The organism is Guyparkeria halopsychrophila, from assembly GCF_044582135.1.
Lineage (GTDB): Bacteria > Pseudomonadota > Gammaproteobacteria > Halothiobacillales > Halothiobacillaceae > Guyparkeria.
In genome coordinates this window covers 111,322-167,795 of sequence record NZ_JBDODP010000001.1, presented here as the reverse complement: position 1 = coordinate 167,795, position 56,474 = coordinate 111,322, and the positions used below count along the sequence as shown (strand labels likewise).

Annotated in this window: 53 protein-coding genes (2 of these 53 only partly in view); 34 read left to right on the top strand and 19 right to left on the bottom strand. The window is 65.9% G+C overall.

Annotation, left to right across the window (positions count from 1 at the left end):
* A protein-coding gene (gene secD / locus ABGV18_RS00785; RefSeq protein ID WP_396584393.1) for a protein translocase subunit SecD crosses the window boundary here: on the top strand, positions 1-1,330 show its 3' portion. Its footprint begins 536 nt before the window's first position; the window shows 1,330 of its 1,866 coding nt (coding positions 537-1,866); its start codon lies beyond the left edge, outside the window; it ends in the stop codon at positions 1,328-1,330.
* A 40-nt stretch (positions 1,331-1,370) separates the two neighbouring features.
* Positions 1,371-2,312, top strand: a complete 942-nt coding sequence (gene secF / locus ABGV18_RS00780; RefSeq protein ID WP_396584392.1) for a protein translocase subunit SecF — start codon at positions 1,371-1,373, stop codon at positions 2,310-2,312.
* A 112-nt stretch (positions 2,313-2,424) separates the two neighbouring features.
* Here secF and ABGV18_RS00775 read toward each other — a convergent pair whose 3' ends face one another.
* Positions 2,425-3,243, bottom strand: coding sequence for an inositol monophosphatase family protein (locus ABGV18_RS00775; RefSeq protein WP_396584391.1), 819 nt, complete (start codon positions 3,241-3,243; stop codon positions 2,425-2,427).
* A 175-nt stretch (positions 3,244-3,418) separates the two neighbouring features.
* On the opposite strand from ABGV18_RS00775, the gene ABGV18_RS00770 reads away from it, so the two are divergent.
* The 12 genes from ABGV18_RS00770 (at position 3,419) to der (ending at position 15,246) form a co-directional block, all read left to right on the top strand.
* Positions 3,419-4,237 (top strand): TrmJ/YjtD family RNA methyltransferase, encoded by an 819-nt coding sequence (locus ABGV18_RS00770; protein WP_396584390.1) that lies wholly within the window; start codon positions 3,419-3,421, stop codon positions 4,235-4,237.
* Positions 4,238-4,260: 23 nt separating this feature from the next.
* Positions 4,261-5,073: a serine O-acetyltransferase gene (gene cysE / locus ABGV18_RS00765; RefSeq protein ID WP_396584389.1), complete on the top strand. Its 813-nt coding sequence runs from the start codon at positions 4,261-4,263 to the stop codon at positions 5,071-5,073.
* A gap of 126 nt (positions 5,074-5,199) precedes the next feature.
* Positions 5,200-5,700 carry an Rrf2 family transcriptional regulator gene (locus ABGV18_RS00760; RefSeq protein WP_396584388.1) on the top strand — a complete coding sequence of 167 codons (501 nt, stop codon included), beginning with the start codon at positions 5,200-5,202 and terminating at the stop codon, positions 5,698-5,700.
* Positions 5,701-6,158: 458 nt separating this feature from the next.
* Positions 6,159-6,584 (top strand): nucleoside-diphosphate kinase, encoded by a 426-nt coding sequence (gene ndk / locus ABGV18_RS00755; protein WP_396584387.1) that lies wholly within the window; start codon positions 6,159-6,161, stop codon positions 6,582-6,584.
* 41 nt (positions 6,585-6,625) lie between these two features.
* Positions 6,626-7,756 (top strand): 23S rRNA (adenine(2503)-C(2))-methyltransferase RlmN, encoded by a 1,131-nt coding sequence (rlmN, locus tag ABGV18_RS00750; protein WP_396584386.1) that lies wholly within the window; start codon positions 6,626-6,628, stop codon positions 7,754-7,756.
* Positions 7,753-8,532, top strand: a complete 780-nt coding sequence (gene pilW / locus ABGV18_RS00745) for a type IV pilus biogenesis/stability protein PilW (RefSeq protein ID WP_396584385.1) — start codon at positions 7,753-7,755, stop codon at positions 8,530-8,532. The genes rlmN and pilW overlap by 4 nt, the downstream gene beginning before the upstream one ends.
* Positions 8,529-9,608 carry a RodZ domain-containing protein gene (locus tag ABGV18_RS00740; RefSeq protein WP_396584384.1) on the top strand — a complete coding sequence of 360 codons (1,080 nt, stop codon included), beginning with the start codon at positions 8,529-8,531 and terminating at the stop codon, positions 9,606-9,608. The genes pilW and ABGV18_RS00740 overlap by 4 nt, the downstream gene beginning before the upstream one ends.
* Entirely contained in the window at positions 9,605-10,726 is a 1,122-nt protein-coding gene (gene ispG, locus ABGV18_RS00735) for a flavodoxin-dependent (E)-4-hydroxy-3-methylbut-2-enyl-diphosphate synthase (RefSeq protein ID WP_396584383.1), read from the top strand. The genes ABGV18_RS00740 and ispG overlap by 4 nt, the downstream gene beginning before the upstream one ends.
* A gap of 12 nt (positions 10,727-10,738) precedes the next feature.
* Complete coding sequence (gene hisS / locus ABGV18_RS00730; RefSeq protein ID WP_396584382.1) at positions 10,739-11,989, top strand: histidine--tRNA ligase; 1,251 nt, start codon at positions 10,739-10,741, stop codon at positions 11,987-11,989.
* Between the two features lie 30 nt (positions 11,990-12,019).
* On the top strand, positions 12,020-12,643 hold the full coding sequence (locus ABGV18_RS00725; RefSeq protein WP_396584381.1) for a tetratricopeptide repeat protein: 624 nt from the start codon (positions 12,020-12,022) through the stop codon (positions 12,641-12,643).
* Entirely contained in the window at positions 12,640-13,791 is a 1,152-nt protein-coding gene (gene bamB / locus ABGV18_RS00720) for an outer membrane protein assembly factor BamB (RefSeq protein WP_396584380.1), read from the top strand. Before ABGV18_RS00725 ends, bamB begins: the two co-directional genes overlap by 4 nt.
* Positions 13,792-13,827: 36 nt before the next feature.
* The gene (der, locus tag ABGV18_RS00715; RefSeq protein WP_396584379.1) at positions 13,828-15,246 is read left to right on the top strand and encodes a ribosome biogenesis GTPase Der; all 1,419 of its coding nucleotides are present in this window, start codon (positions 13,828-13,830) and stop codon (positions 15,244-15,246) included.
* A 209-nt stretch (positions 15,247-15,455) separates the two neighbouring features.
* Here the strand turns inward: der and cysZ are convergent, their stop codons facing one another.
* Genes cysZ through queF form a run of 3 tightly spaced genes read right to left on the bottom strand, consistent with a single transcriptional unit; the run spans position 15,456 to position 17,867 of the window.
* Positions 15,456-16,214 (bottom strand): sulfate transporter CysZ, encoded by a 759-nt coding sequence (cysZ, locus tag ABGV18_RS00710; protein ID WP_396584378.1) that lies wholly within the window; start codon positions 16,212-16,214, stop codon positions 15,456-15,458.
* A complete protein-coding gene (locus ABGV18_RS00705) occupies positions 16,211-17,473 on the bottom strand; it encodes an FGGY family carbohydrate kinase (protein ID WP_396584377.1) in 1,263 nt (420 codons plus the stop codon). The genes cysZ and ABGV18_RS00705 overlap by 4 nt, the downstream gene beginning before the upstream one ends.
* 4 nt (positions 17,474-17,477) lie before the next feature.
* On the bottom strand, positions 17,478-17,867 hold the full coding sequence (queF, locus tag ABGV18_RS00700; protein WP_396584376.1) for a preQ(1) synthase: 390 nt from the start codon (positions 17,865-17,867) through the stop codon (positions 17,478-17,480).
* Between the two features lie 414 nt (positions 17,868-18,281).
* On the opposite strand from queF, the gene ABGV18_RS00695 reads away from it, so the two are divergent.
* The 7 genes from ABGV18_RS00695 (at position 18,282) to ABGV18_RS00665 (ending at position 29,147) form a co-directional block, all read left to right on the top strand.
* Positions 18,282-21,755 carry an AAA family ATPase gene (locus ABGV18_RS00695; protein WP_396584375.1) on the top strand — a complete coding sequence of 1,158 codons (3,474 nt, stop codon included), beginning with the start codon at positions 18,282-18,284 and terminating at the stop codon, positions 21,753-21,755.
* A 151-nt stretch (positions 21,756-21,906) separates the two neighbouring features.
* Positions 21,907-22,989, top strand: a complete 1,083-nt coding sequence (locus tag ABGV18_RS00690; protein ID WP_396584374.1) for a cell division protein ZipA — start codon at positions 21,907-21,909, stop codon at positions 22,987-22,989.
* Between the two features lie 10 nt (positions 22,990-22,999).
* Positions 23,000-25,255, top strand: a complete 2,256-nt coding sequence (gene ligA, locus ABGV18_RS00685) for an NAD-dependent DNA ligase LigA (protein ID WP_396584373.1) — start codon at positions 23,000-23,002, stop codon at positions 25,253-25,255.
* A 159-nt stretch (positions 25,256-25,414) separates the two neighbouring features.
* Positions 25,415-26,560 carry a glycosyltransferase gene (locus ABGV18_RS00680; RefSeq protein WP_396584372.1) on the top strand — a complete coding sequence of 382 codons (1,146 nt, stop codon included), beginning with the start codon at positions 25,415-25,417 and terminating at the stop codon, positions 26,558-26,560.
* A complete protein-coding gene (locus ABGV18_RS00675) occupies positions 26,557-27,120 on the top strand; it encodes a phosphatase PAP2 family protein (protein ID WP_396584371.1) in 564 nt (187 codons plus the stop codon). Before ABGV18_RS00680 ends, ABGV18_RS00675 begins: the two co-directional genes overlap by 4 nt.
* A gap of 346 nt (positions 27,121-27,466) precedes the next feature.
* Positions 27,467-27,820: a c-type cytochrome gene (locus ABGV18_RS00670; RefSeq protein WP_396584439.1), complete on the top strand. Its 354-nt coding sequence runs from the start codon at positions 27,467-27,469 to the stop codon at positions 27,818-27,820.
* A gap of 40 nt (positions 27,821-27,860) precedes the next feature.
* Complete coding sequence (locus tag ABGV18_RS00665; RefSeq protein ID WP_396584370.1) at positions 27,861-29,147, top strand: FCSD flavin-binding domain-containing protein; 1,287 nt, start codon at positions 27,861-27,863, stop codon at positions 29,145-29,147.
* A gap of 360 nt (positions 29,148-29,507) precedes the next feature.
* Here the strand turns inward: ABGV18_RS00665 and ABGV18_RS00660 are convergent, their stop codons facing one another.
* Positions 29,508-30,353, bottom strand: a complete 846-nt coding sequence (locus tag ABGV18_RS00660) for an inositol monophosphatase family protein (protein ID WP_396584369.1) — start codon at positions 30,351-30,353, stop codon at positions 29,508-29,510.
* Between the two features lie 231 nt (positions 30,354-30,584).
* On the opposite strand from ABGV18_RS00660, the gene ABGV18_RS00655 reads away from it, so the two are divergent.
* The 11 genes from ABGV18_RS00655 to ispH all read left to right on the top strand — a co-directional run bounded on the left by ABGV18_RS00655 (position 30,585) and on the right by ispH (position 43,419).
* Positions 30,585-31,151: a GspH/FimT family pseudopilin gene (locus ABGV18_RS00655; RefSeq protein WP_396580516.1), complete on the top strand. Its 567-nt coding sequence runs from the start codon at positions 30,585-30,587 to the stop codon at positions 31,149-31,151.
* Positions 31,142-31,627 carry a type IV pilus modification protein PilV gene (gene pilV / locus ABGV18_RS00650; RefSeq protein ID WP_396580514.1) on the top strand — a complete coding sequence of 162 codons (486 nt, stop codon included), beginning with the start codon at positions 31,142-31,144 and terminating at the stop codon, positions 31,625-31,627. Before ABGV18_RS00655 ends, pilV begins: the two co-directional genes overlap by 10 nt.
* Positions 31,624-32,673, top strand: coding sequence for a prepilin-type N-terminal cleavage/methylation domain-containing protein (locus tag ABGV18_RS00645; RefSeq protein ID WP_396580512.1), 1,050 nt, complete (start codon positions 31,624-31,626; stop codon positions 32,671-32,673). Before pilV ends, ABGV18_RS00645 begins: the two co-directional genes overlap by 4 nt.
* 1 nt (position 32,674) lies before the next feature.
* A complete protein-coding gene (locus ABGV18_RS00640; protein WP_396584368.1) occupies positions 32,675-33,229 on the top strand; it encodes a pilus assembly PilX family protein in 555 nt (184 codons plus the stop codon).
* A gap of 12 nt (positions 33,230-33,241) precedes the next feature.
* Positions 33,242-36,979, top strand: a complete 3,738-nt coding sequence (locus ABGV18_RS00635; RefSeq protein ID WP_396580508.1) for a pilus assembly protein — start codon at positions 33,242-33,244, stop codon at positions 36,977-36,979.
* Positions 36,980-37,021: 42 nt separating this feature from the next.
* The gene (locus tag ABGV18_RS00630) at positions 37,022-37,468 is read left to right on the top strand and encodes a type IV pilin protein (RefSeq protein ID WP_396580923.1); all 447 of its coding nucleotides are present in this window, start codon (positions 37,022-37,024) and stop codon (positions 37,466-37,468) included.
* Positions 37,469-37,556: 88 nt separating this feature from the next.
* Complete coding sequence (locus ABGV18_RS00625) at positions 37,557-38,177, top strand: GspH/FimT family pseudopilin (protein ID WP_396580506.1); 621 nt, start codon at positions 37,557-37,559, stop codon at positions 38,175-38,177.
* 115 nt (positions 38,178-38,292) lie between these two features.
* Complete coding sequence (gene ileS / locus ABGV18_RS00620; RefSeq protein ID WP_396584367.1) at positions 38,293-41,124, top strand: isoleucine--tRNA ligase; 2,832 nt, start codon at positions 38,293-38,295, stop codon at positions 41,122-41,124.
* Positions 41,125-41,493: 369 nt separating this feature from the next.
* Positions 41,494-41,991: a signal peptidase II gene (gene lspA / locus ABGV18_RS00615; protein ID WP_396584366.1), complete on the top strand. Its 498-nt coding sequence runs from the start codon at positions 41,494-41,496 to the stop codon at positions 41,989-41,991.
* A complete protein-coding gene (locus tag ABGV18_RS00610) occupies positions 41,984-42,484 on the top strand; it encodes an FKBP-type peptidyl-prolyl cis-trans isomerase (protein WP_396584365.1) in 501 nt (166 codons plus the stop codon). The genes lspA and ABGV18_RS00610 overlap by 8 nt, the downstream gene beginning before the upstream one ends.
* Positions 42,481-43,419, top strand: coding sequence for a 4-hydroxy-3-methylbut-2-enyl diphosphate reductase (gene ispH, locus ABGV18_RS00605; RefSeq protein ID WP_396584364.1), 939 nt, complete (start codon positions 42,481-42,483; stop codon positions 43,417-43,419). Before ABGV18_RS00610 ends, ispH begins: the two co-directional genes overlap by 4 nt.
* 62 nt (positions 43,420-43,481) lie before the next feature.
* On the opposite strand, the gene ABGV18_RS00600 is transcribed toward ispH, so the two are convergent.
* A complete protein-coding gene (locus ABGV18_RS00600; RefSeq protein ID WP_396580496.1) occupies positions 43,482-43,793 on the bottom strand; it encodes a DUF3817 domain-containing protein in 312 nt (103 codons plus the stop codon).
* A 138-nt stretch (positions 43,794-43,931) separates the two neighbouring features.
* Complete coding sequence (locus ABGV18_RS00595) at positions 43,932-44,279, bottom strand: ArsR/SmtB family transcription factor (RefSeq protein ID WP_396580494.1); 348 nt, start codon at positions 44,277-44,279, stop codon at positions 43,932-43,934.
* 151 nt (positions 44,280-44,430) lie between these two features.
* On the opposite strand from ABGV18_RS00595, the gene ABGV18_RS00590 reads away from it, so the two are divergent.
* Positions 44,431-44,664 (top strand): CsbD family protein, encoded by a 234-nt coding sequence (locus ABGV18_RS00590; RefSeq protein ID WP_396580492.1) that lies wholly within the window; start codon positions 44,431-44,433, stop codon positions 44,662-44,664.
* A 101-nt stretch (positions 44,665-44,765) separates the two neighbouring features.
* Here ABGV18_RS00590 and glnA read toward each other — a convergent pair whose 3' ends face one another.
* The 5 genes from glnA to ABGV18_RS00565 form a co-directional block, all read right to left on the bottom strand.
* Positions 44,766-46,157: a glutamate--ammonia ligase gene (glnA, locus tag ABGV18_RS00585; RefSeq protein ID WP_396584438.1), complete on the bottom strand. Its 1,392-nt coding sequence runs from the start codon at positions 46,155-46,157 to the stop codon at positions 44,766-44,768.
* Between the two features lie 356 nt (positions 46,158-46,513).
* Positions 46,514-46,837, bottom strand: coding sequence for a hypothetical protein (locus tag ABGV18_RS00580; RefSeq protein WP_396584363.1), 324 nt, complete (start codon positions 46,835-46,837; stop codon positions 46,514-46,516).
* A gap of 186 nt (positions 46,838-47,023) precedes the next feature.
* The gene (locus tag ABGV18_RS00575; protein ID WP_396580488.1) at positions 47,024-47,722 is read right to left on the bottom strand and encodes an SDR family oxidoreductase; all 699 of its coding nucleotides are present in this window, start codon (positions 47,720-47,722) and stop codon (positions 47,024-47,026) included.
* Between the two features lie 37 nt (positions 47,723-47,759).
* The gene (locus tag ABGV18_RS00570; RefSeq protein ID WP_396580486.1) at positions 47,760-48,518 is read right to left on the bottom strand and encodes a hypothetical protein; all 759 of its coding nucleotides are present in this window, start codon (positions 48,516-48,518) and stop codon (positions 47,760-47,762) included.
* A 75-nt stretch (positions 48,519-48,593) separates the two neighbouring features.
* Entirely contained in the window at positions 48,594-49,898 is a 1,305-nt protein-coding gene (locus tag ABGV18_RS00565; RefSeq protein WP_396580485.1) for a porin, read from the bottom strand.
* A gap of 157 nt (positions 49,899-50,055) precedes the next feature.
* Between ABGV18_RS00565 and ABGV18_RS00560 the strand changes: the two genes are divergently transcribed.
* Positions 50,056-51,690: a methyl-accepting chemotaxis protein gene (locus tag ABGV18_RS00560; RefSeq protein ID WP_396584362.1), complete on the top strand. Its 1,635-nt coding sequence runs from the start codon at positions 50,056-50,058 to the stop codon at positions 51,688-51,690.
* 111 nt (positions 51,691-51,801) lie between these two features.
* Here the strand turns inward: ABGV18_RS00560 and gpmI are convergent, their stop codons facing one another.
* From gpmI to hisF, 7 genes are all read right to left on the bottom strand, one after another.
* Positions 51,802-53,337: a 2,3-bisphosphoglycerate-independent phosphoglycerate mutase gene (gpmI, locus tag ABGV18_RS00555; protein ID WP_396580481.1), complete on the bottom strand. Its 1,536-nt coding sequence runs from the start codon at positions 53,335-53,337 to the stop codon at positions 51,802-51,804.
* Positions 53,338-53,489: 152 nt separating this feature from the next.
* The gene (gene tatC / locus ABGV18_RS00550; RefSeq protein WP_396584361.1) at positions 53,490-54,590 is read right to left on the bottom strand and encodes a twin-arginine translocase subunit TatC; all 1,101 of its coding nucleotides are present in this window, start codon (positions 54,588-54,590) and stop codon (positions 53,490-53,492) included.
* Positions 54,559-55,152: a Sec-independent protein translocase protein TatB gene (gene tatB / locus ABGV18_RS00545; protein ID WP_396580477.1), complete on the bottom strand. Its 594-nt coding sequence runs from the start codon at positions 55,150-55,152 to the stop codon at positions 54,559-54,561. Before tatB ends, tatC begins: the two co-directional genes overlap by 32 nt.
* 26 nt (positions 55,153-55,178) lie before the next feature.
* Positions 55,179-55,469 (bottom strand): Sec-independent protein translocase subunit TatA, encoded by a 291-nt coding sequence (tatA, locus tag ABGV18_RS00540; protein WP_396580475.1) that lies wholly within the window; start codon positions 55,467-55,469, stop codon positions 55,179-55,181.
* A gap of 26 nt (positions 55,470-55,495) precedes the next feature.
* Positions 55,496-55,837: a phosphoribosyl-ATP diphosphatase gene (locus ABGV18_RS00535; protein WP_396580473.1), complete on the bottom strand. Its 342-nt coding sequence runs from the start codon at positions 55,835-55,837 to the stop codon at positions 55,496-55,498.
* Complete coding sequence (hisI, locus tag ABGV18_RS00530) at positions 55,824-56,252, bottom strand: phosphoribosyl-AMP cyclohydrolase (RefSeq protein ID WP_449728374.1); 429 nt, start codon at positions 56,250-56,252, stop codon at positions 55,824-55,826. The genes ABGV18_RS00535 and hisI overlap by 14 nt, the downstream gene beginning before the upstream one ends.
* A gap of 112 nt (positions 56,253-56,364) precedes the next feature.
* Positions 56,365-56,474: the end of an imidazole glycerol phosphate synthase subunit HisF gene (hisF, locus tag ABGV18_RS00525; RefSeq protein ID WP_396584360.1), read on the bottom strand. 664 nt of this gene lie beyond the right edge of the window; only the last 110 of its 774 coding nucleotides appear in the window; its start codon lies off the right edge, out of view; the stop codon is at positions 56,365-56,367.

Here is a 56,474-nt window from a genome sequence, read left to right as displayed (position 1 = left end):
TGATGCCGAGTCTCGGGATCAGGCCATCGAGCAGTTGACGGAAGACTACGAGGATCTCGAGCTCGATTCGGCGGAAATCGACGGTGATCCGTACCTGACGGCGACGATGACCGATGAGGGTGTCGAGACCGAGCGCCGCGCCGCCCTCGAGCAGAACATCACCACCCTGCGCAACCGCGTCAACGAACTGGGCGTGGCCGAGCCGCTGATCCAGCAGCAGGGCGACAGCCGTATCGTGGTCGAGCTGCCGGGCATCCAGGACACGGTGCGCGCTAAGGAGATCCTCGGCGCAACGGCCACGCTGGAATTCCGCCTGATCCACGGCGCGCCGGCCGACTGGGTCGATGCCGACGAGTCCGGCAGCGTGCCGCCGCAGGCACGCCTCTATCACCGTCGCGATGGTGGCCCGGTGCTGCTCAAGCGCCAGGTGATCGTCACGGGCGACCGGGTCACCGGGGCCTCCTCGGGTTTCGATCAGGATTCCGGCTCGCCGGCGGTATTCGTCAACCTCGACAGCCAGGGCGCGCGGCGCATGGCCGACATCACCGGCGACAACATCGGCCAGCAGATGGGCGTGGTGTTCCTCGAGAACCGCATCGACACCACCGTCGACGAGGACGGCAACCTGATCGAGGAAAAGAAACTGGTCGAGGAGGTGATCAACGTCGCCACCATTCGTGACCAGCTGGCGAACCGCTTCCAGATCACCGGTCTCGACTCCTCGCAGGAGGCGCGTGACCTCTCGCTGCTGCTACGTGCCGGCGCCCTGCGTGCCCCGATGGATATCGTCGAGGAGCGCACCGTCGGTCCGAGCCTGGGCGCCGAGAACATCCAGGCGGGTGTGAACGCCGCCATTCTCGGCTTCGTGCTGGTCTCGATCTTCATGATGATCTACTACCGCGTGTTCGGCGTGATCGCCGTGGTCGCGCTGGTGACCAACCTGGTCATCATCGTGGCGGTGCTTTCGATGCTGCAGGCAACACTCACGTTGCCGGGTATTGCCGGGATCGTGCTGACCGTGGGCATGGCGGTGGACGCCAACGTGCTGATCTTCGAGCGCATCCGCGAGGAGGTCAGGAACGGCATGACGCCGCACGCGGCGATGAAGGCCGGCTACGAGCGGGCGTTCGCCACCATCCTGGATGCGAACATCACCACCCTGCTGGCGGCACTTGCCCTGTTCGCCTTCGGCACCGGGCCGGTCAAGGGTTTTGCCGTGACGCTGTCGATCGGCATTCTCGCCTCGGTGTTCACCGCGGTGATGCTGTCGCGAGCGCTGGCCAACTTGGTCTACGGCCGCCAGGCGCGCCTGAAGGGACTTTCCATCTGAGCCGGCCAGGTGCCGGCAATCGAATCAGACGAGTGACACCATGAACGTATTTCCAGCCGACGCGCGATTCGACTTTTTCGGCAAGCGCTACTTCGCCTACGCCCTGTCGGCGATCCTGCTGCTGGTCGCGGCGGGCTCGCTGGCGACCAAGGGACTCAACCTCGGTCTGGACTTCACCGGCGGGGTGGTCGTCGAGCTGGGCTACCCGGGCGGGGCGCACATCGAGTCGGTGCGTGACACGCTTGATGCCCAGGGTTTCGACCAGGCGGTCGCCCAGCTGTTTGGCTCGTCGGAGTCGGTGCTGGTGCGGTTGCCGCCGACGGGTGAAAGCCAGTCGCGGCTCGCCGACCAGGTGCTGACCGCGCTGCAGTCGGAGTCGGGTGACGTCACCATGCGCCGGGTCGAGTATGTCGGTCCGGCGGTGGGCAAGGAGCTGTTCAACGCCGGCGGACTTGCCCTGCTGGTCGTGCTGGCCGGCATTCTCGTCTACGTGGGCTTTCGTTTTCAGGTGCGCCTGGCCGGCGGGGCGATCCTCGCACTGGCGCACGACCTGGTGGTGGTGCTGGGCATCGTCAGTCTGGTGGGGCTTCGCTTCGACCTGACCGTGCTGGCGGCCTTCCTCGCGCTGGCCGGCTACTCGATCAACGACACCATCGTGGTGTTCGATCGCATCCGCGAGAACTTCCAGAAGATGCGCAAGGGCACCGAGAAGGAGGTGATGAACGCCTCGGTCAACCAGACCATGTCGCGCACGGTGATTACCTCGGGCACCACCTTCCTGACCGCGCTGGCATTGTTCGTCTTCGGTGGCGAGGCGCTGTACGGCTTCTCGTTGACGCTGCTGCTGGGTATCGCGATCGGCACGTTCTCCTCGGTCTACGTTGCCTCGGCGATCTCGCTGGACATGGGCCTCAGGCGCCAGGATCTGCTTAAGCTGGATGACCGCGATCGGCTCAAGCAGGCCGAGGACAGCGCGCCCTGATCGCCGGCCTCGCTCACCGGCAACGGTGCCCGAGTCGGGTGTCGCCGGTGCCGGACAGAAGAAAGCCCGCAACGGATGCGGGCTTTTTCGTGTCCTGCGTTGTCGCGGCGGATTATTCGGGCCGGGACACCGCGCGCCAGGTTTTTTCACCCTTGCTGATGGCCTGGAGCATGGCGTGAACCAGCTTGGGATTGGCGCAGATGACGTTGCCACTGCCGAGGTAGTCGTCGCCGCCCTGGTTGTCGATCACCACGCCACCGGCCTCGCGGACCAGCAGAACGCCAGCGGCCATGTCCCAGGGCTTGAGGCCGAATTCCCAGAAGCCGTCGAAACGGCCGGCGGCCACGTAGGCCAGGTCCAGCGCGGCCGAGCCGGGACGACGGATGCCGGCGATCGGGCCGTGCAGCGCCCGCAAGGTCGCGATGTAGCGCTCGAGGTTCTGGTCGTCGCGGAACGGAATGCCGGTGCCCAGCAACGCGCCGTCCAGCCCCTTGCGCGGGGTGACGCGGATGCGGCGGTTGTCGAGAAAGGCCCCGCCGCCGCGCTCGGCGGTGAACAGTTCCTGGTTCACCGGGTTGTAGATCACCCCCAGTTCCAGTCGGCCCTTGCGTTCCAGTGCGATGGAGACCGCGTAGTGGCCGATGCCGTGCAGAAAGTTGGTGGTACCGTCGAGCGGATCGATGATCCAGCGAAACTCGGCGTCTTCCTGCCCGGCCGCGCCGGACTCCTCGGCGAGGATGCTGTGGTCGGGGTAGGCGCGCAGCAGGGTGTCGATGATCGCCGCCTCGGCCTGGTGGTCGACCTCGCTGACGAAGTCGTTACGCTTTTTCGACTCGATAGTGAGGTCGTTCACGCGATCGCGGCTGCGGGAGATGATGCTGCCGGCGGCGCGGGCGGCGCGCACGGCGATATTGAGCATGGGGTGCGGCATAATGGTCTGGTCGGCTCGACGAGCGAATGGTGGATGACGGGCCGTGGCAGGCGGTTTCCTCACTGCCGGTGGCGCGTCCGGGCCGGTCGAATGGACCGTGATGCCCGGTCGGGACGCTGATGGCGCCCCGTTCCTCGGATCCGGAATTATACGCGTAAACGCCCCTATGTCAGCCATGCCGCAATCGTCCGCTCCCACGCACACCATGCCCTCCGCCGAGTTCCTTGCGCGGATCGAGATCGTGCTTTGCCAGACGTCGATGGCCGAGAACATCGGCGCCGCCGCCCGGGCGATGAAGACCATGGGTCTCTCGCAGCTGGTGCTGGTCGCGCCCCGAGCTAGTCGGGCGGCGATCGACGACAAGGCCCGGGCGGTGGCCACGCATGCCGCCGACGTGCTGGACGCGGCGCGCGTGGTCGATTCGGTCGACGCGGCGGTGGCCGACTCGGTGGCCGTGTGGGCGACGACCGCCCGGACGCGCAGCCTGGCCCTGCCGTTGCTCGATGGGCGGGCGGCGGCCGCTGAGGTCCTGCGGCAGGTCGGCTCACTGCCGGCCGGTTCGCCCGGCCGGGTCAGCATCCTGTTCGGCGCCGAGCGCACCGGGCTGACCAACGAGGAGTTGGGCGTGGCCGATCATCTGCTCGCGTTGCATGCCAATCCGGACTACCCGGTGCTCAACCTCGCCCAGGCGGTCCAGTTGGTGGCCTACGAGTTGTTCCACGCCTCGCGCCAGCCGGAACCGTTGCAGGCCGGCGGCGAGCCGCCGGCCCGCAAGGCCGAGCTTGCTACACTCTGCGCTCGTCTCGAGGCGGCGCTGGCCGAGCGCGACTACTTCCCCGGCGCCGACGCGGCGGAGACGGAGCGCCACGCCCGGCGGTTGATGCAGCGCCTGCGCGTGATGCTCAACCGGGCCGAGCCACGGCGCGATGAGTTGCAGATCCTGCAGGGCATGCTGACCGCGCTTTCCCGAAAGGGGCGCGGCGGGGCGGATTGATCGATAGATTGCGGAGCAAGTGCATGGGTTGGTGGAAAACGATTCTTGATGACGTCGACAGCGTGTTCGACCGCGACCCGGCGGCGCGTAGCCGCTGGGAGATCGCGCTGACCTATCCGGGTCTGCACGCCGTCTGGTGGCACCGCGTCGCCCATGCCTTGTGGCGGCACAACTGGCGCTTGCTGGCCCGGCTGATCTCCAACGTCAGCCGCTGGCTGACCGGTATCGAGATCCACCCCGGTGCCGAGATCGGACACCGTTTTTTCATCGATCACGGCATGGGCGTGGTGATCGGCGAGACCGCCGAGATCGGCGATGACTGCACCCTCTATCACGGCGTCACGCTGGGCGGCACCACCTGGCGCGAGGGCAAGCGTCACCCGACCCTGGGCGCCGGCGTGGTAGTTGGGGCCGGGGCAAAGATCCTCGGGCCGATCACCCTCGGCGAGGGCGTGCGGGTCGGCTCGAACGCCGTGGTGCTCAAGGATGCGCCCGACGGCGCGACCCTGGTTGGCATCCCCGCGCGCATGGTCGAACAGCATGCTGAGCAAAACGAGACCAAGCGACGCGTGGCCCAACGGCTGGGTTTCGATGCCTACGGCGTGGCCCGCGACATGCCCGATCCAGTGGCGACGGTGGTCGATCGCCTGCTCGATCACGTCCAGACGGTCGACGGTCAGCTCGACGAGATGGCTGACGCCTTGCGCTCGCTGGGGGTGGACGTCTCTCGACCGAGTCGTCCCAGCCTGGATGGCTGCCATCTCGACGAGGAAGACCGACTGATCGGTTGCGGTCGCGACGAGGCGGTCGATGAGGGCTCGGTTCGGCGCGACTGACCCGACAGGCGGCCACCCATATACAGCGCCCTGTCGCCGGACTATGATGGGGCGACTATCCCCGAGAGTCCCGCTCGGGATTGACCCGTTTTGGCGGCCCCGAGAGGGGCTGCCCGGAGGTTTGCAATGAGGCTGACGACCAAGGGCCGCTACGCCGTCACGGCCATGCTCGACCTGGCCATCCATGACCACGGCCAGCCGACGGCACTAGCCGACATCGCCGAACGACAGTCGTTGTCGCTTTCCTACCTCGAGCAGCTGTTCGCCCAGTTGGGCCGCGGGCAACTGGTCAGCAGCGTGCGTGGCCCGGGTGGCGGTTACCAGCTGGCCCGGGAGCCGGCGCGGATCAACGTCGCCGAGATCGTCCACGCGGTCGACGAGGTGGTCGACGTCACCCGGTGCGGGGGACGCGGCAACTGCCAGGACGGCGGCCAGTGTCTTGCCCACGACCTCTGGATGGGGCTGTCGGCGCAGATCCAGGGGTTCCTCGAGTCCATTTCCCTGGCCGACCTGGTGGAGCAGCCCGACGTGCTCGGCGTCTCCGCCCGCCAGGACAATCAGCTGCAGCAGACGCGCGACGAGCGCTCCCAAGCCGTCGCTACCGGCATGCGGGGCGTCGGTCCCTGATCGACCGGTTCGGCGCGGCTGTCGCTCCGGCTGCCGCCCGATCGGTTCGCATGGATTGTTTTCCGGTGAATCGTCAAGGAATCTCTGCGCGAATAGCCAACGCCTCTGCGGGTCGCCAGGCGCCCAGATGCAAGGCGTAGCGCGCCGCCCAATGGCCGTAGTCATTGGCAAGCGCTGCAACGCCGCAGGTGGGTGCCTGGCGACCCGCCCTCCGGGGCTTGCCGGCTTGCTCGCCCTCGGTGTTGCCGATTCTCGGCGGGCAACGAGCCCGACTTCGAATCGGCGCCTTGATGGCGAACAAGCCGGTAAGCCAGAGGCATTGGCTATTCGTGCAGAGGTTCCTTAAACTATCGCGCTTTGCTGTCGCTCACCCTCGGTGAGCGACAGCTTCCTGTTTCCGTTTTCTTTTTCACGTTTCACCGGGGCGGTCCGATCCCGCCCGACCAGGAGATAATTTCATGGCCGTAGAACGCACCCTTTCGATCATCAAGCCAGATGCCGTTGCCAAGAACGTGGTTGGTCAGATCATCTCGCGCTTCGAGGATGCCGGCCTGTCGGTGGTCGGTGCGCGCATGCTGCAACTCACCCGCGAGCAGGCCGAAGGCTTTTACGCGGTCCACAAGGAGCGCCCGTTCTTCGGCGAACTGGTCGGCTTCATGATCTCCGGCCCGGTGTTCGTCCAGGTGCTCGAGGGCGAAAACGCCGTCGCCAAGAACCGTGACCTGATGGGCGCGACCAACCCGAAGGATGCCGAGCCGGGCACCATCCGCGCCGACTTCGCCGAGTCGATCGACGCCAACGCGGTCCACGGTTCGGACAGTGCCGAGAACGCGCGCACCGAGATCGACTTCTTCTTCAAGCCCGACGAGTTGACCAGCCGCTAAGATCGCTGGCACCTTCTCGGGTCATGACACGGGTGGCCTGAATGACTTCGACCGACGAACGCATCAACCTGCTGGGCCTGGCGCCTAGCCGCCTGCGTGCCTGGTTCGCGGAGATGGGCGAGAAGCCCTTCCGTGCCAACCAGGTGCTCAAGTGGGTGCACCAGCGTCGGGTCGAAGACTTCGACGCGATGACCGATCTGGCCAAGAGCCTCCGTGAGAAGCTCAAGGAGATCGCCTGCATCCAGGCCCCCGAGATCCTGCTCGACCAGGAATCGAAGGACGGGACGCGCAAGTTTCTCGTCGATACGGGCGGCGGCAACTCCGTGGAGATGGTCTACATCCCCGAGGACGACCGCGCGACCCTCTGTATTTCCTCGCAGGTGGGCTGTTCGCTCACCTGCACCTTCTGCTCGACCGGCCGACAGGGCTTCAATCGCAACCTGTCGACCGCGGAGATCGTTGGTCAGCTCTGGCTGGCCGAACGATTGATCGAACGTCGCTTGCCGACCGGCAAGGCGATTAGCAACGTGGTCTTCATGGGCATGGGCGAGCCGCTGCTCAACGAGCAGGCGGTGGTGGACGCCGCCGAGCTGATGCTTGATGACCACGCGTACGGCCTGTCCAAGCGGCGGGTGACCATCTCGACCTCCGGCATCGTCCCGGCGATCGATCGGTTGGGCCAGCGGCTGCCGATTTCGCTTGCGATTTCGCTGCATGCGTCCAACGATGTGTTGCGTAACGAGCTGGTGCCGATCAACGAGAAGTACCCGCTCGACCAGTTAATGGCCGCCTGCGACCGCTACGCTGAGGTGGTGCCTCATGGGGCGATCATCTACGAGTACGTGATGATCCAGGGGGTCAATGATACCCCCGAGCATGCCGACGAACTGATTGCCCTGCTCGGCCCGCGCAAGGAGGCGGTCAAGATCAATCTGATCCCGTTCAACCCTTTCGAGGGTTCCGGCTACGAGCGCTCCTCGCGCAACCGCATCGAGCGGTTCCGGGCGCAACTCAAGGCGGTGGGGATCAACACCGTGCCGCGCAAGACGCGCGGTGACGATATCGATGCCGCCTGCGGCCAGCTGGCGGGCAAGGTCGCCGATCGCTCGCGGCGGTCGGATCGGCTGGCGCAGATGGGGCTGGGCCAGGGCGTCGTGGAGGTGACTCGATGAGCCACCGCCTGTTGAGCGTGTGCGTGGTGGTGCTCGGCTTGACCGGCTGCGCGACGACCGGCGGCCTGGAGGGCGATCGTGGCTCGGTCGAGCGCCACGTCGGCGAAAATCGTCAGGCCGCCGAGATCAATACCGAGCTGGCCGCGGGCTACATGCGCGAGGGCGAGCTCAAGATTTCCATGGAGAAGGTCCGGCGGGCGATCCGGTTCGACAGCGGCTACGCCCCGGCCCACCACGTCCATGCCCTGCTGCTCCAGCGCCTGGGTGAGGACGACAAGGCCGCCAAGGCCTTCGCCCGGGCCGTTCGTCTCGATGGCGATAATTCGGACATGGCGAACAACTACGGCGGTTTTCTCTGCTCGCAGGGCGATTACGAGCGCGCTCAGGCGATGTTTGGTCGGGCCTATGGCGACCCGTTGTACGAGACCCCGGAATACGCCCTGGTCAACTCCGGCCGCTGCTACCAGCAGGCCGGCGACCAAGCCCAGGCGCTGGCCCAGTTCCGTCGTGCCGTGGCCGAGGGCGCACGCCAGCCGGCGGCCCTGCTGGGTGTGGCGCAGGCCTTGCTGGAAACCGGCGAGGCGGCCGAGGCGGCCGAGGTGATGCGGCAATACGAATCACGCCATCGGCACACCCCGCGGTCGCTGACCGTCGCGATCGCGATCGATCGCATGGTGGGTGACGAGCAGGCATTGAAGAACCACCGCTTGATCCTGCGCGGCCGATTCCCGGATTCGCCGGAGGCCCAGGCACTGGAACAGGGAGGCAGTCGATGAGCGAGCAGGAGCGGCGTGAGCCCGCGGTTGGAGCAACGGTCCATGAGCCGGACGAGGCGATCACCCTTGGGCAGGACGTCACCGGCCCCAGTGTCGGCGAACGCATCCGGCATGGCCGCGAAGCCGTCGGTCTGAGCACCGCCGATCTGGCCCAGCCACTCAACCTCGATCTGAAGGTGATCGAGCGCATTGAACGCGACGAGCTCGACGCCGTGCCGGGTCGTCCGTACATCCTTGCCTACCTGCGGACCTGGGCCGGGCAACTGGGCCTCGACGGCGACGAACTGATCGCCCAATACAATGCCCAGCGTGCCCCGGACAATAACGGGGTGGTGCAGGGAGGCATCCACCCGACACTGGATGTCATGGAGCCCCGCGGTGGTCGCCTTGGCCGTCGCTTGCTGGCATGGCTCGGCATCCTGATCGTCATCGCGATCGTGGTAGTGGCCCTCTCGCGCCTGGATGCCGATCGTGTGCAGGCCTGGTGGGCTGACTTGAGTGGCGAGACGGCCGAGTCCTCGACCAACGCCGATTCGGCTCCCGTTGACGGCGAGGGCTCGGGCGACGAGCGTCCGGCCATCGAAGGTGCCCTCGACGAGCCCCCCGCACCGCCGACCGAGGCCCCTGCGCCGACCGAGACGGCCGCCGGGCCGGTCGAGGGTGTCTCGCTGGCGCTGCCCGGCGAGCGCCTGGCCGCGATCGGTGCGTTGGGGGAAGGTCGTGACCAGCCCGCGGAGGGCGAGTCCGGCCCATCCGCCGATGCCGCCGACAGCGAGCCAAACGCCGATGCAACGGTTGCCTCGGCCGAGCCGGCCGCCGACAGGCCGCCGGCCCTGCTGCTGCGCGCCACCCGCGCCGACAGCTGGGTCGAGGTGCGTGACGGCAATGGCGAGCGGTTGATGTACGACGTGCTGGCCGCCGGCGAGGAGCGCGCGTTTGCCGAGGCCGCCGGGCCGTTCTCGCTGGTGCTGGGGCATCCCGAGGGGTTCGAGGTTGAATACCAGGGCGAACCGGTTGAGCTGGGCGAGGCCAGCGATAACACCGGCGTGCTGCGAACGACCGTGGGGAATTCATGAGTTTTCAACCGATTCCGGTGACGCGTCGCTTGTCCCGTCGGATCCAGGTCGGATCCGTGGGCGTGGGTGGCGATGCGCCGATCTCCGTCCAGTCGATGACCAACGCCGATACCTGCGATGTCGAGGCGACGGTTGCGCAGATCGAGCGTCTGATGGCCGCCGGCGCGGACCTGGTGCGGGTCTCCGTGCCCAACATGGAGGCCGCCGAGGCCTTCGGCAAGATCAAGCAGCGGGTCTCGATCCCGCTGATCACCGACATCCACTTCGACTACCGCATCGCCCTGCGCGTGGCGGAGCTCGGTGCCGATTGCCTGCGCATCAACCCGGGCAATATCGGCCGCGAGGACCGGGTGCGCCAGGTGATCGACTCGGCACGTGACCACGGCATCCCGCTGCGCATCGGCGTCAACGCCGGCTCGCTGGAGAAAGACCTGCAGCAGAAGTACGGCGAGCCGACCCCGGACGCGCTGGTCGAGTCCGCCCTGCGGCACATCGACATCCTCGACCGGCTCGACTATCCCGAATTCAAGGTCTCCTTGAAGGCCTCCGACGTCTGGATGACCCTGGGCGCCTACCGCAAGCTGGCCACCCAGATCGAGCAGCCGCTGCACCTGGGGATCACCGAGGCGGGCGGGTCGCGCGCCGGGGCGGTCAAGTCGGCGGTGGGCTTGGGCATGCTGCTGGCCGAGGGCATCGGCGACACCCTGCGCGTCTCGCTGGCCGCCGACCCGGTCGAAGAGGTCAAGGTCGGCTGGGATATCTTGAAGTCACTGAAATTGCGCAGCCGTGGCGTCAACCTGATCGCCTGTCCGTCCTGTGCCCGCCAGGAGTTCGACGTGATCAAGACCGTCAACGCCCTGGAGGAGCGTATCGAGGACATCGACCTCCCCATGGATGTCGCCGTGATCGGCTGCGTGGTCAACGGCCCCGGCGAGGCCCGCGAGGCGTCCATCGGCCTGACCGGCGGCCAGCCCAATCTCCTGTACGTCGACGGCAAGCCCTCGCGCAAATTGTCCGAAGAAGAGCTGGTCGACCAGATCGAACACACCATTCGCGAGCGCGTCGCCCGGGACAAGGCCGCCCATGAGGCGGCCCACGATTCCAGCGACGACCGATAACCTGATCCCAAGATGAGCAAGACGCCCAAGAGTATCCGGGGCATGCACGACGTGCTGCCCGACGACACGCCCGCCTGGCAGCGGCTGGAGACCGCGCTGCGCGAGACCGCCGCCGCCTACGGTTACGAGGAAATCCGCATGCCGATCGTCGAGCAGACCGCGCTGTTCGCCCGGTCGATCGGCGAGGTGACCGACATCGTCGAGAAGGAGATGTACACCTTCGACGACCGCAACGGCGATTCGCTCACCCTGCGCCCGGAGGGCACGGCCGGCTGCGTGCGCGCCTGCCTGCAGCACGGCATCATCCACAACCAGCAGCGTCGGCTGTGGTACACCGGGCCGATGTTCCGCCACGAGCGCCCGCAGAAGGGCCGCTATCGCCAGTTCCACCAGTTCGGCGTCGAGACCTTCGGCGTGGCCGGGCCGGAGCTGGAGGTGGAGTTGATCCAGATGGCCGCCTCGCTCTGGGATCGCCTCGGCATCCAGGACGTGCGCCTGGAGATCAACACGCTGGGCCAGCCCGAGGCGCGTGCCCGCCACCGCGAGGTACTGGTCGAGTATCTGGAGTCACACGCCGATCAGCTGGACGAGGAGGCGCGCCGTCGCCTGCACGACAACCCGCTGCGCGTGCTCGACAGCAAGAACCCGGCGATCCAGGAGATTCTCGAGGCGGCCCCGAAACTGGCCGATTACCTCGACGAGGATTCGGCCGCCGACTTCCGTAAGACCTGCGAGCTGCTCGACGCGCTGGGCATCGAGTATCGGGTCAACCCGCGGCTGGTGCGCGGGCTGGACTACTACAACAAGCTGGTATTCGAGTGGATCACCGAGTCGCTGGGCGCCCAGGGCACCATCTGCGCGGGCGGTCGCTACGATGGGCTGGTCGAACAGCTCGGCGGCCGTGCCACACCGGCGGCCGGGTTCGCGATCGGTATCGAGCGATTGCTGTCGCTGGCCGACACGCCCGCGGATGCGGGTCGTGCCGACATCTACGTGGTCGTGCCGGAGGTGGCTCGCCAGGGGGCGGGGTTGCGGCTGGCCGACCGCCTGCGTCGCACCTTGGTCGGTCGACGGGTGCAGTGTAATCTCGACGGCGGCAGCCTCAAGGCACAGTTTAAGCGCGCGGACCGTAGTGGCGCCGCGACCGCGCTGATCGTCGAGGACGAGACCGGCGAGCAGGTCTCGGTCAAGCCGCTGCGCGGCGAAGGCGAGCAGCAGACCGTCGCCGCGGACGCCCTCGACACCCTCTTGGCCACTAACTAACGTATTTCGGGAACATTTTCGGGAACCCCTATGGTCGCCTCAGACGAAGAACAGATTGAACGCATCCGCGATTGGTGGTCGGAGCACGGCAAGACGGTGATTGCCGGGGTCGTGCTCGGGCTTGCCGCCCTGGTCGGCTGGCAGGGCTGGCAGGGCTGGCAGGACAATCGGGTCGCTTCGGCCTCCGCGGCCTTTGCCCATCTCGAGCAGATGGCGGTCCGCGGTGAAGGTGACGTGGTCGAGCGGGCGCGCGAGGTCGCTACCAGTCACGACGGCACCAGTTACACCTCGTTGGCCTGGCTGATCGGTGCCGGTGCCGCCGTCGAGAACAACGATCTCGAAACGGCCGCGTCCTATCTGGAGCGGGCGCGCGCGAGCGCCGACCGGGTCCAGCTGGTCGCGACGGTTGATCTGCGGCTCGCCCGGGTGCTCTGGGCGCAGGGCGAGCACGACGCCGCGCTCGAGCGACTGGCCAACCCGCCGGCCGGTTTCGGCGGGCTGTTCGCCGAACTGCGGGGCGATATCCTCGCCGAACGCGGTGACCTGATCGCCGCCCGCGAGGCCTACGAAACCGCGGTCGAGTCGGATGCCGCCAATGACCTGCTGCAGATGAAGCTCGATAGCCTGCCGGCGAACGCGGAGGAGGCGTCATGATGACCACGCAATACACTCGGTGGACCCTGCCGCTGGCCGTCGTCCTGGCCGTCGTCCTGGCCGGCTGTTCGGCGCCGCGCGAGTTGGTCAAGCCCACGCCGCTGCAGGAAATCGACAACCAGCAAGCGCCCCAGGTCGCCTGGAGCGCTTCCTCCGGCGGTGATCAGGACAATCAGCTGACCGCCATCGCGCCGGTCGAGGACGAGGGGCGTGTCTTCGTGGCCGGACCGCAGGGCGACGTGCTCGCCTACGACCTCGAGTCGGGCAAGCGGCTGTGGTCGGTCGATCTCGATGCCGACCTGAGTGTCGGCGGCGGGGCCGGCGAAAACATCGTGGTTTTCGGCAGCGAGGACGGTCGCGTCTTCGCCCTGGCCGCCGACACTGGCGAGCGTCGCTGGGATGCCTCGATTCGCAGTTCCGTGGATGCCGCTCCGTCGGTCGGCTTCGGTGACGTGGCCGTGCGCGGTCGTAACGGCACGTTGGCCGTACTGGATGCCGAGACCGGCAAGGTGCGCTGGCGTCAGTCGAAGAACCCGCCTGCCCTGACCCTGCAGGGCCAGGGTCGCGTGCTGATGTTCCCTGACGCCCTGGCCGCCGGTTTCGACGACGGCACGATCGCCGTCTTCGCCCGCGAGGACGGCCGGGAGCTGTGGAGCCAGGCCGTGGCGCTGCCCACCGGTCGGACCGATGTCGATCGCATGGTGGACGTCGACGCCACGCCGGTGTTTGTCGATGGCGTGTTCTACGCCGCGACCTACCAGGGCAAGTTGGTCGCCATGGCGGCCCAGGGCGGGCGCGAGCTGTGGTCACGTGATTTCTCCAACACCAGCAACATGGCGGCCGGTGGTCGTGCGCTCTACCTGAGCGACGCCGACGGCGTGATCTGGGCGATCGATCGCCGCAGCGGCGACGCCCTGTGGCGCCAATCCGATCTCAAGCACCGCGGCCTGACCGGCCCGGCCCTGATCAATGGCTATCTGGTCGTCGGTGATCGTGAGGGCTACGTACACGTGCTCTCGACCACCAGCGGTGCGCTGATCGGCCGGGCCGACTGGGGTGACCCGCTGATCGATCCGATCCAGCAGGCCGGCGGCCAGGGCCTCGCGGTCACCCGCGACGGCAAACTGCGGGTGTTCACGCTTGACTAATTTCGGCATCTGCCACTCCACGAGTCCCGTGATCCGATGAAACCCGTTATCGCCCTGGTCGGCCGTCCCAACGTGGGCAAGTCGACGCTGTTCAACCAGCTCACTCGCAGTCGTGATGCACTGGTAGCCGATTTTGCCGGCCTGACCCGCGATCGGCAGTACGGCGAGGCCTACCACGAGGAACGCGGTTGGCTGGTGATCGACACCGGCGGGCTGACCGGCGAGCGGGGCGGCATCGAGGCCCTGATGGAGGATCAGGCCTGGCTGGCCGTCGAGGAGGCCGACCTGATCGCGTTCCTCGTCGATGGGCGGGCCGGGCTGACCGCCGCCGACGAGCAGATTGCCGCGGAGTTGCGCCGGACGGGCAAGCCGGTGCTGCTGGTGGCCAACAAGACCGACGGTGTCGACGAGCACGAGGTGCAGGCCGAGTTCTGGGCGCTGGGCATGGGCGAGCCCGAATACATCGCCGCCTCGCACGGGCGCGGCATCGGCGGGCTGTGGGAGCGGCTCGAGATGATGCTGCCGCCGGAGCTCGCCGAGGAGCCGGCCGAGGAGCCCGAGGGGCGAGGGATCACCGTCGCCCTGGTCGGTCGCCCCAACGTGGGCAAATCCACCCTGACCAACCGCTTGCTGGGCGAGTCGCGCGTGCTCGCCTTCGACGAGCCGGGCACCACCCGCGATTCGATCAAGATCCCCTTCGAGCGGGACGACAAGCCCTACACGCTGATCGATACCGCCGGGGTGCGGCGCAAGTCGCGCGTCGGCGAGGCGATCGAGAAGTTCAGCATCGTCAAGACGTTGCAGGCGATCGACGCGGCCAATGTCGTGATCCTGGTGCTCGATGCGCACACCGGCATTACCGAGCAGGACCAACACCTGTTGGGTTTCATCCACGAGCGTGGTCGGGCCCTGGTGATCGCGGTCAACAAGTGGGACGGGCTGGAATCTGACGTGCGCGAGCGCGTGGCCTCGGAAATCGAGCGCAAGCTCGGCTTTATCAATTACGCCAAGATCCATCGCATTTCCGCCTTGCACGGCACCGGCGTGGGTCACCTGTTCGAGAGCGTCGATCAGGCCTATGACGCGGCCATGCGCTCTATCTCGACCAACGCGCTCACCCGGACGCTGGGCGCCGCCGTGGAGCAGCACCAGCCGCCCCTGGTACACGGACGGCGCATCCGCCTGCGCTATGCCCACCAGGGCGGCAGCAACCCGCCGATCATCGTCATTCACGGCAAGCAGACCAAGCGCCTGCCGGGGCATTATCACCGCTACCTCGAGTCCTACTTCCGCCGCGAACACGACCTGATGGGCACCCCCATCCGGATCGAATTCCGCACCGACTCGAACCCCTACGAGGGCAAGGTCGACCGGCGCACCCCGCTGCAGAAGGTCAAGCAGAAGAAGGCCGAGGCCCGTCGGCGTTCACCGGGCCGCGAGTCGCGCAAGGGCTGAGTCCGAGGGACGTCATCGCTTCGGTTAGAGCTTTCCGTCCGACAAGGGGGTACGCGCCGTTGGCGCGTTTCTCTTGCGGGGCAGTTCCCACGGTGGTGCCTTCCCCTTCGTCTAGCGGCTACCCCACCGTGGTGGGAGCGCGCCCTGCGCGCGAAGGCCGCCCCGGCCCAGGCATGCCAACGGACGACCGAATCTCGACGAGCTCTCGGCTATCGGTCCTTAGCTCTGACGGCCTTTCCCTCGAACCCTTCCACCCACATCCGGGTCGCGCCGCAGACGCCCACCGGCATGGCAAAGAAATTCGCCACGGGCACCATGGTCATCAGCGTCATCAGGCTGCCGAAGCCGAGTGTCAGGGCGGGTCGCTGGCGCAGGCGGCGGCGTTGCTCGCGAAACGAGAGACCGTGGTTCCCCGCCGGGTTGTCGACGTATTCCAGGCTCATCATCCAGGCCGAGAACAGGAACCAGGCGAACGGGGCCAACAGGTTCAGAACGGGGACGAACCACAGGATCACCAGCGGGAACGCCCAGGCCGCTAGGTAGAGCAACCGGCCGATCTCGCCGGCCACCGCGCCAACTGCGCCGGTGATCATGTCCTGGTCGTCCTCGGCCGGCGGTTGTCCGGTCAAATGCGTCTCGACCCGGGCGGCAAGCACGGCGTTGAACGGCGCCGCGATTAGGTTGGCCACCAGCGTGAAGGTGAAAAAGGTCGCCAACAGGAGGCCGAGCACCACGATGGGCATCAGCAGCCAGTAGAGGAAATCGAGCCAATCGGGCAGCAGGCCCTCGACCCAGTCGCCGGCGACGCTCAGCAGTAGCCAGCCGGCCAGGCCGAACAGCAGGGTGTTGATGAAAAGCGGGATCAGGGTGAAGCGGCGCAACCCCGGCTGCCACATCAGCCGCCAGCCGGCCACCCAGTAACCCAGCCCGCCCATTTCGCGCGCCACCTGCGTGAGTGGTTGGGTCATGTGCTCTCTCCTTTGGACAATGCCGCTAGGCGTGCCGCGCCCACGGCTGCCTCGGTGTGCTCGGCCGTCTGCACCGGCACGCCCAGTGTGCGTTCGCGGATGCGGGAGAATACCGGGCTGCGCGCCCCGCCACCGGAGGACAGCACCCGTCGCACGGCCGTGCCCCCCAGCGCGGCGAAACGTCGATAACCCAGGGCCTCGATCCGCGCGATGCCGCGCAACAGGCCACCGAGGAACGCGGCCGGGTCGTCCGGGCGCGGTGTCAGCCGCGGGCTCATCTCGGGGGCGACCACGGGAAACCGTTCGCCTCGCCCGGCCAGCGGCCAGTAACCCAGGGTGTCCGGGGCCGCCGGGTCGACCGATTCGCTCAAGCTGGCCAATGCTTCGGCATCGAAAAACGCGGCCAGTACCCGACCGCCGGTATTGGATGCCCCGGAGACCGCGAAGCGGTGACCGAAACGATGGCTGTACACCCCGCTGGCCGCATCGCTCACCGGGGCTTCGCTGATCAGTTTCAGGGCCAGCGTTGAGCCCAGGCTGGTCACGCCGTCACCTTCCTCGCTCGCGCCGCTGGCCCAGAGGGCGGCCATCGAGTCGGTGGTGCCGGCGGCGACGATCACGCCCTCCGGCAGGCCCCAGCGTCGGGCCAGGTCGGGCGTGATGGACGCGACGGCGGTGCCGGGGCGACGCACCTCGGGCAGGCGGTCGCCGAATCGATCGAGCAGGGCGGCCGGCCAGCGTTCGGTCACCGCATCGAAGCCCCACTTGAGCGCGTTGTTGCTGTCGCTGACATGCTGGCCGGTCAGGCGGGTGACGAACCAGTCGGCCTGGCTGACCGGTCGTCCGGCCTGGCCGCGCTCCTCGGCCAGAAACCGCCAGCGGGCGAGCGCGGACAGCTGGGCGTCGGGGTCGAGTTCCAGCCGGCGCAGTTTAACGAGCTGCTCGCGCCCCTGCGGGTCGTCGTACATCAGCGCCGGCCCTTGTGGCCAGCCGTCGGCATCGATGGTCAGCACCGTGCCCGAGGTGCCGGCAAAGGCCAACGAGTGGACCTCGGCCAGCCGCCCTTCTTCGCCGAGATGGCCCATCAGGCGGTCGAACGCCGCCCACCAGTCGGTCGGGTTCTGCTCGTGGCCGTCAGGGGGCGGTGGCGTCGGCCAGTCGGCCTTTTCCAGCCAGAGGCAGTTGCCGGTGACATCCAGGGCGGCGATGCGCAGCCCCGAGGTGCCGACGTCGATACCGAGATGCCGGGCTGCCGCCATGGGATCAGGGCAGCTCGACTTTCGGCGCCGGCGCCCAGCCGTCCTGGCGGTGTTCGACCACCACGTTGGTCCAGATGCCGCCGCGCACGTTCCAGCGGCCGGTCAGGCGCAGAAAGCGCGGGTTGATCGCGTTGACGATGTCGTCGGCGATGCGGTTGGTCATCGCCTCGTGAAAGCCGCCTTCCTCGCGGAACGACCACATGTACATCTTCAGCGATTTGAGCTCGACGCACTGCTGGTCCGGCACGAAATCGATCAGGATGGTGGCGAAGTCCGGCTGGCCGGTCTTGGGGCACAGGCAGGTGAACTCGGGCACTTCCATGTGAATGGTATAGTCGCGTTCCGGATGCGGGTTGGGGAAGGTTTCGAGTGTCTTGCGGGGTTGCGTCGACATGGAAGCGTGTCCTGTTGCGGCAGATGAAATGGTGAGCGGGGCGTTTAACCGGGGGACGGATTATAAGGCCCCGAGCCGGCCCTTGCCGACCGGTGCGGCCGATCACGGCTTCCACCTCTCCGGTGGGAGCGTGCCCCGCAAGCGACATGCGCCGTCAGGCGAGTGCCTGCGTTATTGTCTGTCGGCATCGCTCGAACCGGGACGGCCGCTCGCGCTGCCTTCGCGGGCAAGGCCCGCTCCCTCAGGGAAAATAGCCGCAAAGACGTCGGGACCGCCCCAGTGCGAGCTTGCCTTGCAAGCGAAACGCGCCTTTGGCGCGTGTCCCCGCATCGGTCTGACACAAAGCCTCGACGGGGGCGGCTGGTGCCGCCTTCCCGGGCGAGGCCCGTTCCCACAGTGGCAGGTGGTTGCTGCATGCGCCTGACCCGCCTGTACCTCGCCGGCTTCAAGTCGTTCGCCTCGCCCACCGAGATCCGCCTGCCGGCGAATACCCTGGCGATCGTCGGGCCCAACGGCTGTGGCAAATCCAACCTGATCGATGCCCTGCGCTGGGTAATGGGCGAATCCTCTGCCCGCCACCTGCGCGGTCAGGCCCTCGATGACCTGATCTTTGCCGGCAGTGGCGAGCGGGCTGCGGCCAGTCGCGCCGTGGTCGAGCTGACCTTCGACAACCGCGAGCGCCGTATCCACGGCCCCTTTGCCGCCTACAACGAGCTGACGGTCCGGCGCAGCCTCGACCGCGACGGCCAGTCCCGCTACGAGATCAACAACACCCGCGTGCGTCGCCGCGACGTGGTCGACCTGTTTCTCGGCACCGGCGTGGGCGCGCGCTCCTACTCGGTGATCGAGCAGGGGCAGGTCAACCGCATCGTCGACGCCAAGCCCGACGAGTTGCGCGGCTACCTCGAGGAGGCCGCCGGCATCTCGGTCTACCGCGAGCGCCGCCGCGAGACGGCCAATCGCATCGGTCACACCGAGGAAAACCTGTCGCGGCTCAACGACATTGCCGCCGAGCTCGAGCGCCAGGAGGCCACGCTCGCCCGTCAGGCCCGCTCCGCGCGGCGATATCGCGAGCTATCCACCGTGCGTCGCCGCCGCCAGGTCGAGACCGCGGCCGTCGCCCTGATCCAGGCCCGCGAGGAGCGTCAGCGTCTCGACCGGATCGTCGCCGACACCGGCGAGACCGAGGCGGCCTGCGAGGCGCGAGTTTCCGCCGCCGAGGCGGCCCAGGACGAGGCCGAACGCGCCCTGCAGGCCGCCGGAGAGCGGCTGGCCGAGCTGTCGGCCGAGAAGTACCGGCTGGCCAACGACCTCAATGCCGTCACCACGCGCCAGGCCGAGCTCGACGCCCGGCTTGAGGGGCTTGATCGGCAGGCGCACCACGACCGGGAGACCGCCGAACGCCGCGAGGCCGAACGCCGCGAGGCCGAGGCCCGCCGTGAGCGCCTGATTACCGAGCAGCGCGACACCCGTGCCTCCCTCGATGACCTCGCTGCCGCCCACGAGCGTGCCCGCGATCATCGCTCGATCGCCGAAGCCGAACTCGACTCACTGCGCCGCGAGGCGATGACCGCCGCCGAGGCGCGTATTGGCCCGCAGCGTGAGCAGGCGCGGCTCGGCGAGCGTCTTGATGCCGTGGCGCGCGAATACCGGCGACTCGAATCCGCCCCGGCCGCCGCCGAGCTGGGTCGGGCGCGTGAGGAACGGGCCGAACTGGAACGCGAGCGCGTGCAACGCGCTGGCGAGGTCGAGGCGGCCGAGACAGCCATCAAGGCGATCGAACGCGACCATGACGAGGCGGTGGCGGCCGTCGAGGCCAGCGAGGCCGTCCTGAACGAAAAGGATGAGGCTCGGCGCCAGGCGCGTCACGTGCACGATGGGCTCACCGCCGAGCAGCAGGCCCTCGATCGATTGCTTGCCGCGCATGCGCCGCAAGATTCAGACGGTCCGTCGGGGCCGCGACTGGTCGAGCGGCTGGTCGAGGCCGATATCCGCGAGCCCTGGGTCGGTCATGCACTGGGCGAGGCGCTGGAGGCCGAGATGGTCGAGGACCTCGATGCGATGGTGGCCGCCGAGATCGACCGGTTCCACGAGATGGAAGGCGCCGGTGGTTGGTGGCTGGAGGCACAGGCGGGTCGCGATCCCGATTGGCTTGCCGAGCGCGTGCGCGACTTTCCGGGGCGGCCGGTCGAGGACCTGGATGCCGCCTTGGCCCGCCGCCCGTCATTGGCGACCGGCGAGTTCCTGATCACCCCGGCCGGCTGGTGGGTCGGGCGGCACTGGCTGGGGCGCAGCGGCAACGCGGGCGCCGCGACCCACCTGGCCCACCTGGCCCGTCGCCGCGAACTCGAGGAGGGGATCACGCAGGCCGAGGTCTCACTGGAACAGGCCGAGACGGCACTGGACGAGAGCCGGCGGCGGTTCGAGGCCGACCGCAAGGCCGTCGAGGCCGCACGCCAAGAACGCGACAAGCAGGCGCGCGCGCTCGAGTCGGCGCGCCTGGCGGACCGGCATCTCGGTGAACGCCTCGAGCGCCTGAAACAGACCGTCGAAAAGCTCGAGGCCCGCGCGGCCGCCGAGTCCGAGGAACGGGAGGCCGCCCGCCGGGAGCAGTCACGGCTCGAGGCCGAGCGCGATGCGGCGGCCGAGGCCGTGGCCGAGGCCGATCAGCGCCGCAACCAGGCCGTCGAACGACAGGAGTCGGCCCGTGAGGCACTGGAGGCCGCTCGTGAGGCCGCACGCGTGGCGGCCGACCGCTTTCATCGGGCCCGTCGTGAGATCGACCAGCGCGACGAGAGCATCGCCCGGCTTGGCGACGAGACCCGGCGGCTGGATCACGAGCGCGAGGCGATCGCCCGTCGCCTGGATGAGCAGGCCCGCGAGCGCGAGCGGGCGCAGGCCGAGCGCGAGGGCTTGATGATCGAGCGGGCCCGTCAGGCCGAGCGCCTCGCCGAGGCGGAGGCAGCCGAGGCCCGGGCGCGAGACGATCAGCGGGTGACCACCGAGACCCAGGCCGCAGCGCGCCAGGCGGTGGTCGAGGTGCGTGGCGAGCGCGACGCGGCCCGGGCGAAGAGCGAGCAGGCCCGCATCGATCGCGCCCAGGGCGAGACCCGCGAGCAGCATGCCCGCGGCCGTTTGCAGGAGGCCCGCGACCAGCTCGCCGACGACGAGGAGGAGCCCGAGACCGAGGCGATCGAGCAACTGGCCGTCGAGTCGGGGGTGGCCGAGCGCCTGGCTGCGGAGCTCGCCGATCTCGAGACCCAGATCCGCCGGCTGGGCGCGGTCAACCTCTCCGCGATCGAGGATCATCGCGAGGTCGAGCAGCGTCGCGAGGAACTGGGTGGCCAGATCGCGGATGTCGAGTCGGCGCTGGCGCAGCTGGCCGAGGCGATCGAGACCATGGATCGGCAGACCCGCGAGCGTTTCCGCGAGACGTTCCACGCGGTCAACCAGCGCCTTGGTCCGCGGTTCGAGGCGCTGTTCGGTGGGGGCGAGGCTCGCCTGGAATTGACCGGCGACGACCCGCTAGATGCCGGGGTGGCCCTGATGGCCCGTCCGCCCGGCAAGCGCATCAGTCATCTGTCCTTGTTGTCGGGGGGTGAGCGGGCGCTGACCGCCACGGCCCTGATCTTCGCGATCTTCGAGCTCAACCCCGCGCCGTTCTGCATTCTCGACGAGGTCGACGCCCCGCTGGACGAGGCTAACGTCGGGCGCTTCTGTGCTATGGTTTCGGCCATGTCGGACCGGGTGCAGTTCATGTACATCACCCACAACAAGACCACCATGGCGAGCGCCTCGGCGCTGGTCGGCGTGACCATGCGCGAGGCCGGCGTGTCGCGCATCGTGTCCGTCGACATCGATGCCGCGGTGGGTCTGATCGAGACCTGATCCGGATGTTCCCAACAATTGTCGCGAGCGGACCCGTGAGCCACCAGACCTATCGAACCGACGAGTTGGCGTTGGCCGCCAGTTTTTGCGTGCCAGGCAGGAGTCTCTGCGTGAATGGGTGCGTGGCACCGGGTTTCGGGGAGTAGACGGTATGGAATGGTTGCGCTGGATTGTTCTGCTGGTGGGGCTGCTGGTGATCGGCGGCATCATCTGGATGTACCGCCGCCACCGCAGCGAGCAGGCCGTCGACCTCGGCGCTGGGCAGTCGCATCGCGGCGAGTACCACGACCCGATCGACACCAGCGTTGGCGCGAGGGTGGATGCCGAAAGTGCTGAAAGTGCCCGGGGCGAGCGGCGCGAGCCGCAGTTGGAGCTGGGCGCGGAACGGGGCGACGACAGCTGGTCACGGCCCGACGCGGACGGCTTCATCGATGGCGCCTCCGCGGGCCGGGTGGTCTGGCGTGCGCCGGATGCGGATGACGAGCCCGAGCGTCCGTCGCCCGCTGCCTCGCGCCCATGGCGAGAGGAGCCGGCCATCGAGCCCGAACCGGATTCGGGTTGGAACGAGCCGGCGGCCGAGCCACCGGTCCGCGAGGAGCCGCCGGTTGACGAGGAGCCCCCGGTCCGAGACGAATCGTCGGCCCGCCCGCGGCCCGGCTTTTCCAGCCTGTTCACCCGCCAGGGGCAGGTCACCCGCCAGGGACAGGCGAGCCCGCGCACCGAGCCGCAACCGTCGGTCGACGAGCCCGCCGAGCCGGATTCCGCCCAGGGCTCGAACGATACCGAGACCGTTGCAGCTGCCGAATCGGCAGATGCCGACGCGTCGGCCAGCGGGGCGGTTATCTCGATGATGATCGTCGACCGGGAGCAGGCGACGATGCCGCCCGAACGGGTGCGTCGTGCGATCGAGGATTCCGGCTTCGAATTCGGCGAGTTCGCGATCTACCACTTTCAGGATATCGATGGGGCCGACTGGTTCTCGCTGATGAATGCCGTCTCTCCGGGGCAGTTCAACCCCGACGATCTCTCCTCCTTCGAAACCCCCGCGCTGGCGTTGTTCATGCAACTGCCGGTACGCGGCGGCGCCGATCCGTCGCTGGTCTTCGAGCGCATGCACCAGGTGGCCACCTCGCTGGCCGAATCGCTGGATGCCATGCTGATCGACGACCGTCGCGAGCCGCTGGACAGCGAGTCGATCGACCGGTATCGCGAACTGATCGATATTCACGGCTGAGTCGCTGCGTATGAGCGATAGCGATGACCGCAAGCGCCTCGCAGCCCTGCGCGCCGAGATCAACCAGCACAACTTCCGCTACTACGCCCTCGACCGCCCCACGGTCCCGGATGCCGAGTACGACGCGCTGATGCGCGAACTCGAGGCGATCGAGCAGAAGCACCCCGACTGGATTACCCCCGACTCGCCCACCCAGACGGTGGGCGCCCCGCCCAGCCACGCCTTCGAGGCGGTCGAGCATCGCGTGCCGATGCTGTCGCTCGACAACGCCTTCGATGCCGACGAGTTCGCCGCCTTCGACCGGCGCGTGCGCGAGCGTCTCGGCCGCAACGAGCCGGTGCATTACCTGGCCGAGCCCAAGTTCGACGGGCTGGCCATCAGCCTCACCTACGAGGGCGGCATGCTCGCCCGGGCCGCGACCCGCGGCGATGGTCGACGCGGCGAGGACGTGACCGACAACGTCCGCACCATCGAGACCGTGCCCTTTGCGCTCGATCTGCCGGCGGCCAGCCGGGTCGAGGTCCGTGGTGAGGTGGTGATGCCCCACGCCTCCTTCGCCGAGATCAACCGTCGTGCCGAACGACGCGGCGAGAAGGTGTTTGCCAACCCGCGCAACGCCGCGGCCGGTTCGCTGCGACAGAAGGACCCCAGGGTCACGGCCAGTCGGCCGCTGCATTTCTTCGCCTATGGCATCGGTGCGGTCGACGGCATCGAGGCGCCCGAGACCCAGTCGGGCTGGCTCGACTGGCTTGAGCAACTGGGGTTTTCGGTCGCGGAGCATCGCGACCGGGTCGAGGGGCTGGATGGGGCGCAGGCCTTCCACGCCTCGCTGGGCGAAAAACGTGAGGGGTTGGCCTTCGATATCGATGGCGTGGTCTACAAGGTCGATTCGCTGGCGGATCAACAGCGTCTCGGCTTCGTCGCGCGCGCGCCGCGCTGGGCGATCGCCTGGAAATTCCCCGCCGAGGAAAAGCTCACGCAGGTGCGCGAGGTCGAGTTCCAGGTCGGGCGTACCGGCGCGCTCACGCCGGTGGCCCGGGTCGAGCCGGTGGCCGTGGGCGGGGTGATCGTCGCCAATATCACCCTGCACAACATGGACGAGATCGAGCGCAAGGACGTGCGTATCGGTGACTGGGTGCGCGTGCGCCGCGCCGGTGACGTGATTCCCGAGATCATCGAGGTGCTCCCGGACAAGCGCCCCGATGATGCCCAGATGATCGAGTTGCCCGCCACCTGCCCGGAATGCGGGTCCGAGGTGCTGCGCGACGAGGCGCAGGCGGTCGCGCGCTGCACCGGCGGGCTGTTCTGCCCGGCGCAGCGTCGCGAGGCGATCCGCCACTTCGCCAGTCGCAAGGCGATGGACATCGATGGGCTCGGCGAGAAATGGATCACCCTGTTTCTCGAGCGCAACCTCGTCGAGCATGTCGACGACCTGTTCCGCCTGAACCGCGATGACCTGATCGCCCTGCCGCGCATGGCAGCCAAGTCGGCGGACAATCTGCTCGAGTCGCTGGAGAAGGCCAAGGCGACCACGCTCGACCGATTCCTGTTTGCGCTGGGCATCCCCCTGGTCGGCAGCGAGACGGCCGACGAATTGGCCAAACACTTCCTCGCCCTTCAGGCGCTGCGCCAAGCGAGGTTCGAGGATTTCATCGAGCAGAAGGGGGTGACCGGCATCGGCCCCAAGCGCGCCGGGTCGCTCCAGGACTGGTTGGCGGAGCACGAGGCGGATGGGTCGACTGCCGTTTGCGATGCATTTGCCAAGGACAAGCCGGCGGGGGTGGATGAAAAGACCCTGTTGCGCCTGCAGGACGCGTTCCCGACGTTGGCCGAAATGCAACGCGCCGCCGAGGATGGCCAGCTGCAGAACGAGACCATCACCAAGGTGCCGGGCATCGGGCCGGAGATCGCGAAATCGATCGTCGCGTTCTTCAAGCAGGATCACAACAACGAGGTGATCGATGGCCTGCTCGAGGCGGGCATCCACTGGCCCACGCCCGAGGCGCCGGCGGACGACGCCCCACTGACGGGCAAGACCTTCGTCATCACCGGCTCGCTGCCGGACATGACCCGCGACGAAGCCTCGGATCGATTGACCGCGCTCGGGGCCAAGGTCACCAGCTCGGTCTCCAAGAAGACCACCGCCCTGATCGCCGGCGAGGCCGGTGGCAGCAAGCTCGACAAGGCGAAAAAGCTCGGCGTGCCCGTGCTCGACGCCGAGGCCTTCGCTCGCCTGCTGGATGACCCGTCCACCGTCCCCAGCTGACGTTCCTCCGCTGCCCGGCGGATTTTCCCCCCTGATCTCTGGCAGCCCATTGCCGCCTGTCGCCAAATCGTCAACGAGCCGACACGGTCCTGTCATCCATTGCCCCTAGCGTCCTGATTCATGGGGTAATCTCGCCCCGGATTGCCGCCGAGGTGCCGATTGGATATCCGACTGGTCACGGAAACCTTCCCGCCCGACATCAATGGGGTGGCCACGACACTGGGTTGCCTGGTCGCGGGCCTGCGCGACCGTGGCCACCGGGTGGTGATCACCTGCCCGAAGGCTGCGGTTCGCCGCGATCTGGGCGAGGGCGCGGAGGTGCGCGGGGTGGCGCTGCCCTTCTACCGCGAGGTGCGTTTTGGTTTGCCCCGGCGCCGGGCCTTTCTCGCCGAGTGGCGCGAGGATCCGCCGGATGTCGTGCACATCGCCACCGAGGGGCCGCTGGGTTCCTCGGCGCTGGCTGCTGCCCGCGCCCTGGGCTTGCCGGTCACCACCTCGCTGCACACCAACTTCCACGCCTACGCGCAGGCCTATCGGCTCGGTTGGCTCGCCCGGCCGGTGATGGGTCACCTGCGACGCTTTCACAATCGCGCGGCGAATACCTTCATTCCTACGGGCAAGCAGGCCGCCGAGCTCGAGGCCAGCGGCTTCGAGCGGCTGATGGTGCTGGGGCGGGGGGTCGATACCGACCTGTTCGCCCCGGCGCGGCGCGACCCCGACCTGCGCGCCTCCTGGGGCGCGGATGACCGGATACCGGTGCTGCTGCACGTCGGTCGGCTGGCCGCCGAGAAGAATCTCGATCTGCTGGCACAGGCCTGGTCGCGTGCTCGCGACATCAACCCGGACGTGCGGATGGTGATCGTCGGTGACGGGCCGGAACGCGCGCGGCTCGAACGGCAGCTGCCGGGCGCGGTCTTCGCCGGGGCGTTGCGGGGTGAGGCGCTGGCCCGGTACTACGCCTCGGCCGACGCGTTCCTGTTCCCCAGCCTCACCGAGACCTTCGGCATCGTGGTGCTGGAGGCCATGGCCAGCGGTCTTGATTGCCTGGCCTTCGATTACGCCGCTGGTCGCCAGCTAATCGAGTCGGGCGTGAATGGCCTGCTGGCGCCGGTTGGGGATTCAGGAGTCTTTCTCGACCGGGTGCCCGAGTTGCTGGCGGAAGGGTCGTGCGATCGGCGTGCGAGTGCCCGTGAAGCCGGCACGCATTACGGCTGGGCGGCGGTCGTCGACGGCTTCGAGCGGAACTTGGTCGAGGTGGCCGAGCGTGCCCAACGGGGTGTGCAGCCGCAGGAGGGGTGGGCATGAGCCTGTTGCGCCCCGATACGCCGGCAGCTGCCCGGTGGTCGCGTGTCCTCGGTGCCTACCTGGCCTGGGAGGCGCTGGTGACCGAGCGATGCAATCGCGCTCACCGAGTCATGGCGTTGCGCACCCTGTTCGCGACCGCCTCGAGGCTTGGCGACGGTCTGGGCTGGTATGTGCTGGCGCTCCTGATGCTTGTGCTGCATGGGGCGTCGGCCGTGTTGCCGATGGCGCTGATGATCGCCTCCGGTGGGGTGGGCGTGCTGATCTACCTGTCGATCAAGCGTCGCACGGCCCGCTTGCGCCCCCTGAATCGCAATGGTCGACTCGTGACCAGTGTCGCACCCCTTGATCAGTACAGCTTTCCCTCCGGCCACACCTTGCACGCGGTCAACTTCGGCATCCAGTTGGTGGCCTTCCAGCCCGCGTTGCTGTGGATCGTTCTGCCATTCGCCTTGCTGGTGGCGAGTTCACGCATGGTGCTCGGGCTGCACTACCTCTCCGATGTGCTGGTGGGGGCGGCGATCGGTTTGCTGCTCGCCGCGCTGACCCTGTCACTCCTCTGATTTCTTACCTTTGGTTCTTGGCCTTCCCGGCAGTCCATCGGGGTCGGGCGCCTTGGTGCCTATGTTTGCCCGCCATTCGAATATGGGAAAAGCCAGACCACGGATTGCCTGTGTGATCGGGTCGCTGATTCACGCGATCATGTAGCCATAAAAATGTGCAATGCGCATGCAAGATTATGAAAACACAATGTTTGTGCACCTATATCTGTTTGGCTATTCAATATGCCGACAAATTTGGCCTATATAAGCGGTGCAACGAGCAAAAGTTCGAGGGCATGTTTGTAACGCTTGGGCGGGGGCCGCTCGTGCTTGTCCGGGCGGCAAGGCAGATTTAGGAGGATTGGGCATGTCAAACAATCGAGAAGCGGCTTCGAGCCGCCGACTACCCGCCAGGACCCTTGCGGCCGTCGGGCTTGGCCTGACGTTGTTCGCTGGCGTATCGATGGCCGGTGATAAAGATGGGGCGATGGAAATGAGCAATAGATCGATCATCGGTGCCACCTGCATGGGGTGTCACGGCTTCGAGGGCAAGGGCTCCGGAAACATTCCGCGGCTGGCTGGCCTGTCGAAGGGCGTGATCGCCGGGAAGATGTTGGATTACAAGTCGGACGGCCTGGAAGGCACGGTCATGAACCGTATTGCCAAGGGGTATTCCGACGAGGAAATTCAGGCGGTGTCTGAATTCTTCGCCACTCAATAACCCACCCCTGCAGGCACAAGGAACACGAGAGGTAACCGCAATGAGTCTTTCCCGACGCGGATTTCTAAAACTGAGCATGGCGATGGCCGGCGTGGGCGCGGCGACCGGCCTGGTTGGCTGCCAAGGCAGCAATTCCATGGCCGACGCCAAGCGTGTGGTGGTCATCGGCGGCGGCTTTGGCGGCGCGACCGCGGCCAAGTACGTCAAGCTGTTCGACCCGTCCGTCGACGTCACCATGATCGATGGCCAGTCCAGCCACACCACCTGCCCGTTCTCCAATCTGGTCATCGGTGGTCTCAAGGACATCGACGAGATCACCCACGACTTCACGGCGCTGGAGAAGCGTGGCGTCAACGTGGTCAAGGGCTGGGTCACCGGCATCGATGCCGAGGCACGCACGGTCACCCTGAAGGACGGCAGTCGCTACGAGTACGACCGACTGGTCGTCTCCCCGGGCATCGACTTCAATTACGATGCCATCGAGGGCTACTCCGAGGAAGTCGCCAACACCAAGATGCCGCATGCCTGGCAGGCGGGTGAGCAGACCCTGTTGCTGCGTAAGCAACTCGAGGAAATGGAGGACGGCGGCACGTTCATCATGGCCGCGCCGCCCAACCCGTTCCGTTGCCCACCGGGGCCGTATGAGCGCGCCGGCCTGATCGCCAACTACTTCAAGGAAAACAAGCCCAACTCGAAGATCCTGATCCTTGATCCGAAAACCAACTTCTCCAAGGAACCGCTGTTCCGCGAAGGCTGGACGGCCAACTACGGCAACATGATCGAGTGGATCGGCGGCGACTTCGGTGGTGGTGTCGAGAAGGTCGACCCGGACACCATGACCGTCGTGGCCGGTGGCACCGAGTACCAGGGCGATGTCATCAACGTCATTCCGCCGCAGAAGGCCGGCTGGATCGCGCACGAGGCCGGCCTGGTCGACGATTCCGGCTGGTGCCCGATCAACACCGGCACCTACGAGTCGACCATGCATGCCGGGGTTCACGTCGTGGGGGATGCCTGCATCGGCTCGCCACTGCCCAAGTCCGGCTTTGCCGCGAATTCGCAGGCCAAGAACTGCGCGGCGGCGATCGTGGCCATGTTCCACAACGAGAACCCGCCAGAGCCGAGCTGGGTGAACACCTGCTACAGCCTGGTCGCCCCGGACTACGGCATTTCCGTTGCCGCGGTCTACGATGTGCAGGACGGCAAGACCGTCTCCGTCGAGGGCGCCGGTGGCGTCTCGCCGCTGGGTGGCAAGAACGCCGAGAAGGAAGCCGGCTACGCCCACGACTGGTATGCCTCGATCACCGAGGATATCTGGGGCAGTTGAGCCCGGGCCGTGTCGCCCCGTCCGGGCGGCAGAATCGAACAAGGCCCGTCATCGTAAGATGGCGGGCCTTTGCCTTTGTGGGATGGGTGACATCCAGCCATCTCGACAGGCTTTGCTTTGGGTTGGGCTGCAGCCCAACGTCGACTAAAGGCCGACTAGTTCGTCATGGTTAAGGAATCTAGCGCAGGGACACCAGCGTTTGGCGCGTTGCGCTTGCCAGGCAAGCTCCCGCAGTGGGGCAGTGCGGTGCCGTTGTGGGGTGTGGGAGCGCGCCCCGCGTGCGCAGGCCGCGACAGAGGCCGTTATGAGTGACACTAGTGATGTGCCCGGCAACATTGTCAAGCTCTCAGCTCTCAGCTCTCAGCTCTCAGCTCTCAGTTCTTCCAGCCAATCCTCCAGCAATTCGATATGCGTCGCGGCCACCGCCGAACGTGGTAGCGGTTCGAGCGGCCGGTCAAGGTAATCGATCTCGCCATCCAGGTCCGCCGACGCCCCGCCCGCCTCGTGCAGGATCAGTTGCCCGGCGGCGTAATCCCACAACTTCTGCTTGCCGTGCACGTACACTTGCACGCGATGCGCGGCCACCCAGCACCAGTCCAATGCCACCGAGCCGATCGAGCGCTGCGAGGCGTAGGGCGGATCACAAGCCAGGTGCGCCGCCACGCCGCGCGGCAGGCGCTTGAAGTCGACCGCGGCAAGACAGCTTTTCAATTGCTGCCTGGGTTCGTCGACAAGCGACAGCCGTTCCCCGTTCAGCCAGGCCCCTTCACCGCGTGAGGCATGGAAACACTCATTGCGGCTGGGGTCATAGACCACGCCGAATATCGTCTTTCCGCCCACCAGCAGGGCGACCGTCACCGAGAAAACCGGGAACCCGACCCGGAAGTTGCTCGTGCCGTCGAGCGGGTCCACCACCCAGGTGGACCGCCCGTCCAGGCACTCGCGCCAGGCCGCCTCCTGCTCGGCTACGGACATCTCCTCGCCGAGAAAGCCATGCTCTGGGAAACGTTGGGCAAGCCCGTCTTGCAGGTCGGACTGCATCGCGTGGTCGGTCGCCGTGACCCAGCTACCGTCGGTCTTGCGGTCGGCAGACTGGGTGCCTCCGCCCAGCAGGTGCTGGCGAGCCGCGTTTCGGACAAGGGTGATTACGGAAGACTGGTCATCGGGGGCGAATGCGTGCATTTCAGGAGCCTCTGTCTGGGTCACGTGGCCACGTCGGCCGGGTGATTCGTTTTTGTGCGCGGCGTCGAGTGCGTGCCGGTGGGAATGTCGAGCCATTTCCGTCGAGTCACCCGGTCGTCACAGCGAGTGACTTGTGATTCTACGTGACGCTGGTGGATGACCGTCTGTCGGTGACAAGGTGCCTCTTGTCACTTCCAGGCTGGCGGTTGTGGTTCTGGCATGATTGGATTCAGTCGTGAAAAAGGAATCGAAGGCATGACTCGCACTTTCGCCATACCCCGTTTAACGAATCGATCGTCCGGCTTCAGCTTGATCGAGCTGATGATCACCATTGTCGTGGCGGGGATTCTGCTAGCGGTCGCTATTCCGAGCTTCCGCAACCTCATCCTGTCCAACGAACTGACCACGACGACTAACGAGTGGGTCACCGCGGTTAACCTGGCGCGCTCGGAGGCGATCAAGCGCAGTGCTCCCGTCGTGGTTTGCGGCGCCGACGGCAACGAGAACACGGGGTTGAGTAACGGCTGTGCCGGAAATCTGGGCGAAGTGCGGGCTTTTCAGGCCGGCACGACCAATATCACGGTGGTGCGGGCGCCGCTTGAGTTGCCAGCCAGCGTTGAATTCAACAAGACGCAGAGCCTGCGGTTTAGCGGAATGGGGCTTGGTCGGATGCCAGACGGCGGCGTTCCGGGAACTGGCGGTCTCACTGATTTGGTTGCCGAAATACATTCAACCGGGTTGGGCGCCGACAGTTACCGATGCATCCGGTTGATTACCCGCTCCACATTGACCACTGAGTCGTCCGATACGGCATGCAACTGATGAATAAGTATATTCCGGACAGCAAGCGACAGGCTGGCGTAGGGCTGATCGAGATACTGATCGCCGTGCTCGTGCTCTCGATCGGCTTTCTCGGCATGGCCGCCTTGCAGACCAAGGCGCTGTCGAACAACAACAGCGCGATGGACCGGACACAGGCGACGATTGCCAGCTACTCAATCCTCGATGCGATGCGCGCGGATCGCGCCAACGTGCTGAATGGCAATTACAACACCACCGTGACCGTCGGCAGTTGCCCCGGCGCTGGCGGTACACTCGCCAGCGTGCAGTTGGATCGCTGGTGTACGGGGTCAACGGGCGTCACGCCTCCCGATGGTCTGGCCGCGCTCGGTACCGGCGCGACCGGCGAGATCAGTTGTGACGGCAATGGCATCTGTGAAATCACCGTGACGTTCGACGACGACAAAGCGACGGGTGGCAGTAGCGCCCAGGAAGTCGTGACCAGGGCCAGATTATGAAGAACAGGATTTATCAACGAAAACCGCGACAGGGTTGGCCGACCGCTCGAAGACAGGCGCAAGGATTCACGCTGGTCGAGCTGATGATCGCCATGGTGCTGGGCCTGATCATCATCGGTGGCGTGATCAGTGTCTTTCTCGCCAACAAGCAGTCCTACCGCACCAACGAGGCACTGAGCCAGGTGCAGGATCATGGCCGGACGGCGTTCGAGTTCCTCGCGCGGGACATCCGTATGGCGGGGCTGACCGGTTGCGGCAACCTCAATCGTATCGCGAACGTCCTGAACAATGGCCCGAACGGCGGCTCGGCGACCGACTGGTTTGCCGATTTCTCGAATTCAATTATCGGCTACGAGGGCAACCAGGCCGACCCCGCCGTGACCACAGGCACCGGTGAGGCCGAGCGCGTTGCCGGCACGGATTCGTTCCAGCTCGTGGGCATCGAGGGCAGCGGTTTCAGCGTCGAGAGTCACCAGCCGACATCGGCCCAGTTCAAGATCAATGAGGCAAGTACCGATTTCCAGGTGGGCGACATTGTCGTGGTTTGTGACCCCGACCACGCCGCGGTGATGCAGATCACTAACTACAACAGCAGTAACGTGACCGTGGTGCACAACACCGGTACCGGCACGCCGGGGAACTGCTCCAAGGGGCTGGGTTTCCCCACGCAGTGCAGCGCGGTCGGTAATAGCTACGAGTTCGGACCGAACTCGCAGATCGCCAAGCTCTCATCGACTGCCTGGTATATCGGCAATAACCCGGTGGGCGGCAATTCGCTCTACCGTGTCGACATTGTGAACAGCGGTGGCGTACCTACCGAACAGGCGACAGAAATGGTACGCAACGTGACGGACCTTCAGGTCACCTATCTCAGCGAGGGTGGAACCACGTTCCAGGATGCCGATGCCGTCACGAACTGGGCGCTGGTCGATGCGGCACGTGTGGCCTTGACCATGCAGAGTGAAATGGAGCGCGCCGGTACCGACCAGAATGCCCTGACGCGCACGTTGTCGACCACGGTCACGGTGCGGAACCGGGTGGAGTGACATGACGATGAATGCCCTGAAAAACCGACAATCCGGCATCGCGCTGGTGATCGCGCTGGTGCTGCTGTTGGCCATCACCCTGGTCGGGCTGGCTTCCATCCGCGGCACGACCTTGCAGGAAAAGATGTCGAGCAACCTGCAGGACCGCGATATCGCCTTCCAGGCGGCCGAGGCAGCCCTGCGTATCGCCGAACGGCGCATTGCCGACACCACGGCCGATATCTGGCACGACTGCTCGCTGGGTGGTGTGACCTGTGAGGCCCTGCCGTCGGGCGGGAGTGTGCCCTGGCAGACCGTAACGGCCGGCACGGCCGCAGACGAGTTCAATGCCGGCGCACTGTCGGCCGCGCAGCCGCAATACGTGGTCGAAAACATGGGGCTGTGGCCGGACCCGACTTCGAACACGGGGGTGAATCTCAGTGGGGCGGCCAGTCAGTACGGCGCGCAGGGGACCAGCACCACCATCAACTTCTATCGGGTCACGGCACGAAGCGCGGACCCGTCAGTGGCGTCGGACCGGGCCATCGTGGTCCTGCAGACCTGGGTTCGGGGCTAGGAGGAATATCCCATGAACATCTCAATGCGTTACCGGGCTCTCTCTTGTTACCTGCGAGGCCTCGGCAGGAGGCATGTCGTTCGAGTCGCTTCCAGTCTGCTGTTTGCGGCTGGGTTATGGACCGGGCAGGCGGCCGCGATCACCATCGACCAGACGCCGCTGATCGTGCAGCAGTCCCTGCCACCCAACGTGATGCTGCTGCTGGACGATTCCGGTTCGATGGCGCGCGAGTACATGCCGGATTCCGGCTATCTCAGCGACACCTCCGATCAGGGCATGCAGAGTGCGTCGGCCAACTACATCTACTACGACGAAAATGTGACCTACGAGCCGCCGGCGAAGCCGGATGGCACCAGCTATGCGGATGTCACCACCTTCCCTACGCTTCCGTTGGACGGTTTTGACAGCTCATCGTCAACGACGGACGTGACGGCCTATTACTCGACGGGCGGCTACGCGAACGTGAGCTTTCCGTTCTTCCGCGCCTTCTGTCCGTCGGGCACCACCCAGAGCAGTGTTCATTATGGCCGTTGTTATTCGGGCACTTATTACAACGATGCCGACCACGTCTATCTGTTCCAAGACAGCGGTAACAACAATTACTACTACGAGGCCGATGCCCTGGCATTCGTCTATACCACGCCCGATGGCAGCGGCGGCTATGACGAGCACTATGTCGCCACTAACTGTGCCGATCTGCCGAGCGGTGCACAGGGCAGCTGTGCCGACGATGCGGCCACCCAGCAGAATGTCGGGAACTGGTTCGGCTACTACCGTACCCGCATGCTGGCGGCCAAGAGCGGTCTGATGAATGGCTTCGCCGATGTGAGCGAGGAGTTCCGGGTCGGTTTCGGTTCGATCAACGGCAACTCGGCCGACTTTATCCGCAGTATTACTGCTGGCGATTGCGGGGACGTATTCAACGCGAGCTGCCGATACGGCTTTGCTACCGACACGGAGAGCAACAACGAATTCGCCGGGGTCGCTGTCTGGGGTGACGGTTCCTCCGGGACCCGCAAGGCCCAGTTCTGGGAGTGGCTGGAGGCCGCCGAGGGTAACCAGAACACCCCGCTGCGCGAAACGCTTGAGGCCGCCGGCGAGTATTACCGCACCGGCCAGCCGTGGTCGAGCGAAGACTCCAGCGGCACCTCGCAGGAACATGCCTGTCGTCAGTCCTACACCATCCTCACGTCGGACGGCTTCTGGAATGAGGTAGGCGATCCCGACCCGGATGTCGGGAATGCCGATGGCACCTCCGGCGCTACGCTGGGTGACGATGGCACCGGCAGCATGACGGCACCCAATGGCATCGAGTACACCTACGACGCGGTCGATCCGTACAGCGATGATTTCAGCAACACGCTGGCGGACGTCGCGATGTACTACTGGAAGAACGATCTGCGCACAGGGCTCGAGAACCAGGTCCCGACCACCGGCGAGGACCCCGCGTTCTGGCAGCACATGACCACCTTTTCCGTCGGACTTGGCTACGAGCCGCTCGACGCCAACGGCAACGCGATCGATGCCGATGCGGTGTTCGACTGGGCCAATGGTGGTGATCTGATCAGCGGTTTTTCCTGGCCGCAGCCGAGTTCGGGAAGCATCAACAACATCGCGGACATGCTGCATGCCGCGGTCAACGGCCACGGTGGTTTCTATTCCGCCAAGTCGGCGCAGGCGTTCTCGGCGGCGATTGCCGATGCCGTGGGGCGTACCGCCGAGCGCGTCGGTACCGGCGCGAGCCTGGCGGCGAACTCCACGCGCCTGGAAACCGGTACCGTCACCTACCAGGCGAACTATTTCACCGGCACCTGGGTCGGTGATCTCAAGGCTTATCCCGTGGACCCGGCCACCAAGCAGATTGCCACCTATCCGGACTGGTCAGCGGCCGACAACCTGCTTGCCGCGCCGGCAGATAGCTGCTCCGCATCGGTCGGGCAAGTCTGCCCGGATGGCCGGACGATTTACACCTACGCGACCGACGATGCCAACCTCGGGAACAACGACCCGCTGTACCGGGAGTTTCTGGCCACTGACATCGGCAGCCTGTCGAACGCGCAGCAGGCTGCCCTGGGCGGCACGGCCGCCGAGCGGCAGGCGATCGTCGACTTCCTGCGGGGTGACACCGCCAACGCCGAGGCCAATGGCGGAGGCTACCGCGATCGGAGCACCGCCCTGGGCGACATCGTGAACTCCCAGCCGGTCTACGTGGGGCAGCCTGACCCCAATCTCCACACCTCCCGCTCATTCACCGGCGTGAGCACCTATGCCGCCTTCGCCGAGGATCCTGAAGGAGACAACGACAACCAGGGCGTGGACCCCGAGGGCGGCAGCAATACTCGCGAGCCACTGGTCTACGTGGCTGCCAACGATGGGATGCTGCATGGCTTCGACGCGACTACCGGAGAAGAACACTACGCCTTCCTTCCGGGCGCGGTGATCGAGGCGGGCATCAAGAAACTCGCCGACCCGGACTACGGCGCCAACCCGGGTCACGAGTATTTCAATGACGGCGAGCTCACCGTGGCGGACGTCTACATCGACCTGCCATACACCAATGGCAACGATGTGCAGTGGCGGACCGTTTTGGTGGGCAGTACTGGTCGGGGCGAGGCGAAGACCGTCTACGCCCTCGACATCACCGACCCGGCCAATATCCGCTTCCTGTGGGAGCGCTCCGCCGGGGATGGCGGTGCCAACGCTGGTTATATCGGCCAGATGGTCGGCAAGCCGCTGGTCGTCCAGACGGCCGACGCCGAATGGTCGGTCCTGATCGGTAACGGCTACAACAGCACGAATGACAGCGCGGCGCTGTTGCAGTTCGACGTGGGGACGGGGGCACTGGACGTGCACGTGACCAATGACGGCATCACGGGCAACGGCCTCGCGGCCCCGGCCACCTTCGACTACACGGACAGCCCCGACGGTATTCAGGATGTGGCCTATGCCGGCGACCTCAACGGCTGGGTGTGGCGCTTCGATCTGAGCTCTTCGACCAGTGTTGGCGAACAGGTGTATCAGGCGACGGACGGCACGAATGCCCAGCCGATCACTGCCGGGTTGCTGTTGGGCAAGGATCCGGCGACCAACAACCTCTGGGCGTTCTTCGGTACCGGCAAGTACCTCTCGCAAGGCGATCTGGACGACCAGTCGGTACAGACCTGGTACGGCTTGATCGTCGAGTCGGGTGACGCCGATCTGCCGGTTTCCAGTGGGGATGGTCGTTCGGTGCTGGTCGAGCGGGACATTGTCGACGAGCAGAACAACGGCACCTTCTCTGCCCGCGCCTTCAGCAAGGGGGCGGTGAACGACATGGATGGCAAGTCCGGTTGGTACATGGATCTGATCTCGCCGGACAATGGTGTCGAGGGCGAGCGGATGGTCGAACCCAACCAGTTCCAGGGCGAGGTCCTCGTGGGCACATCGCTGATTCCCGACGCGGTAAACATCTGCAACCCGTCCGGCCGCGGCTTCATCATGGGGGTCGATCCGTTCGACGGCACCAACGTCGAGCAGCCGTTCGTCGATTACAACGGCGACGGCGTGGTCGATGCCTCCGACACGATCACCGTGAACGGGGAGACGTTCGCCGTTGGTGCGATCGGCTTCAACCGCCTTCCCAACGCGCCGATCTTCGTCGGCAATACCATGCTGATCAGTTTCGACGATGGCAGCACCGCCTCGGTCGAGGCGGCCGGTGGCGGCAGCTCGGGGCAGCGCAGTTCCTGGCGCGAGATCATCTTCGATTAATTCAAGGAGACACGGATGAGCACAGCGATGAACGCGGGCCTGATGTCGCCGCCCCGGCGCGGCCTTGGCTTTACCCTGATCGAGCTGATGATCGTGGTCGCGATCATAGGCATCCTCGCGGCGATCGCCTATCCGGCCTATACGCAGCACGTGGTCAAGACCAAGCGGGCGGCGGCAGCCGCCTGCCTCTCCGAATACGCGAGTTTTATGGAGCGGTTCTACACCACCAACCTTCGTTACGACGAGGATAGTGGCGGGACGGCCATGAACACGGCCAACCTGCCGGCGCTGGATTGTGCCTCGAATGACAATACCGGCCAAGATTATAACTATGCGTTCGCTGCTGGCGAGCCAACCCGGTCGACCTTTGTCCTTACCGCCGCGCCTCAGGGTGCCCAGGCGAACCGTGATGACTGCGGCACGCTAACGCTCGACCAGGCCGGTACGCGAGCCGTGAGCGGCGGTGGGACAGTGGCTGAATGCTGGTAAGGCTGCCTCGCCGCTGACCAGATATGACTGAAAACGGGCGCACGGATGCGCCCGCTCGCATTTTCCAACTTAGGATAAGGAGGTCCTTATGCTCAGGGACGAGCGAGTGGCCCGTTATGGGGGCGAGCTTTTCTGTTTCCGCGCCGTTTTTCCAGACAAGGAGGCGGGCGGTTTTTCGTTGATCGAACTCATGGTGACCGTTTCGGTTGCCGCCGTTCTCATGGCAATCGCCATCCCGGCATTCTCTTCGATGATGGCCCAGAACCAGTTGTCGGCGGCGACCAATGCCGCCCGCGGGGCCTTGATGTCGGCCCGGCAGTCGGCGGTGATGAAGGGGCGGCCGGTGTCCCTTTGCGCCGGCACGCCTACCGAGGGCTGTTCCGGGGATTGGTCGGCTGGCGAGTGGTTAGTCTTCCGGGATGACGATCACAGCGGTGATCTCGATGACGACGAACGGGTCGTGCGTCACGGTCGCGTCCCTGCCGCCGACGGTGCCGTGAGCCTGGATGGCAACGGGCCGTTTCGCTCGGCCCTGGTCTACGTGCCGATGGGTCACGCCGAGCGCGTCAGCGGTGCCTTTGGCGCCGGCCGGCTGCGGGTTTGCGTGGCGGCGGATCTGTCGCCGAACGCGCGGGAACTGGTGATTTCGGCGAGTGGTCGGGTGCGGTTGCAGGTAGTCGATTTCGACGGGACGTGTCCGAGTCTTTGAGTGGTGTCGGCACTTGGTTGTTGCCGGGTCGAGGCCATGAGCGTTCCCGCGGGTTGCGCTGTTACAATCAGTGGTTTGCAGTCTTCCGGCGAAACTGAACTGACGTGGCCCAACCGTGACCGATTACAAATCGACGCTCAACCTCCCCAAGACCGACTTCCCGATGCGTGGCAACCTGCCCAAGCGCGAGCCCGCGATGCTCGAGCGTTGGCAGGAGCGTGACCTCTATCGCGCGGTGCGCGAGCACGCCGCCGGCCGGCCGAAATTCGTGCTGCACGATGGCCCGCCGTATGCCAACGGCGACATCCACATCGGGCACGCGGTCAACAAGATCCTCAAGGACATCATCAACAAGACGCGCCTGCTCGAGGGCTTCGATACGCCCTACGTGCCGGGCTGGGATTGCCATGGCCTGCCGATCGAACTGGTGGTGGAGCGCGAGCACGGCAAACCGGGCGTCAAGCTCGACGAGCGCGCCTTCCGCCAGGCCTGCCGCGACTACGCGGCCAGCCAGATCGACCGCCAGCGCGAGGACTTCATCCGCCTGGGCGTGATGGGCGACTGGGACAACCCCTACCGCTCGATGGACTTCGCCTTCGAGGCCGACACGCTGCGTGCACTCGCCGGCATCATCGAGCGCGGCCACCTGCACCGCGGCGAGAAGCCGGTGCACTGGTGCGTCGACTGTGGCTCGGCGCTGGCCGAGGCCGAGGTGGAGTACCAGGACAAGACATCCGACCAGATCGACGTGGCCTTCGCCGCGGTCGACCCGGCGGCGGTCAACCGCGCCTTTGGCGTGGAAGACGGTACCCCGGTGGACCTGGTCATCTGGACCACCACCCCATGGACACTGCCGGCCAACCAGGCCGTGGCGGTCAACGCCGAGCTGACCTACCAGCTGATCGAGATCGACGGCCGCTGCATCGTGCTGGCTGCCGGGGTGGCCGAGGACGCGCTCGCCCGGATGGGTGTCGAATCACCGCGCGTGCTGGGCGAGTGCGCCGGTGCCGCGCTGGAAGGCCAGGAACTGGCCCATCCGTTCCTCGAGCGCCGCGTGCCGGTGATCCTCGGCGAGCACGTCACGCTGGATGCCGGCACGGGGCTGGTGCACACGGCCCCCGCCCACGGCGAGGAGGACTTCGCCGTGGGCAAGCGCTACCACCTGCCCGTGGACAACCCGGTCGACGGCGAGGGGCGCTTCTTCGCCGATACGTCGTTCGTCGGCGGGATGGATCTCAAGGCGGGTGGCAAGGCCATCCTCGAGCGTCTCGAGGCCGACGGTCGCCTGCTGGCGCACTCGAAGTTCAAGCACAGCTACCCACACTGCTGGCGGCACAAGACGCCGCTGATCTTCCGCGCCACGCACCAGTGGTTCATCTCGATGACCCAGCAGCATCTGCGCAGTGATGCCATCAAGGCGCTTGAAACGGTCGAGTTCACGCCGGACTGGGGGCGGGCGCGCATCGAGGGCATGGTCGAGAACCGCCCGGACTGGTGCATCTCGCGCCAGCGTTTCTGGGGCGTGCCGATCGCGCTGTTCGCCCACAAACAGACCGGGCATGCCCACCCGGATTCCGCCGAGCTGATGCGCAAGGTCGCGGAACAGGTCGAGCGGCACGGCGTGGACTGGTGGTTCGATCTGGACGCCGCCGAGCTGATCGGCGCGGACGCAGCCGAGTACGAGAAGGTCATCGACACGCTCGACGTGTGGTTCGATTCGGGCGTGACCCACTGGGCCGTGCTCGACCGCCGCGAGGAGCTGACCTGGCCGGCGGACCTGTACCTCGAGGGCTCCGATCAGCACCGCGGCTGGTTCCAGTCATCCTTGCTCACCGCTACCGCGCTGCGCGAGAAGGCTCCTTATCGCGGCGTGCTGACGCACGGCTTCACCGTGGATGCCAAGGGTCGCAAGATGTCCAAGTCGCTGGGTAATGTGATTGCCCCGCAGAAGGTCATCGACAAGATGGGCGCCGACCCGCTGCGCCTGTGGGTGGCCTCCACCGACTATTCGGCTGAGATGACGGTCTCTGACGAGATCCTGCAGCGCACCGCCGATGCCTATCGCCGCATCCGCAATACCGCCCGCTTCCTGCTCTCGAACATCGACGGTTTCGATCCGAACAAGGATGCCGTGGCCGACGCCGACCTGCTGGCACTGGACGCCTGGCTGGTCGATCGCACCGCGCGCCTGAACCGCGAGGTGCGCGAGGGCTTCGAGGCATACCAGTTCCACCAGACGATCGCGCGCATCCACCACTTCTGCTCGATCGAGCTGGGCGCGTTCTACCTCGACATCGTCAAGGACCGCATCTACACCGGCCAGACCGATGCGTCCATGCGTCGCTCGGCACAGACCGCCATGTGGCGCACGGTTGAGGCACTGACGCGTTGGATCGCCCCGGTGCTGTCGTTCACGGCCGAGGAGCTCTGGGAGCACCTGCCGGCACTGAGCTCGGGGCGCGAGGAAACCGTCTTCATGGCCACCCACGTCGACACGCTCGCCCCGCTGCTCGACGACGGGCGCGCCGGCCCGGCCCAGCGCGGCTACTGGGACGACGTGATCGCCATCCGTGACGCGGTCAACCGCCACGCCGAGGTCGCGCGCAATGAAAAGCGCATCAAGGCCAACCTCTCCGCCAATGTCGAGATATGGGCCGACGACGCCGTCTCAGAGCGCCTGGCCGAGCTCGGCGACGAGTTGCGCTTCTTGCTGATCGTCTCCGAGGTCACGGTGCGGCCGCTGGCCGACAGGCCGGCGGAGGTCGAGGCCGAGTCGATCGAGGGCGTGGGCGAGCTGGCCGTGCGCATTGCCCCGGCCGAGGCCGAGAAGTGCGAGCGTTGCTGGCACTTCCGCCCGGATGTCGGCACGCACGCCGCGCATCCCACCCTGTGCGGACGCTGCATCGAGAACATCGAGGGCGACGGGGAAACCCGGCGCTTTGTCTGAGGACGTGATGGCCACCATCCAGTCCGGCGAACGCGCACCGAAGCCCCCCGTAGGAGCGGCTTTAGCCGCGATACGTGGCGGTGGTCCCGGCAGCCCATCGCGCCTGAAGGCGCGTTTCCCCGGTCGGATCTTGCGTGGCGCTCGGACGGGGGCGGCGCGTGCCGGCGTCTGCGCGAGCACGACTCGCTCCCACAAGGCTCGGCGTTCCTCTCCGTGGGAGCTTGCCTTGCAAGCGAAACGCGCCGGAGGCGCGTGTCTTGGCAAGGGGCTGCCCTCCGAGCTGAGCCGGGGTGGCGCCTGGCGGCGCCTTCGCGGGCAGGGCCCGCTCCCACAGGATTGTCGCTGCCACTCGGTGCCGGGGTTATGTCGATGAGAATTGCCAGCACGAACCTTCGTTGGCTCTGGCTGTCCCTCGGGGTGCTGGTCGCCGACCAGCTGACAAAGTGGGCGGCCCTCGCCGGGCTGGTCTATGCCCGTCCGGTCGAGGTGCTGCCGTTCTTCAACTTCACCCTGCTGTACAACACCGGGGCGGCCTTTTCGTTCCTCGCCGACCACGATGGCTGGCAGCGCTGGTTCTTCGTTTTCCTGGCCGTGGTGATCACGGGCGCGCTGTTGGTCTGGCTGGCCTTCGTCGCCATCCGTGACGGGCGCATCAAGGCGGGCATCACGCTGTTGATCGGCGGGGCGGTGGGCAACGTGATCGACCGGGTCCTCTATGGCCACGTGGTCGATTTCCTCGATTTTCATGTCGCCGGCTGGCACTGGCCGGCCTTCAATATCGCCGATGCGGCCATTACCATCGGCGTGGTACTGATCATATGGGCCGAACTGCGGCCCGCTGGCCGAGAGAGCGTATCCGATGAGTGACGCCGACACGTCCGACCTGCCGACCATTGGCAAGCATTCCGAGGTAACCGTCCACTACGAGATCCGTCTATCCGACGATCGCGTGATCGACAGCACCTTCGACGACGAGCCGTTTACCGTCAAGCTGGGCGCCGGCACCTTCGAGCCGCGGCTCGAGGAGGCGCTGGTGGGCCTGCCGCTGGGCGAGTACACCCGCATCCTGCTCACGCCGCAGTACGCCTTCGGCATGCCGGACCCGAGCAACGTGCATACCATGTCGCGTGGCCGGTTTCCGGAAGACATGGACCTCGAGCCACAACTGGTGATCGAGTTCGATCTGCCCAGCGGCGAGTCGGTGCCGGGCACCGTGACGGCCCTGACCGAGGATGACGTCACGGTGGATTTCAACCACCCGCTCGCCGGTCAGAACATCCAGTTCATCGTTCGGGTGATGGCCGTCGACGGGCAAACGGCGCCGGCCGATTCGCCGGCCATGAACGGAAACGCGTCATGAAGATCCAGCTGTCCAATCCGCGTGGTTTCTGCGCCGGGGTCGACCGGGCGGTGGAGATCGTCGACCGCGCACTCGATTCCTTCGGCGCGCCCATCTACGTGCGCCACGAGATCGTCCACAACCGCTATATCGTCGACAACCTGCGCGACAAGGGTGCGATCTTCATCGAGGACCTGGCCGACGTGCCTGATGGGTCCACCCTGATCTTCTCCGCCCACGGCGTCTCCAAGGCGATTCAGGACACGGCCGCGGAGCGCGGTCTGACCGTCTTCGATGCCACCTGCCCGCTGGTGACCAAGGTGCACATGGAGGTCGCCCGCCACGCCCGGGCGGGGCGCGATGTGGTGCTGATCGGCCACGAAGGCCACCCCGAGGTCGAAGGCACCATGGGGCACTTCGACCCGGCCTTCGGTGGGCAGATCCATCTGGTTGAGAAGATCGCGGACGTGGAGCATTTGCAGGTGGACAACCCCAAGGGGCTGGCCTGGGCCACCCAGACCACGCTCTCGGTCGACGAGACCCGCGCGATCATCGGCGCACTGCAGGAGCGTTTTCCCCAGGTCGAGGGGCCGCGCAAGGATGACATCTGCTACGCCACGCAGAACCGCCAGGACGCCGTGCGCGAGCTGGCCGAAAGCTGCGACCTGGTGCTGGTGGTCGGCTCGAAGACCAGTTCCAACTCCAATCGCCTGCGCGAACTGGCGGAGCAGTCCGGCACGCCCGCCCACCTGATCGACGGCGCGAACGACATCGACCCGGCCTGGTTCACCGATTGCAGCCGGGTAGGCGTCACGGCCGGCGCTTCGGCCCCCGAGATCCTCGTCCAGCAGGTGATCGAGCGGCTCAAGCTCGAGTGCAAGGCGACGCTCGAGGAACGCGAGCCCGCCGTGGTCGAGAACATGGTCTTTCCCATCCCGGTCGAGTTGCGCCGCTAGGGACGCTCCATGTGCTCGCGTCCTGTCTTCACCGTCGGGTCGTGTTCTCGAGTGGGCGGCGCTCAGGCCGTGGCCTGGATGCGGCGACGGACCAGCCGGTGCGAGACCAGCCCACCGAAGGGGATAAACGCCGCGACCGCTACCACCGCCCCATGGTGGACGGGCAGCAGTCGGCGGTAGAGCGTGATAGCCAGCACGGCCATCGTCCAAAGGAACAGCACCCCGTGGAGCGGGCCGACGGCACTGACCGCCTCGGGCATGCCTGCCAGATACTTGAGAGGCATGGCGATTGCTACCAGGGCAATCAGCGAGCCGCCTTCCAGTAGGGTCATCAGCCTGAGGTGTCGGAGCGCCAGATTGGGTTGCTGTGCCATGAGGATCGCCACTTGCCTTATTTCAAATAAGGCAAGTTTATCTAAAAGCAGGCGCCTTGCCTTCTGGATAGCCGAATTGACTCGAACATGGCAGATTATGGCTCGGCTTGCCGAATCGGCGGTTCGTGCAGATAAGGCTCAGGTGGAGCAATCACGTGGCGGGCGGCCGATCATCTGCTTGAGTCGGGCCAGATCCTGGGTCAATGTCTCGCCATTGGCGTTGCCGTCGAAGGTGGCCTTGAGGACGGCGCGGACCCAGGCGGGCAGGTCCTCGGCCACGCGGTAGAACACCCAGGTGCCATCGCGTCGCACCTGGGTAATGCCGGCATCGCGCAAATGGGCCAGGTGGCGGGAAATCTTCGGCTGGCTCAAGGCCAGTGCCTCGGTCAACTCGCAGACACACAGTTCCCTCTCGCGGAGCAGCAGCATCAGGCAGCGTAGGCGGGTGGTGTCGCCAAGGGCGCGAAACAGGACCTCGGGTGGCATGGCAGTCTCTCTGTTCTCAAAATGTCTTCGAAAGGAATAATGATTAGTTGTGCTCATTGTAACGCCGGCTTAGGGCTGCGTCGCATTCAGCTCGGCAGGTCGGCGTCGATTGCCTACAATCAAGAGGGCAAAACCGCACAGGAGTTCCGTAATGAAGTGGGATCACATCGCAGGTAACTGGCGCTCGTTCATTGGGCACGCCGAGGAATATTGGGGCAAGATCACGGGCGATGAGTTCGCGGTGATCGAGGGCAAGAAGGATGAGCTGATCGGCAAGATCCAGGCCCGCTATGGCGTCAGCGAACAACAGGCCCGCGAGCAGATCAAGGAATTCCAAAAGCGGATGAAGGAAGAGCTGGGCGCCGAGGGCGTTCCGAAGAAGTAGGCCGCCTTCCTCCGCTGGCGCCACGCATGAAAAACGCCCCGCAATGCGGGGCGTTCGTGTTTCCGGTGGCCGGGCATTTGCGCCCGGCCGGGCCACTGGCCTTACAGGCTGTAGTACATGTCGAACTCGACCGGATGCGTGGTCATCCGCAGCAGCTGGACTTCTTCTTCCTTGAGCTCGATGTAGGCATCGATCAGGTCGTCGGAAAAGACATCGCCACGGGTCAGGAACTCGCGGTCCTCGTCGAGCGCCTTGAGCGCCTCGTCCAGCGAGAAGGCCACCTCGGGGATGTTCTTCTCTTCTTCCGGCGGCAGGTCGTAGAGGTTCTTGCTGGCTGCCTCGCCCGGGTGGATCTTGTTCTGGATGCCGTCGATGCCGGCCATCAGCATCGCCGAGAACGCCAGGTACGGGTTGGCAGTGGAGTCCGGGAAGCGCAGCTCGACGCGACGGGCCTTCGGGTTCGAGACGAACGGGATCCGGATGGATGCCGAGCGGTTGCGGCTGGAGTAGGCCAGCTTGACCGGTGCCTCGAAGCCCGGGACCAGGCGCTTGTAGCTGTTGGTCGACGGGTTGCAGAACGCGTTCAACGCGCGGGCGTGCTTGATGATGCCGCCAATGTAGTACAGCGCCATCTCGGAGAGGCCCGCGTAGCCGTCGCCGGAGAACAGGTTCTTGCCGTCCCGGGTCATCGACTGGTGGACGTGCATGCCGGAACCGTTGTCACCAACGATCGGCTTGGGCATGAAGGTCGCGGTCTTGCCGTAGGCGTGGGCGACGTTGTGGATGACGTACTTGAAATCCTGTACTTCGTCGGCCTTCTTCACCAGGGTGTTGAACGCGACGCCGATCTCGCACTGACCGGCAGTCGCGACTTCGTGGTGGTGTACCTCGACGTCCTGGCCCATTTCCTCGAGCACGAGACACATCGCTTGACGGATGTCGTGCAGGGAGTCGACCGGCGGGACGGGGAAGTAGCCGCCCTTTACGCCCGGACGGTGGCCCATGTTGCCGTCTTCGTAGACGCGCTCGGCGTTCCAGGAGGCTTCCTTGGAGTCGATCTTGACGAACGAGCCGGACATGTCCGAGCCCCAGCGCACGTCGTCGAGGATGAAGAATTCGTTTTCCGGGCCGAACAGCGCGGCATCGGCCAGGCCGGAGGACTGGATGTAGGCCTCGGCGCGGCGGGCGACCGAGCGCGGATCACGGTTGTAGCCCTGCATGGTGTCCGGCTCGATGATGTCGCAGATGACGATCAGGGTCACTTCTTCTGAGAACGGGTCAATGTTGGCCGAATCGGCATCCGGCATCAGGATCATGTCCGAGGCGTTGATGCCCTTCCAGCCGGCGATCGAGGAGCCGTCGAACATCACGCCGTCCTCGAAGGTTTCTTCGTCGATGTGACTGGCCGGGTAGGTGACGTGCTGCTGCTTGCCGAGCGTGTCGGTGAAGCGGAAATCGACGAACTTGACGCCGTTTTCTTCCATCAGGGTCATGACTTTATTGGTCGCGTTGGACATGTAATCCTCCAAAGGTTGGGTATCTTGCATATGGCGGGCGCTTCAATCGCGCGGCAACTTGCCGACATGATCCGCTGATGCCCGACTTGGTGCAAGAAAAGCAGAAACCGTGCCGGTTTGTTCTTGCCGAGTTGCTGCGCGGGTGTGCAGCCAAATGACCCGGCCCCCGGGCGCCATCAATCCACCTAAGTGGCTGTAATGTGGAAGGTCGTTTCGGGAGTGGCGGGCGATTTTTCCGGCGGTGCATCGAGGCCGGGCCCGCGGAGGCGAGGGCGCCCAGTCCTGCGTGCACCAAAGAAGTGCGCCAGGCCGGATGTGAGCACCATGTTGGGTCAGGCTCGCTTCGAGTTGGCGGCTGGCAGGCTAGCGAGCGTCGGGATGGGGGGCTGCGCTGCCGCGGGGTAGTAGGGGCAGTCAACAGCCAGGCAGGCCATGCCGTGACGGCATTCCTGCGCGCAGGCCAGCAATGCCAGCTTCCGACACAGCGCGGCCTGGCCTGCCGAGCGGCGGTCGAACAGCTCCGCGCTGGAGAGCTTGCCCTCGGCGATGAAACCGTCGAGCTCGGCATAGCGAAACCGGGCAATCTCCCGGTCCCCTTCGGGCGAGGTGACCATGATCTGGTCGGCCTCTTCCCCACAGTGGTGCAGCAGCTGCATGGTGACCTCCCGGCTGGCATGGGCCGACGGCGCACCGGCGGTGGCGCGACGCTCGGAATCGCTGCGTAATGATAACGATTCCTGTTTGCGCCAACAAGCCAGGCGCGGTTGCGCCCTGCCTGAGCCCGTCCCGGGAAACCGGACGGAACCGCTCGGACGGCAAAGCCTTAGCGGTATCGAGGTGCCCTACCAGGGAATGGTCGTGCCATCGATGTCGATGAACCGGCCCCGGTCGGCCTCGGTCAGGCCGGCCATGTTGCGGCGCAGCCCGTCGGCGCTCTGCGCGGTGGAGATCTCGGCGTTGGGGCCGCCCATGTCGGTGAGCACCCAGCCCGGGTGCAGGGCGACCACGTTGATGCCGCGCGGTTCGAGATCGATGGAGGCGCTCTTGATTACCGCATTGACCGCCGCCTTGCTCGAACGGTAGATGTAGCCGCCGCCCGAGCCGTTGTCACCCATCGAGCCGACCTTGCTCGAGAGGATGCCGATCTTCTTCTCGTCGCTGCGCGCCACCTGGTCGGCAAACGCCTGCATGATCAGCATTGGCGCGATGCTGTTGATGCGGAACACCTCCAGCCAGGCCTCGGTGTCGGTGACGTTGCCGAAGGCCACGCCGCGCGGGCCGTAGATGCCGGCGTTATTGATCAACCAGTCGATCGACTCGTCGGATAGCTCGCTGGAAAGCGCCCGAATGGCCCCGGCATCCGCGACGTCCAGGGCATGCAGTTTCAGCGTCTCCGGGTGTTCGAAGGCCAATGCCTTGAGTTCGGCCGAGTCCTCCGGGTCACGCGCGGTGGCATGCACACGCCAGCCGTCCTCGAGCAACTGGCGGGCCAGTTCCAGGCCGATGCCTCGATTGGTGCCGGTGATCAGGGCGGTCTTCATGCGGAAGTCTCCTCTCGGTTATCGGGGTCTGCGATGTTTATTTGGCCAGCCGGAACACCAGCTGGCCCTCCTCGACCTGCACGGATTCGACCCCGTCGGCGAGGGACTGCCAGAAGCCCGGCTCGCTGCCGAATTCTGCGACTAGGTCGACGCCCTTGAGCCCGCCGATCCAGGTGTTCGGCAGCGGCACGCCCCACAGGCTCACGCCGGTGACGATGACGGCCAGCCGCGAGCCATCGGGTGTTGGGATCTGCTGGACTTCCGCGCCGGCATTCAGCCTCAGCGTCTGGCCACCCATGAACGGGAAGTCCGGCGGCAGCGGCACCAGGAGCTTCACGCTGACGAGGTCCTCGGACAGGTCGATCGCCAGCCGACGGGCCATCTCCGGGTCGCGGGCGATGATCGCATTGAGTTCGCGCTCGTCGAATTGCACTTCGCGCGGGGCCTCCTTCTCCCGGTATGGCTCGGGCTTGAGTCGACCCTGCTGATCGAATTCCTCCGGTTGCGAGGAAAATCGATCCCCCGCTCGGGGTGGGGGTTGGTCGGGCTGCATGCCAAGGGAGGCGAGCTTGTCGTCGAGTGTCTGTTGCTCGGTCTCGTTCAGTTCGACCGGCTCGAACTGGTTCGGGAACAGGTAGTAGCGCACGGCGATTGCCCCAACCACCAGGGTGACGATTATCGTGCCCACGATGATGAGGCTCACCCCGAGGCACCCGATGCCACGACGTGGCTCGTCCGGCCGGCGAGAGGATTCGTCAGTGGCCGGGGGCTGGTTGGGCTGATTGGGATCGGTCACGGCAGGTCCTCGCGTCGTGCCGCCCAGGCTGGCGGCTCATCGAGGTTAGCATGCCAGCCGAGCACCCTGGCCCCGTCAGTGATCGTGGCCGTGGTGATGCCCGGCGTGAGGGTCCGAGCGTTCGCCGAGCGAGAATCGCCATTGGTATTGCAGGTAGAACTGGGTGTAGTGCTCCCGGCCGGTTTCGAGGGCGACACTGGCTCGCGCAACCTGGGCGCGCAGCCGGCTGCTATCGCTGATGTGCCAGGTGGCGGCCGCCGTCCAGCGGTCGCTCTCGTCGTAGTCCGCATTCACGCCGGCCAGCGGGCCGCGCTTCTCGTTGGTAAAGCCGACCGCGTCGTAGCGCAGGCCGATCTCCCAGTGCGGCGCGATGCCGTAGGTGGCCTGTACGTAGAAGCCATCTTCGGTGAAGTCGCGCGCCTGGCCGATGACGCCGGGATTGCTGGCGTGATGCGCCACTTCGAGGTTCTTCTCGGCGGTCAGATATTCGGCCGCCACGCGCCAGTCACCTTGGCCGTGGGTGCCGTCCGCGTCGAAGGCGTAGGTGGCATCGAGCCCCCAGAGTCGCGCCTCGCCATCCAGGCCGTGTTCGTCCGGCTCGCCGTGGTGATGGAATTCCTGGTGACTGCGAAAAAAGGCCGCCGAGGCGCCCAGTTGCAGGGCGTGATCGTGGCCGAGATCCGGTGACCACTTGGCAAAGGCGGTCCAAAGTCGGGGGGCGTCGTCCCGGCCGGGCAGGTCGTCGGCGTGGTCGGCCTCGGTGCCAAGTCGTTCGTTGTTGTCGCCCTGGAAGGCCTCGATGCCAAAGCGCGTGTCGTGGTCCCAGGCCGGCTTCCAGGTGAGTTGTGCCCCGGTGTCGGACAGGCCATGTACGCCCAGGAGGGTGCGGTAGGGGAGGTTCTGGTCGACGAAGTCCCAGTCGTGCGGATGCCGCTCGTTGGCGTAGCCAATGCCCGAGTAGAACTTGCCTGCCTTGACCCGCAGTCCGGCGGGCAAGCCGGTGGTGGCGAGAAAGGCCTCCTCGACCTCGACGTCGCCCCCATCGTAGACGGCGGCGTTTAGTCGCGCATCGAACAGCGTCTCGATGCCGCCGGTCAGCGAGATTTCGGTATGGCGGAGATTGAATCCCTGCTCGAGGCCATGTTCGTGGCCTGCTGCGTCGTGGTCGGCGTCATGGTCATAGGCATTGAAGATGCCGGCGGTTTCGCCGAGCAGGGCGTCACCTTCGCCATTGGCATTGTCATCGTAGTAAATGCCGTCCAGAACGATGGTGAGTGTCGGGTCGAGCAGCAGGTCGGCTGCCTGGCTCGTGCCCCAGGGCAGCAGGCTGGTCGCGGCGGCGACCGTGAGGGCTCGACGAAACGGCAGGGGGTGGGGCATGGTCGTCTTCCTTCCAACAGAACGTGATTGGGCAATTTATAGCACGTTATAACATAACTATTAACAGGACTGACCCCGCCCCGCTGCCCGGTGTCATGCCCCTGCAACCTGCCGCGGATACGTTACGGCTCCTTTATGAGCTGAGAAGACGAGTGTTATGCGTGGTTTTAGTTGGGGGATTTCGCAACGGTTGTGGTTGGGTTTCGGCGCCTTATTGGTCCTTCTGATCACGGTCGCGACGGTTTCCGTGCTTCAGTCTCGCGATCTCGCCCAGGTGGTTCAGCGGCTGAGCGTCGAGGTGATAGAACGGGTGCAGTTGTCACAAACGCTGGTCAGCGAGGTGGAGAGCTTCCAGACCGCGCAGAAGAGTGGCCTGCTGGCGCGCGCCACACTGCGCATACTGCAATCCCGCGAGTATTTTGACCGCGCCGAGCAGGCCGCAGCGCGCATTGAGAAACAGGTGACCGCGATGGACGCTGGCTTGAGTGAGCGCGAGCGCGGCCTGATCGACTCGTTTCGTGAGCCCTGGCAAGGCTATCTCGAGGTGCACCAGCGCGTGCGCGAGAAGGCCTCGCAAGGACAGATCGAGCCGGCCCTGGCTCTGTTGGAGAACGAGGGTGCGCCGCGACTCGATGCGGCGCGGGAGGCGCTCGCACGGTTGACCGTCTTCCTGCGTGAGGACCTCGCGGCACAGCGCCAGGCCGTCGCCGAGCGCATGCAACGCGACCAGCTCATCCTGATCGGCATGGTGGCTCTTTCCTTGTTGATCGGGGGGCTGCTGGCCGTGACCACGACACGCTACCTGCGAGGCAGTCTCGATCGGGTGCTGAGCGTGGCGGCACGGGTCGTCGACGGGGATCTCACCGCTCGCACGGGCTTGTCTCGCAACGATGAGATCAGTGCCATGGGGCGGGCCGTTGACGGCACCTGCCGGCAGTTCGAGGAGGTCGTGGCTCAGGTGGCCGAGGTGGCCGAATCGATGAAGGAACGCTCGTCGTCTCTTAGCCTGGCCGGCGAGCGGGTCGTCGATGGCATGCATCGCCAGGAAGCGGCGACCGAACGTGCCAATGAGTTGATGGAGCGCAATCTCGCCGAAGTGGACGAGGTGGTGGGCCATTCCGATCGGGCCGCTCGGTATGCCGAGGAGGTGGATCGGCTTTCCACCGGCGGTCTGAACCGGGTGGGGGCCACGGTGAGCGCGTTGCAGGCCCTGACCGATCGGCTCGAGCAGGCCGGCGCGATCATCCACCAACTCGATGCCCATGGTGGCGAGATCGGCTCGGTGGTCGACATGATCCGCGCGGTCAGCGAGCAGACCAATCTGCTGGCGCTCAATGCCGCCATCGAGGCGGCGCGGGCGGGTGGGCATGGGCGCGGTTTCGCGGTGGTCGCCGACGAGGTGCGGACCCTCTCCATGCGCACCCGCGACTCGACCGATCGCATCGCCGACATGATCGGCTCGCTGAAGACGACCATGCATCAGGCCGCCGAGCTGATGACCAACTCGAGCGAATATGCCGAGCGGACCCTGCAGGAGGCCGAGCAGGCCGGCGGGCAACTCAAGGAAATCGATCAGGCCGTCAGCAAGATCCGTGACATGAACGGCCGGATCGCGGCGGCGGCCCAATCGCAACGAGGCGAGGCGCACGAGCTCAGTTCAGCATTGCAGGAGATCGCCGTGCTTGCCGGCGAGGCAATTGAGGTCAGTCGAGATAATGAGCGCATGGGGAGTGCCATGCGCGAACAGTCCGACGACCTGGGTGTGCTGGTGGGGCGTTTTCGTTTCTCTTGATTCGCCTGGCCTGATGAGTTCATTCGGTTCTCGAGTTTGGATACACAAAGGCCGCGCAACCGGAGTCCGGTCAGCGCGGCCTTTGTGGCTCGTAAAGCCGGTGCGATTCCGTTAGCTGGAGGGTTTTTCCAGCAGCAGGGAGCGCTTCATTTTCTTCAGCATGGGCAGCCCCATCAGTTCTAGGACGGTCGCGGCGATATTAGCGATGCCGCCGCCGGTGCGCAGGCGAACCGGGGTCTTGTCGATGACGATGCAAGGCACTGGATAGGTGGTGTGCTGGGTGTGCGGGTCGCCGGTCACCGGGTCGACCATCTCGTCACAGTTGCCGTGGTCGGCGGTGAGGATGATCGAGTAGCCCTGCTCTCGGGCGGCATCCACCAGGCGACCGACCTCCAGGTCGACCGTCTCCATCGCCTTGATCACCGACTCGCGCACGGCCGTGTGCCCGACCATGTCGCCGTTGGCGAAGTTGACCAGCACGAAGCCGTACTGCTCGGCGCGCACGGCGTCGATGGCCGCATCCGCCACCTCGCGCGCACTCATCTCCGGTTGCAGGTCGTAGGTCGCGACCTTGGGCGAGGGCACCATGACGCGGTCCTCGCCGGCGAAGGTCTCTTCCTTGCCGCCGTTGAAGAAGAAGGTGACGTGGGCGTACTTCTCGGTCTCGGCGCAGTGGAACTGCTTGATGCCGGCCTGGCTGATCGCCTCGGCGAGCACGTTCTTGGGCCGCTCCGGCGGAAAGCCGATCGGCGAGAGAAAGCGCGGGTCGTACTCGGTCAGGCAGGTGACCACGAGCGGCTGGTAGTCACCGCGATAGAAGCCGGAGAACGATGCCTGCCCCAACGCCTCGGTGAGCTGGCGTGGGCGGTCATTGCGGAAGTTGAAGAAGATCATCGAGTCGTCGGCGGTGAGCGGCTCGAAGCCGTCGAGTACCGCGGGGCGAACGAATTCGTCGGTCTGGTCGGCCTCGTAGGAGGCGGCCAGTGCCGCATGGGCATTGGCGAAATGTGGCCCTTTGCCCCGAACGATGGCGTTGAAGGCCTCCTCGGTGCGCTCCCAGCGCTGATCGCGATCCATCGCGTAGTAACGACCGCTGATGGTGGCGATCGCCCCGTTTGCGTCCCGGAGTCGGGGCTCGATCTGGTCGAGGTAGGTCAGGGCCGATTTCGGCGCGGTGTCGCGGCCGTCGGTGATCATGTGGATCAGTGGCCGCGCGCCGATTTTTTTCGCCATCTTGATCAGGGCCAGCAGATGACGGACGTGGCTGTGCACGCCGCCGTCGGACACCAGTCCGATCAGGTGGATCGGGCGGTCGGCATCGGCGGCCTTCTGCATCGCCTGGTTGATCGCGGCATTCTCGTAGAAGCTGCCGTCCTTGATCGCATCGTCGATACGCACCAGGTCCTGGCGGTTGATCGCGCCGCAGCCCAGGGTCAGGTGACCGACCTCGGAGTTGCCCATCTGGCCGTCCGGCAGGCCGCAGGCTCGACCCGAGGCCTCGATCACGGCATGGGGGTGATGGGCGTACAGCTCGTCAAGCCGGGGCGTATTGGCCAGGCTCACGGCATTGTTTGTGCGGCTCGGGTTGACGCCGACGCCGTCCATGATCACAAGCAGGACGGGGCGTCGCGGGGCGATATTGGACATGGGCTTGCGTTCCTTGTTCGTGTTTCGGTTGGAGTCACCGGAACGAATCGGGTGGCGCGTGCCGTCATCCGCCCGGCGGGGGCAGCGGGCCATCCGTTTCATTCTGGGTTGGGCGGGCGAAGGGCCCACCCGGGCGACGAGGTCGACCGGTATCAGCGCCGGTCGTTGCGTTCGTCGTCGTTCACGTCGGGCGTTTCGTCTCGACGCGTATCCGAGTCTTTTGGCTCGGATTCGGATTCGGACGCGCTGGGCGCCTCGTCATCCTTCGCCTCACTGCGACGTGCCTCGGCCTCGATCGCCTCGAGTGACCGTTGCTCGTGTTCGATTTCCTCGAAGGCGCGATCAAAGTCGAAATCGTCGTCTTTCTCGGTCTCGTAGGCCCGGCCGGGGCCCGCGCTGCTGGCCGCCGCACTGCCGCCACCTTGCCCGCCAGCGGGTGCTCCGCCGCTCGGTGGGGTGCCATCCGGATCGGGCTCGTCGTCGGTCGGCAGCACCGGTCCGCCCTGGCGCTTGAGCAGGATGCGGCCGATGACGATCCCCAGTTCGTAGAGGAACCAGACCGGGATCGCCATCATGAACTGCGACAGGATGTCAGGCGGGGTAAAGATCGCGCCGAGGATGAATGCGACCAGGATCGCGTAGCGGCGTTTTTCCGCCAGTTGATCGGGCGTGACCACGCCGATCAGGATCAACAGCACGGTCGCCACCGGCACTTCGAAGACGAAGCCGAAGGCGAAGAACATCGTGATGACGAAGCTCAGGTACTCGTTGATGTCGGGCGCGAAGCTGACGTCCGCCGGCCCGGTCCCGGCAAGGAAGCCGAAGACGACTGGAAAGACCGCGAAGTAGGCAAAGGCGGCGCCGAGGTAGAACAGGAAGGTGCTGGAAAATACCAGCGGGATCACCATCTTGCGTTCGTGCTGGTACAGGCCCGGGGCGATGAAGGCCCAGAGCTGGTAGAGCAGGAACGGGATCGCCACGAACAGGGCCGTGAAGCCGGCCAGCTTGAGCGGGATGAAGAAGGTCGATGCGACCTGCACCGCGATCATGTTGGCGCCTTCCGGCAGGAACTGCGATAGCGGTTCCGAGAGGAGGCGGAACAGATCGTTGCGGAAAGGGAATAGCGCCAGGAACAGGACGAAGACCACCGCCACCGACTTGATCAGCCGGTTGCGCAGTTCGACCAGGTGCGAGACGAAACCCGCCAGACCGGAGGGTTCGTCAGTTGTCGCGTCCGCGTTCCGTTGGCTCATCTTGGTCTTTTGTCGTCGATTCCTGGGTCGTGGCCGGCTCGGCCGGGGCGTCGGCTTCGGCCGACTCGAATGGGCGGCGGAAGCTCTCGCCGGTTTCCGATTCCAGTCGGCTCAGCTCGTCTTCGAAGGTGTCGGGCGCTTCGTCAGCGACGGCCTTGAGCCGGTTGCCCTCGGCGTCTTTGGTCGACTCGGGCTTCGCCTTGGCTGGCTTGCCGGCCTTGTCGAGACGTGCCTTCTCGGCCTCGGCCGAGCTGCGCATGGACTTCTCGGCGTCCGATAGGGCGCCTTTGACGCTCTTCTCGGTATCCGAGAGGTCGTCGCGTGTCTCTTCGACCATCGCTCGCAGCTTGCTGATCTCGGATTCCTGCGAGTTCAGCAGTTGCTTCATGTCCTGCATGTTGAACTCGCTGTCCATCTCCGCCTTGGCGTTGGCAACGAACTTGCGGGCCTTGTAGGTCCACTCGCCCGCCTTTCGCGCCACGCCGGGCAGCCGCTCGGGGCCGATGACCACCAGGGCCACGACCAGAATGAGAGACACTTCCCAGAAGCTGAAACCGAACACGGATCAATACCGATGCGCGCTTGGGCTCAGCTGCCCTTGCGCTCGGTCGACTTCTCGGCGGTGTTTTCCTTGCCCGCCTCGATGGTCTCGCTCTCGATCACCCGGTTCGCGTTGGGCTCTTCGCCTTCCTTGTGTTCCAGATTCTCGCTGCGCTTCTGCTCGTCCTCTTCCTTCTCCGACTCGTCCTTCACCGCGGACTTGAAGCCCTTGATGGCAGAGCCCAGATCGCCGCCGATATTCTTCAGGCGCTTGGTGCCGAACAGAAGCAGCACGATGGCGAGAATGATCAGCCAGTGCCAGATGCTAAAAGTACCCATGATCGCAATCTCCTACTGATGTCCTGTCAATCTTGTGCGCGCCGTGCCTTTTCTTCAAGGCCCGACAATCCGAATCGGCGTTCGAGCTCTTCGAGCACGTCCGCCGGGGTTAGGTTGGCATCGGCCAGCAGTACCAGGCTATGGAACCACAGGTCGGCCATTTCGTTGATCAATTCGTCACGGTCGTCGCCTACCGCGGCAAGCGCGACCTCGACCCCTTCTTCGCCCACTTTCTGGGCGATCTTCGCCCGCCCTTTCTGGTACAGGCTGGCGACATAAGAACTGTCCGCATCCGCGCCCTTGCGTTGCTCGAGCAGGGCGGCGAGCTGTTCCAGTACCTCGGTCGATCGGTGGTCAGCCGTGGCCATAGATCGCCTCCGGGGATTTCCTGACCTCGTCGGTCGTCTGCCAACGGCCGTCCTCGAGCCGACGGTAGAAGCAGGACTCGCGGCCGGTGTGGCAGGCGATCCCGCCGTGCTGTTCGATCGACAGCAGCAGCACGTCGCCGTCGCAGTCGAGCCGGATCTCGCGCACCGTCTGCGTGTGGCCGCTCTGCTCGCCCTTGTGCCAGAGTTTTTGACGCGAGCGGGAGTAGTACACCGCCTCGCCCAGTTCGACGGTCTTTTCGACCGCCTCGCGGTTCATCCAGGCGAACATCAGCACCCGGCCGGTCGCGGCGTCCTGCGCGATCGCCGGCACCAGGCCGTGATCGTCGAAGGCGATCGTCTCGATCCAATCGCGCGACCGGCGAAATGCGGGGGGCGTTGCCTGGGAGTCAGTCACCTGGGAATGGGTCACTTGAATCTCGTCGTTCCGTGGTGGGCGAGCCGGTGAGCGGCGCGAAAGTATATCAGGGATGGCGGAAAAACCGTCAGCGCCGACGGCGCCGCCAAGGTCAGTCGCGCACCTCGATGCCGGCCTTGGCCATTACGCCTTTCGCCTCGGCAATGCTGTGGGTGCCGAAGTGAAAAATGCTGGCGGCGAGCACGGCATCGGCATGCCCCT

Bases quoted from the DNA above. Each gene is read 5' to 3' on its own strand.
- cysZ (WP_396584378.1), bottom strand. From the start codon at position 16,214: ATGACCCAACCACTCACGCAGGTGGCGCGCGAAATGGGCGGGCTGGGT.
- ABGV18_RS00740 (WP_396584384.1), top strand. From the start codon at position 8,529: ATGAGCGAGCAGGAGCGGCGTGAGCCCGCGGTTGGAGCAACGGTCCAT.
- ABGV18_RS00590 (WP_396580492.1), top strand. From the start codon at position 44,431: ATGAAGTGGGATCACATCGCAGGTAACTGGCGCTCGTTCATTGGGCAC.
- rlmN (WP_396584386.1), top strand. From the start codon at position 6,626: ATGACTTCGACCGACGAACGCATCAACCTGCTGGGCCTGGCGCCTAGC.
- ABGV18_RS00535 (WP_396580473.1), bottom strand. From the start codon at position 55,837: ATGGCCACGGCTGACCACCGATCGACCGAGGTACTGGAACAGCTCGCC.
- cysE (WP_396584389.1), top strand. From the start codon at position 4,261: ATGGGTTGGTGGAAAACGATTCTTGATGACGTCGACAGCGTGTTCGAC.
- hisS (WP_396584382.1), top strand. From the start codon at position 10,739: ATGAGCAAGACGCCCAAGAGTATCCGGGGCATGCACGACGTGCTGCCC.
- ispH (WP_396584364.1), top strand. From the start codon at position 42,481: ATGAAGATCCAGCTGTCCAATCCGCGTGGTTTCTGCGCCGGGGTCGAC.
- ABGV18_RS00690 (WP_396584374.1), top strand. From the start codon at position 21,907: ATGGAATGGTTGCGCTGGATTGTTCTGCTGGTGGGGCTGCTGGTGATC.
- pilV (WP_396580514.1), top strand. From the start codon at position 31,142: ATGCAACTGATGAATAAGTATATTCCGGACAGCAAGCGACAGGCTGGC.
- ABGV18_RS00655 (WP_396580516.1), top strand. From the start codon at position 30,585: ATGACTCGCACTTTCGCCATACCCCGTTTAACGAATCGATCGTCCGGC.
- ABGV18_RS00630 (WP_396580923.1), top strand. From the start codon at position 37,022: ATGTCGCCGCCCCGGCGCGGCCTTGGCTTTACCCTGATCGAGCTGATG.
- tatA (WP_396580475.1), bottom strand. From the start codon at position 55,469: ATGGGTACTTTTAGCATCTGGCACTGGCTGATCATTCTCGCCATCGTG.
- ABGV18_RS00695 (WP_396584375.1), top strand. From the start codon at position 18,282: ATGCGCCTGACCCGCCTGTACCTCGCCGGCTTCAAGTCGTTCGCCTCG.
- ABGV18_RS00675 (WP_396584371.1), top strand. From the start codon at position 26,557: ATGAGCCTGTTGCGCCCCGATACGCCGGCAGCTGCCCGGTGGTCGCGT.
- ndk (WP_396584387.1), top strand. From the start codon at position 6,159: ATGGCCGTAGAACGCACCCTTTCGATCATCAAGCCAGATGCCGTTGCC.
- ABGV18_RS00575 (WP_396580488.1), bottom strand. From the start codon at position 47,722: ATGAAGACCGCCCTGATCACCGGCACCAATCGAGGCATCGGCCTGGAA.
- ABGV18_RS00635 (WP_396580508.1), top strand. From the start codon at position 33,242: ATGAACATCTCAATGCGTTACCGGGCTCTCTCTTGTTACCTGCGAGGC.
- ABGV18_RS00625 (WP_396580506.1), top strand. From the start codon at position 37,557: ATGCTCAGGGACGAGCGAGTGGCCCGTTATGGGGGCGAGCTTTTCTGT.
- pilW (WP_396584385.1), top strand. From the start codon at position 7,753: ATGAGCCACCGCCTGTTGAGCGTGTGCGTGGTGGTGCTCGGCTTGACC.
- ABGV18_RS00645 (WP_396580512.1), top strand. From the start codon at position 31,624: ATGAAGAACAGGATTTATCAACGAAAACCGCGACAGGGTTGGCCGACC.
- ABGV18_RS00640 (WP_396584368.1), top strand. From the start codon at position 32,675: ATGACGATGAATGCCCTGAAAAACCGACAATCCGGCATCGCGCTGGTG.
- ABGV18_RS00600 (WP_396580496.1), bottom strand. From the start codon at position 43,793: ATGGCACAGCAACCCAATCTGGCGCTCCGACACCTCAGGCTGATGACC.
- ABGV18_RS00670 (WP_396584439.1), top strand. From the start codon at position 27,467: ATGTCAAACAATCGAGAAGCGGCTTCGAGCCGCCGACTACCCGCCAGG.
- ispG (WP_396584383.1), top strand. From the start codon at position 9,605: ATGAGTTTTCAACCGATTCCGGTGACGCGTCGCTTGTCCCGTCGGATC.
- ligA (WP_396584373.1), top strand. From the start codon at position 23,000: ATGAGCGATAGCGATGACCGCAAGCGCCTCGCAGCCCTGCGCGCCGAG.
- ABGV18_RS00560 (WP_396584362.1), top strand. From the start codon at position 50,056: ATGCGTGGTTTTAGTTGGGGGATTTCGCAACGGTTGTGGTTGGGTTTC.
- ABGV18_RS00665 (WP_396584370.1), top strand. From the start codon at position 27,861: ATGAGTCTTTCCCGACGCGGATTTCTAAAACTGAGCATGGCGATGGCC.
- glnA (WP_396584438.1), bottom strand. From the start codon at position 46,157: ATGACCCTGATGGAAGAAAACGGCGTCAAGTTCGTCGATTTCCGCTTC.
- ABGV18_RS00610 (WP_396584365.1), top strand. From the start codon at position 41,984: ATGAGTGACGCCGACACGTCCGACCTGCCGACCATTGGCAAGCATTCC.
- ABGV18_RS00770 (WP_396584390.1), top strand. From the start codon at position 3,419: ATGCCGCAATCGTCCGCTCCCACGCACACCATGCCCTCCGCCGAGTTC.
- ABGV18_RS00725 (WP_396584381.1), top strand. From the start codon at position 12,020: ATGGTCGCCTCAGACGAAGAACAGATTGAACGCATCCGCGATTGGTGG.
- der (WP_396584379.1), top strand. From the start codon at position 13,828: ATGAAACCCGTTATCGCCCTGGTCGGCCGTCCCAACGTGGGCAAGTCG.
- ABGV18_RS00705 (WP_396584377.1), bottom strand. From the start codon at position 17,473: ATGGCGGCAGCCCGGCATCTCGGTATCGACGTCGGCACCTCGGGGCTG.
- ABGV18_RS00775 (WP_396584391.1), bottom strand. From the start codon at position 3,243: ATGCCGCACCCCATGCTCAATATCGCCGTGCGCGCCGCCCGCGCCGCC.
- ABGV18_RS00760 (WP_396584388.1), top strand. From the start codon at position 5,200: ATGAGGCTGACGACCAAGGGCCGCTACGCCGTCACGGCCATGCTCGAC.
- bamB (WP_396584380.1), top strand. From the start codon at position 12,640: ATGATGACCACGCAATACACTCGGTGGACCCTGCCGCTGGCCGTCGTC.
- ABGV18_RS00580 (WP_396584363.1), bottom strand. From the start codon at position 46,837: ATGCAGCTGCTGCACCACTGTGGGGAAGAGGCCGACCAGATCATGGTC.
- ABGV18_RS00565 (WP_396580485.1), bottom strand. From the start codon at position 49,898: ATGCCCCACCCCCTGCCGTTTCGTCGAGCCCTCACGGTCGCCGCCGCG.
- gpmI (WP_396580481.1), bottom strand. From the start codon at position 53,337: ATGTCCAATATCGCCCCGCGACGCCCCGTCCTGCTTGTGATCATGGAC.
- lspA (WP_396584366.1), top strand. From the start codon at position 41,494: ATGAGAATTGCCAGCACGAACCTTCGTTGGCTCTGGCTGTCCCTCGGG.
- queF (WP_396584376.1), bottom strand. From the start codon at position 17,867: ATGTCGACGCAACCCCGCAAGACACTCGAAACCTTCCCCAACCCGCAT.
- tatC (WP_396584361.1), bottom strand. From the start codon at position 54,590: ATGAGCCAACGGAACGCGGACGCGACAACTGACGAACCCTCCGGTCTG.
- ABGV18_RS00595 (WP_396580494.1), bottom strand. From the start codon at position 44,279: ATGCCACCCGAGGTCCTGTTTCGCGCCCTTGGCGACACCACCCGCCTA.
- secF (WP_396584392.1), top strand. From the start codon at position 1,371: ATGAACGTATTTCCAGCCGACGCGCGATTCGACTTTTTCGGCAAGCGC.